Source organism: Nocardiopsis sp. TSRI0078 (genome assembly GCF_001905145.1).
In the GTDB taxonomy this organism is placed as follows: domain Bacteria; phylum Actinomycetota; class Actinomycetes; order Streptosporangiales; family Streptosporangiaceae; genus Nocardiopsis.
On the sequence record NZ_LWLB01000035.1, the window covers coordinates 230,687 to 288,357 of the forward strand.

Genomic DNA, 57,671 nt, shown 5'->3' on the forward strand with positions numbered 1-57,671 from the left:
GCCGTCTACGAACCCGAGACCGCGCGCTACGGCGGCCCCGGGGCACTGGAGGTGTGCGAGGACTTCTTCTGCGTCAGCTCCGCCATCGCGCTCGCCGTCCTGCGCTCCGCGCCGAGGCCGCACCAGCGCCAGGCGGTGGCCGCCGACCTGACGTCGCTGGCCTTCTCCGTGCTCGGGTTCTCCGACGTGGAGGCCGTCCGCCAGGCCCGCGGCTACCACGCCGCCTGGGACTACTCCGCCGAGGTCGCCCGGGGGGACGGCCGCGCCCGCGAGGAGGCCGAGCACCTCTTCCACTCCTCGCCCTCGCGCTGGCTCCAGCGCCGTGCGCGGCTGGAGCGCCTGGTCTCCACCGAGGGCTCCTCCACCCACCACCTGTGGCACCGCGCTCTCAGCGAGACCGTGGTGAAGCTGCGCCGCCTGCACGCGGAGCGGCCGCTCACCAACGACCTCACCCGCATCGTGTGGTCTCTGCTGCACATGCACCACAACCGCATCGGCCTGGACATCGACGACGAGCGCCGTATCGCCTGGCTCCTGTCGCTGGCCTATCCGCGGTGGGAGCCGGCGGGGGACTTCTTCGCACCCGGGGTGGCCTCGCCCGACCGGGCGTACGCGGAGGCGAGCAAGTACCGGACGGCGACCATCGGCGGCGAGCACCTGCCACGGCCGGTACCGCACGAGGAGGAGCTCTCCCCGGCCGCCGCCCCCTCCCGCACGGGCCTTCCGGTGGTGGACCTGCCCGCTCCCGGTCCGCTGACCGCCCCGGTCGGCGACGTGCTGGCCCACCGGTACAGCGCGCACGGCGACTACGGCTCCCGCCTGCCCCTGGCGGACCTGTCCTCCCTCCTGGGACACGCCGCCGGGATCAGCCGTGCCCGCTCCGACGAGCCCGGCCGCCACCGGCCGCCGCGCAACCACCCGAGCCCGGGCGCGGCCTACGCCACGCAGGTGTGGGTGGTCGCCCGGAACGTGGAGGGCCTGGAGCCGGGCGCCTACCGCTACCGCGCCGGGGAGCACGACCTGCTCCGGGCGGACGGCGCCGCGGCCGCCGACGGCCTGGCGGAGCTGTCCCCGTTCCTGCGGGCGTCGGCCGACGGCCGCCCGGGGGCCGTGGCGGACACGGTGGGAGCACTGCTGGTGCTGGTGGGGGATCTGGGAAGGCTGCGCGAGGGGTACGGCCAGCGCGCTCTGCGCCTGCTCCTGCAGGAGGCCGGGCACGTGGCGCAGAACCTGTCCCTGTGCGCGGCGGCGCTGGGGCTGCGGAGCCTGGTGGTGTCGGGGTTCGCCGACGACGCGGTGAACGCCCGGCTGCACCTGGACGGCGTGGACCGGATGGCGCTGACGCTGCTGCCGGTGGGCTCGGAGCCCTCGCCGGCGTAGGTGTCCGGAGCACGGCGTGTCCGGGGCCGCGGCCCTGCCGCGGCACCCGGAAAGCGCCGGATCGGCGTCTCCCCACGCCTCCTGCTCCCGCACCATCGCACTGTGCCCACCGGGCAGGCGGGCGGCAGGAGCACAAACAGGGCACGACAGTCCCGGGAGAGGACTCCCGGGGCGGGATACAGCAGTACTGCGTCTGGCCGTCTGGTGGGCTGGCCGTAACCGTCGCGGGTGTGGAGCAGGAGGTTCCACGCCCGTTGGTCTTGTACCTATAGCGAGTTCGGGCGCCCAAACTCGCTATAGGTACAAGATCAGCAGGTCAGGCGGCAGACCGACGAGGCTTATCAGCCTGCCGCTTGACACAGAAGCGTCACGCCGGCGCACCCCCGCCACCGCCGTACGGGACGCGCGGAACCGGGAGCGGGGGCGCCTGGCGTTCGCGGCCACCGAGCGGACCGTGCCCGTGGACACCCTCGGGAACCACGTCCGACCACCGGTCCCACAAGGGCGGTACTTCCCCACGGGGCGCCTTCCTTTTCCCTGTCCTCACATGACACTGCATGCCTTGAACAAATGACGTCAATTCTGACATCGGGGATCATTAGGGCAGAACAGAAAAGGAATCAAGGGCCCTTTCTCTTACACTCTGACCTGCAACGATGCCGAACTCACGAGATTACTCCGGAGTAACTCGCAGAAAGGTTCGCATCCGCTCCGACCCTGCTCTAATCTGGCAGCGGTCCCACAACTCCATCCACACAGTGACCCCGCGACGGTTAGCTCCGCCCGGGGTCGTGGCCAGCAACCTTCACACCTTTAAGAACAGGAAATTGCCAGCATGCGCAAGTTTAGCGCTGCGGCCCTGATCCGTGCCCTCGGCATGGTCAAGGCCCTCTTCTCCTCCCCCTGCGGACGCCACTCCCGCGTCGTCGGCCGTCGCCGCCGCTCCACCCGGGTCCGCCGCTACGTCCCGGTTCCCGCCCCGGTCGAGGCCGCCGCACCTCCCGCGCGGACCGACCGGGCCCCCGAGCGCCCGAAGCTGCCCTCTCCCGTCCCCGCGGCCCGTCCGGCTCCGCCGAGTGAGCGGTTCCCCGCCGACGACACCGCCCTGGTCCGCCCCTACTACCAGGCCCGGGAGCGCGAACCCGCGCGCGTCCGGACCGCGGCGACCACCCGCCCGGGCCGCTGGACCGGTGGGAACATCCCGCCCTGCGGCGACCTCCTCGCGACCGAACCCGTTCCCGTACCCGCCCCGCGCGCCCCGTCGCCCGCCTGCGAGGACCCCGAGGACTGGCGTACGTTCACCCGCCTCACCCGCGTATGGCTCGACCAGCAGGAACGGCGGACGCAGCGGCACCACCGGCAGGTGGTCCCGGCATGACCTTCCTGACCGCGCCCAAGGCCGCGCGTCCCCTCGTCCTGTGGGAGCACCGCGTCTATCCCGGAAGCCTCGCCCAGCTCGCGCGGGTCCGCGCCGACCTCTCGAGGGACCTGGCCGGTTTCGACGGGAACCTCGTCGAGACCGTGCGGCTGTGCGCGAGCGGGCTCTTCGCCAACTCCGTCGAGTACACCGACTCGGGCGGGCGGGACGGCGAGGTCGTCCGCGCGCTGTCGATGCCGGACGCCGGGACCCTCCGGTTCTCGGTGAGCGACTGCGGTGGAGGCGGTGGGGTCCCGGCCGTCCCGGACGAACGGACGGAGGACGAGTGGAGCCGGGCCGAGGGCCAGCGCGGCCTGCTCCTGGTCGAGAACCTGTCCAGGCGGTGGGGCCACTTCCGGCTCGCGCCCTGGGCGGATCTGGGCACCCACGTCTGGGCCACCTTCGACGTGGAGGCGGGCGCGGCCCCACCCGATCCGCGCCCCTACGTCTTCACCAGCGCAACCGTCTGAACCAGGTGCCCGGTCGGGGGAGACCGAGCACACCGAGGCGGGCTCTCCTTCCGGAGGGAACGGGAGCCCGCCCCTCCGCAGGAGGCCGACCGCCTCTGCCGACGATCGGCCCGCCCTCCAGCGGCGGAAGCCGGGGGTGGCGTGCGGCGGGCCGTCTCCCCCGCCCCCGACCACCCTTCACCTCCCGCTTTGGGAGCGCTTCCATAGGATGTCCCGTATATACCCCCTTCTCAGCCCAAGAGAGCTTCGCCACCCTTTCGTATCCCCTGGGACACAAGTGCCTGCACCCACTGGCGCACGTGGCTACTCGGTAGTAACATTGGCTTGTTACTAGTCGGTAGATCCGCGTGTACAGACACCGCGGCCGGGACACAGCGGAGCTGTCCATGACGCATTACAAGAGCAACCTGCGCGACATCGAGTTCAACCTCTTCGAGGTCTTCAAGCGCCAGGACGTACTGGGCCAGGGCCCCTTCGAGGAACTCGACGAGGAGACCGCCCGCACGATCCTGGACGAGGTCAACCGCCTCGCCACCGGTGTCGTCGCCGAGTCCTTCGAGGACGCGGACCGCAACCCCCCGGTCTTCGACCCCAAGACGAGCACCGTCGCCATCCCCGAGAGCCTGAAGAAGTCCTACCAGGCCTACATGGACGCCGGCTGGTACAACCTCGACCTCCCCCAGGAGCTCGGCGGCCTCGGTGCCCCCCGCTCCCTGGTCTGGTCCGCCGCGGAGCTGATCCTCGGCTCCAACCCCGCCGTCCACATGTACTCGGCCGGTCCCGGCTTCGCGAGCATCCTCTACGCCGAGGGCAACGAGAAGCAGAAGGAGTTCGCCAAGCTCGCCATCGAGCGCGGCTGGGGCGCCACCATGGTCCTGACCGAGCCGGACGCGGGCTCGGACGTCGGCGCGGGCCGCACCAAGGCCGTCGACCAGGGCGACGGCACCTGGCACATCGAGGGCGTGAAGCGCTTCATCACCTCGGCCGAGCAGGACATGACCGAGAACATCTTCCACCTGGTGCTCGCGCGCCCCGAGGGCGCGGGCCCCGGCACCAAGGGCCTCTCCCTCTACCTGGTGCCCAAGTTCCTGGTCAACGAGGACGGCTCCCTCGGTGAGCGCAACGGCGCCTACGTGACCAACGTCGAGCACAAGATGGGCCTCAAGGCCTCCACCACCTGCGAGCTGACCTTCGGCGACAAGCACCCCGCCATCGGCTACCTCGTGGGTGACAAGCACGACGGCATCCGCCAGATGTTCCTCATCATCGAGTACGCGCGCATGATGGTCGGGACGAAGGCGATCGCCACCCTGTCCACCGGCTACCTCAACGCCCTGGAGTACGCCAAGGAGCGCGTGCAGGGCAACGACCTGGCCGGGGACAAGAACTCCCCCAAGGTGACCATCACCCACCACCCGGACGTGCGCCGCAGCCTCATGACGCAGAAGTCCTACGTGGAGGCCATGCGCGCCCTGGTCCTGTACACCGCCACCCAGCAGGACGAGATCCAGATGGCCCACCACGCGGGCCAGGACGTCACGGAGCTGGAGGCGATGAACGACCTCCTCCTGCCGATCGTCAAGGGCGTGGGCTCCGAGCGCTCCTACGCGCTGCTCGCCGAGTCCCTCCAGACCCTGGGCGGCTCCGGGTTCCTGCAGGAGTACCCGATCGAGCAGTACATCCGCGACGCCAAGATCGACACCCTCTACGAGGGCACCACCGCCATCCAGGCCCAGGACTTCTTCTTCCGCAAGATCGTGAAGAACGGCGGCCAGGCGCTGGGCAAGCTGGCCGGTGAGATCAAGGCCTTCGCGCAGAGCGACGCGGGCAACGGCCAGCTCAAGGAGGAGCGCACGCTGCTCCTCGAGGCGACCGAGAACGCCGAGAAGATCGTCGAGCTCATGGTCGGCCACGCGATGGGCTCCGCCGAGGACAAGCGCGAGCTGTACAAGGTGGGCCTGAACTCCACCCGCCTGCTCATGGCCTTCGGTGACGTCGTCCTGTCCTGGCTGCTGCTGCGCCAGGCCGAGGTGGCCCTGAACAGCCTCGACGGCGCCACCGGCGAGGACAAGGACTTCTACACCGGCAAGATCGCCGCCGCGCGCTTCTTCACCGAGCAGTTCCTGCCCCGCATCGCCGCCGAGCGCCGCGTCGCCGAGGGCGTCACCCTGGACCTGATGGACGTTCCCGAGTCCGCCTTCTAGGGCACACCGGGTCCCACGACGGGCGGGACGGCCTCCGGGCCGCCCCGCCCGTTTCACATGTGCGGCCCGCCAGGGCGCCGGGACCCGACAATGGGGGGATGGACCGTCCGGAGATGGCGCTCTTCGTGGGGCTGCAGGCGTCGGGCAAGACCACCTTCTACCGCGCCCGCCTCGCGGCCACCCACCTGCACGTCAGCAAGGACGACTTCCCCAACGCCCGCAGGCCCCAGCGACGTCAGATGCGCATGGTGCACGAGGCGCTGGGCGCGGGGCTCAACGTGGCCGTCGACAACACCAACCCCTCCCCCGAGGAGTGGCGGCCGCTCATCGAGGCCGCCCGGGAGCACGGTGCGCGGGTGGTCGGCTACTGGTTCCCCCCGGACCTGCCGCTCACCCTGGAGCGCAACGCGGCGAGGCGGGGACGGCACCGGGTTCCCGACGTGGGTGTGTACGCCACGAGGAAGCTCCTGCGCCGCCCCAGCCGGGCTGACGGCTTCGACGAGGTCCACACGGTCGTCTCCGACGGCTCCGGCGGGTTCACGACGCGGCAGGACCGGCCGTGACCGCGCTCAGGCGCCCGGGCAGCGTCGGAACACCCAGCACGCCTTCCGTGACCACACGGGCCGAGAACCCTTCCGTGCGGACCCCTCGGTCAGCCAGGGCTTTCCCAGGCCTCTTCCATGGCACAGGGATCAGCGAGGTCCGCGAAGGTCCCGGCGAAGCGGGACAGGTCCTCGACCGTCACCGAACCGCCACGGAACCGAGCCGTGCGTTCAAGCACACGCCTCAGGTACTCGCTCCGGGACAGGCCCTGCCTTCTCGCGTCCGCGTCGATCGCGGCCACGACACCGTCGGGCACGTGGCGAACCAGAACGTCGGCCATGCGCGCACCTTCCGTCCACATCCGATGACACCACCATGCGCTCAGGCGCCCGGCGGGGTCCAGACGTAGGGGGTCGTGGTGGTCACCGCCTCGAAGCCCAGGCGGCGCAGAACGGGCGCGCTGTCGTCGGAGGCGTCCACCTGGAGGTAGCGGACGCCGCGGGCGGCGGCGATGCGCGCGCGTGCGGCCACCAGCGCGCGGTAGATCCCCTTCCCCCGCCATTCCGGCAGTGTCGAACCGCCCCACAGCCCCGCGAACTCCGTCCCCTCCCGCATCTCCAGCCACGCGGCGGAGACCACCTCGCCGTCGGCCTCGGCCGCCATGACGACCGTGCCGTCCGGATCGGCGGCGATGCGGGCGGCGAGTTCACCGGCCAGCCAGCCCCAGTCCCGGCCCCACACCCGCGACTGCATGCCGGCGATCCCGCGCAGTCCCGCGTCCTCCTCCACCCTGCGCAGGACGACGCCGGCGGGTGGATCCGAGGCGGCGACCGCGCCGGTCCGGCCGATCATGACGGTCTCGCGCTCCTCCGGTACGAACCCCGCCGCGCGGAGCCGCTCGGGCAGGTCCCCGGGCAGGTCGTGCCCGTACGTCTTCCACTCCACCGCTTCACCCCGCGCGGCGAAGCGGTCGCGCTGCCGGGCGATCAGCCGGTCCAGCTCCTCTCCGCGCGCCCCCGTGTCGGGCGGCGTGAAGACGAGTCCCCGGCGCCGGCCGACCAGGCACGTCACCGGGCCGTCGCGTTCGACCCGGACCCCGGCCGGGAGGTGCGGGGGCGGGACCCGTGTCTGCTCGTCATGGGCCGCGAGCAGGCCGTCGATTCTCGTCACGGGCAGACCCTACGGCCCCCTCGGCCCAGGTCGACCGGTTTTCCGACGCGGCCGCCCCGAGCGGCGCCGGAGGGCGCCGGACCCACGTGTACGGGGGGTCGCCCTGGGTAGCCGCACACCCGAGCACATGCGCCGCCGGAAGGCGCACGGAAGGGGGTACAGGCATGTCACGACCCAACGACGACCGCGTCGAGGGCGCACACGCCTTCGACGACTACGACCGTGTGGCGCTGGTGACCGGCGCGGACAGCGGGATCGGCCGGGCGACCGCGATCCGCCTCGCCCAGGAGGGCTTCGACGTCGGCGTGACCTTCCACCAGGACGAGGAGGGCGTCAGCCGGACCGAGGCCGAGATCCGCGAACTCGGCCGCCGGGTGTCGGTCCGCCGGCACGACCTCACCGATCCCGTGCGGGGCTCGCAGGCCGTCACCGAGCTGATCGAGGACCTCGGGGGCGTGGGCGTGCTGGTCAACAACGCGGGCACCGGCTCCGGGGAGCCCCTGCTGGAGACGGACTACGAACGCTGGCGCGAGGTCCTGTCCGTGGACCTGGACGGCCCCTTCCTCTGCTCGCAGATCGCGGCCAGGCACATGCGCGACGCCGGACGCGGCGGCCGCATCGTCAACATCACCAGCGTCCACGAGGAGTACCCCCGGGTGACCGCGGGCGCCTACTGCGCCGCCAAGGGCGGGGCCAAGCTCCTCACCCGCGTCCTGGCCCTGGAACTGGGGCTGTACGGCATCACCGTGAACGCGGTGGCGCCGGGCGAGATCGCCACCCCCATGACCGGCCAGCACGAGGAGGAACCCGCGCTGGACTCGCGCGCCGGATATCCGGTGTCCCGGCCGGGGCACGCCTACGAGGTGGCCGGGGCCGTGGCCTTCCTCTCCAGGCCGGAGGCGTCCTACGTCACCGGTGCGTCGCTGTTCGTGGACGGGGGCCTGTCGCTGATGGGCCCGCAGGCCGGAGGTGCGCTCCAGGACGCCACCTGGCGCGCGGGGTGACCGCTCGGGCCGTCCGCGTCGGTCGCGGCCCGCACGTCCCGGGTCAGCGCTCCGGCCGGTCGGCCTCCCCCTGGGAGGACCACCCCGACCAGCGGTGGACCTCGACCAGGATGATCGCCTCCCCGGGCGGCTCGGCACGGTACTGGGAGTACCGTTCGGCGAGCCGCTCCCGGGCCTCGCTCCAGGCCGGGCCCGAGTGCTGGACCAGCGCCTCGCCGTCCGCCCGGGCCCACCACAACCGGTCCCAGTCCTCGCTGTACTCGTCGGCGAGCAGCGACACCCGGGGCTCCCCCTCGATGTTGCGCACCCGCTTGAGCCTGTACGTGGTCTTGGGCTTGTGGTCCACGGGGATCGCGACCGTGTCACCGTAGGCCGCGAACACCACGGGCACCAGGTGGGGCCGCCCGTCGTCCACCGTGGCAAGCCTGGCGACGCGGCTCCTCGCGAACCTCTCCCTCGCCTGCTCCGGACTCCACCTCATACGGAGAAAGTCCCACGCGGCCGGAGAGGGCACAAGGGGGCTTGCGGGGTCCGGGGAGCTAGGGAGTGTTTTTTAGAAGGCTTTCGGATCAGCGAGCGGCCGCCCGGACAATCTCTCGCAAGACGAGGTGCGAAGTTCAGCCTGGTCGTGCTTCACGAGCGCAGAGGCGCAGCGAGAGGCAGCCTGGTGGACGCGAGCCCGAAAATGATGCAAAAAACACGACCTAGCCTCGGGAGCGGCGCAGGATGAAGAAGTACAGCACCGCGGTCGCGCACGCCGTGGTCACGCACATCGGCACGAACGCCAGCTGGTAGGACTGCGGCTCGTCCGGCAGCGCCTGCAGGACCACACCGGCCGCCACGGTGCACACCACGGCGGTGGTGAAGCCGCTCATGTTCACCAGGCCGGAGGCGACCCCGGTCCGGCTCGCGGGGATGCCGTCGCGCGCGAAGTCGAAGGAGATCGTCGGCGCCAGGGTCTGCCCCAGAGCGCTGGCCGCCATCACCGTCAGCCCCAGGGCCACGGGGGCTCCGCCGGGCCACGCCACCAGCAGCAGCCAGCCCAGGCTGAGCACCGTCCCCAGGGTCAGGGCCAGCCCCCGGCGCACGCCGGGGTGGCGGCCGATCACGATGCCCGCGACCGGGGCCAGCCACAGCCCGCCCGCGGCCAGCGCCGTGAGGGTGAGGGCGGCCGTGCCCTCGGCGAGCCCCAGGCCGCCCACGAGGAACGGGTAGCCCCACAGCACCATCATCATCGTGAACGGCGCCATGACGGCCGCGTGGTGGGCCATGCCGATCAGCGGTCCGCGTGTGCGCAGCGCCTCCTTGAGCGCGGCCCACACCGGGATCGGGTCGGCGACCGTGGACCGCCCCGCCGCTCCGGCCGGCCGGTCGCGCACGACCACCAGCATCAGGAGGGCCATCAGCGCGGTCAGGGCCGTGGTGGCCAGGAACGCGGCCACCCAGCCGATCCCGCCCAGGGCCCATGCCAGTGGCGCGGCGCTGGCCACCTGGCCGGTTCCGCCGACCACGCCGGTGAGCCCGCTGATGAGGGCGTAGCGCGCACGCGGGAACCACAGGGCGGCCAGCCGGATGACGTTGAGGAACACCAGGGCGTCACCGAGGCCGATGAGGAACCGTCCGGCCACCGCCACCTCGATGCCGGGGGCCAGTGCGAACAGGCACGACCCGACCGTCATCGCCGCCATGCCCATCACGAGCGTGTAGCGCGGGCCGAGCCGGTCGGCGAGCAGCCCGGCGGGCACCTGGAGGAGCACGTACACCAGGAGTTGCAGCATCGGCAGGAGGGACAGCAGCGCGGGGCCGACCTCGAAGCGCGCCTGGGCCTCCAGGGCGGCCACGCCGAGGCCGTTGCGGTGCAGCATCGCCAGGAAGTACCCGCCCACGGCGACGGCCCACACGAGCCAGGCGCGGGCACCGCCCACGGGCTCGGCGGGAGCGGATCCCCCGGACGCGGTAGTCCTGTCACCGGATGTTTCGGTCTGTGCCACTGGGCGACTTCTCTCCGTTTCGTACGACCTCTCCAGTGTCCTCCACGTGGCCGACCGCCTCATACACCGGGGTGAAAGGGAGGGCAAAACCAGACGGAACACCCGTGGCACACGCGGACACGGACCCGGCAAAGCCTGTGTTTGAACGGGTCAAGGGCGCGTAACCTGCACAAAGTCACAGAGAGCGACACCCATCGAGCCAAGAGTCGCCAAACCGGGTGAGACACACGACATCCCGAGTGCAAGCGGACACGTTTTCCCTCACCCCCACCAGCCGAATCCACGATCGGAATATGCGCTCTGACCTGCGGGTTCTCTGTGAGGTGCAGTTGATACGGTTTCGTTAAATGTGATATTGGTCACTTCAGGAAGCCTCGACTACCGGGGGTCAGTTGCTGCTAGCATCCGGAGCGCAAAGAATAACTGCGAGGTAACGACACCGTTCGGGCCTCACCAACTTTGTGGAGGGAACCCGCCAACTGGCGGCGCACCTCGAACCGCGGCGACGTGGCCGCACATGCGGCACAGTCACCACCGCGGCAACCTAGACCAATGGAGACGACCTTGAGTCACTGGCGCCTGAACAATCCCCGGGCCTCCCGGGCGAAGTCGGCCCTCGCCAGGCGAATCAAGCACAAGCCTCGCCACTCCTTCTGCGCCGAGCGCGCGATCACGGCACTGCTGAGGGAACTCGCCTCCCTGACGCCCCGCCAGTTCTACTGGTCGGGTACCTCCGAACTGGCCGTCGTCTCGGTCCAGCGCGATGTCAACGTCTGGTGCCGCGACGGCCAGTTCTTCTGGAACGACCTGTTCCACGGCGGCCCCGTCTCCCACCCCGCGAGCGACCCCGTCGGCGCGGCCGAGCTCCTCAACCCCTTCGCCCGGGGCCCGGAGCCGGTGTACGGACACGGCTCCGTCATCAGCCACACCGTCGCCGCCTGACACCCTTCCGGTGCCCTGGCCTCCCGCCGCCTCCGGGCCGGCCCCACGTGACCCCACGGCACCGGCGACGGCTCCCGCCCGCGTTCGCCGGCCCTGAGTCCGGGATCCGTACCGGCGACGGGAGAAGCCCGTTCCCGCACCCGGCGTCCCCGTGGACGCCCCCGCCCCAGGCGCCTGGCACCGACTCCCGCGCACCGGCAGCACCCGCGTACGCGCGGCGCCCGCGCACCCCGCACGGACGGCGCGGCCCTCCCCACGACCGGCGGCACCCGCGCATCCGGTCCCCTCGCACTGCTCCAAGACGGTCCGACTCACGGGCCCTCACGCCACGGGCCCCGTCCGACGCGGGCTTCCCACGCCATGCCCCTCCGGCGAGGCCTCCGTCCGACGCGGAACCGGTGGGAGGGCAGGCACCCGTCGGAACAGATCTTCCGACCTATGGCACCACATCCCCACAGACGGGCACACAACACCTCCGAACCGCCTGAAGTCGTGCCCCATTCGGCGCGTCCACGGGTTACGGTGACTGCTGACACATCTCCGGGTACACGCACCGGCCCGAACCCCGGCGGGCCGTCCTCGATCACCCCCTGAACCACCTCAGAGGACCCATGCGCCCCCTCAACCCCGGCGAGCCCATCGGACCCCGGGGCTTCCGTCCCAGCGCCCGCCCCGGCTCCGGCGGCGTACCGAACGGCCCCGGCGCGTCCGCCGCCGGCTCGCGGCTCCGGCGGGGACGCCGCGCCCTGCTGCGCACGGCCGCCCTCGCCGGCGTGGTGGTCCTCCTCGCGGGCGCGGGGCTGTACGCCTTCACCGTCCCTCCCCGTGTCCCGGTGGGAACGGCGGACACCGGCGCCGGGGACTGCACCGTGTCCGCCCGGACCGTCCCCGACCGCCTCGCGCCGCCGGACGAGCCCCAGGTCGCCTTCTCCGGCGACGTCCCCCTCAGGATGTCCTTCTCCCCGGACGGCTCCGTCCTGGCCGTCTCCCAGATCGACACGGTGACCCTGTGGGACTGGCAGGAGTCGCGGGCCCTCGCCCGGATCGACCACGAGTCCTCCGCCGTGCCGCCGACTCCCGCGGCCTTCAGCCCCGACGGGTGCCTGCTCGCCTACGGCAGCCTGCACGGAGCCGTCGTCGTCGACCTGGCGACCGGCGGGAGGAGGACCGTCGGCGAGGAGCGGGCCGTACGGTCCGCCACCTTCACCCCGGACGGCTCCTCGCTCGCGGTGGGCGTGCAGAGCGACCCCGACGGCCGGCTCCTGCACCTGTACGACACCGGGACCTGGGAGCTGGAGGACCGGCTGTACGGCTCCGCCACGCTCGGCTCGATCCGGTACTCGCTCGACGGCGGCGTGGTGGCGGGAGGCGAGGACGGCGGCGGTGTCACCGTGTGGAACACCGGCTCCTCCTCCCCGGCGGGCCTGGTCCTGGACCGCGCGGGTGTGGGCGCGGACGCGTTCGACCTCCTTCCGGACGGCTCCGGAGTGCTGCTCATCCGTTCCGGCAGGGTGCTCCTGGTGGATCCTGGGACCGGCGAGGTCGTACGCGAGTACGTCCCCGAGTCCGACGGGGGAGTCCTGGTGGACGTCGCCTACAGCGCCGCGAGCGGCCGGGTGTTCGCGGCCCGCCTGGACCCCGCCGACGGCGCCGGCGACATGGTCGCGTGGGAGTACGGCGCGGCGACCGAGGTGGCCCTGGGCCCGGACCTGCCGAGCGTGTTCCCCATGGCCCTGTCGGTGGACGGTTCGCGGGTGGCGGGCCTGCGGACGGGAACGGGCGACATCGCGGTCTACAACACGGACCTGTCCCTGCTCAACGTGCTCACCGGCTGAGCCGGAGCGCACCGGCCGGGCGGGCACCGCGGGACCCGGCCTCCCCCGCCCCGGATCCGGCCCCGGGGAGCGCCCCCGGACCGCTACATTGGGACATATTCTCACCACCGCCCCGAACCGGTGGGAACAGGCACCCGTCCTCTCCACGCAGTGAGGAACACGTACCGCCGTGCAGCCCCTCGCCCCCGACGACCCCCAGCGCATCGGCCCGCACCGGGTCCTGGCCCGTCTCGGCGCCGGCGGCATGGGCAGGGTGTACCTGGCGCGGACCCCCGACGGCCACCTGTGCGCCCTCAAGGCGGTCAGGGAGGACCTCGCCCACGACATCCTGTTCCGCGCGAGGTTCGCCAGGGAGGTCCGCGTCGCCCAGAGCGTCCGAGGCCCCTTCACCCCCGCCGTCGTGGACGCCGACCCCGAGGCGGACGTGCCGTGGATGGCCACCGAGTACGTCCCCGGCCCCACCCTCAAGGAGGCGGTGGAGGCGGGCGGCCCGTTCCCGGAGCCGTCGCTGCTGGTCCTGGCACTGGGCCTGGCCCGCGCCCTGGAGGGCATCCACGCGGCCGGACTCATGCACCGCGACCTCAAGCCCGGCAACGTGCTGCTCTCCCCGCGCGGCCCGCAGGTGATCGACTTCGGTATCGCCCGCGCCGTCGAGGGCACCGTCCTCACCCGTACCGGCCAGACCTTCGGCACACCGGCCTACACCTCCCCCGAGCAGATCGCCGGCCGGGGCGTCACCCCCCGCAGCGACGTGTTCTCCCTGGCGGGCACGGTGGTCTTCGCCGCCGGCGGCGAGCCCCCCTTCGGCCCCGGCCCGGCCGCCGCCATGCTGCGCCGGGTCATGTCCGGGCATCCCCGCCTGGAAGCGGTCCCCGAGGGCCCGATACGCGACCTGCTCGCCCGCTGCTTCGCCAAGGACCCCCGGTGGCGCCCCGACGCCGAGGAGGTCGGGCGCAGGCTGTCCGAGCTACCGCTGCCCCCGGCCGAGCACGGCTGGCTGCCCTCGCCGGTCACCCGGCAGATCGAGGCGCGCGAGGGCGAGTCCCGAAGGGCCGACGAGGCCGAGCGCACCACCGTCCCGATGGCGGACGCGGAACGGCCGCCGGGCACGGGCGCCACCGGAGCGCGATCCGGCTCCGGCGGCGCCCCCGCGTACACCGCCCCGAGGGACGCCCCGGAGGGCGCCCCGGCCGACCGCGCCGAGCGCCCGTGGTGGCGGCGCCGCGCCACCGCCCTCTCCGCCGCCGCTGCCGTCCTGGCCGTCTGCGCCACCGCCGCCACGCTGTCCGTGGCCAACCCCTGGGGCGCCGTCGATCCCGGCGTCCACATCATGGGCTCCCCCTCCGGTGAACCCTCTCCCTCCGGCGGGCCGTCGGAGGAGGCACCCGAGGCCGGCCTCGAGGGGTGGATCTACGAGGTCGACTTCTCCGCCGACGGCGACACCCTGTACGTGTTCGGGATGTCCCTGTCCGCGTGGGACTGGCGGACGGGCGAGCCCGTCGACGTGTTCGAGCCCGTCCCCGGCGGCGCCCAGATCGGCGCGGACGACCACGTGGCCGCCACCTACAACGACCGGATCCGGGTCTGGGACGGCACCAGCGACAACGAGGTCAACAGCTTCGGCGAGGACAACCGGGGCCTCGGCTTCTACGACACGCCCGCCCTGGCCTCCGACGGGTCCCGGGTGGCCGTGCTCGCCGCCGAGGGCGGCGTCCCGGACGGGGACCGCCTCATCCAGGTCTGGGACGTGGCGTCGGGGACCCCGGAGGCGGAGTTCCCCGTCGACGGCGTCCTCACCCGCCTGAGCTACACCCCGGACGACTCCCTACTGGTCGGGACCGTCATGGAGCCCGGCTACGGGGAGTACGTCGGCGTCGCCGTGTGGAACCCCGCGACCGGCGAGCGGCTCCACCTGTTCGAGGGCGGGGACTCCTACTCCTTCGCGCTGTCCCCCGACAGCCGCACCATGGCGCTCCAGAGCGGGGCGCGCCGGGTCGACGTCGTCGACCTGGCCACCGGCGAGGTCGTCCTCCCCCTCGCCGAGCCCTCCCCCGGGCAGGAGACCGTCACCGGCGTCGGCTACTCCGCCGACGGCGCCAGGGTGTACGCGGGGGACTACGGCTGGGACGACGACCGGGGCAGTGTGTGGGACGCCCGGAGCGGCGAGCTCCTCCGCGACGCCGACGTGATGGTGTACGCCCCCATGGGCGCCCACCCCGGGGACGAGTACCTGGCCACGGTCGCCGACGGCGGCGGGCGCGTGCTGGTCCTCGACTCCGACTACGCCATCGTCAACGAGCTGACCTGACCGGAGGGGCCCATGCGACACCTCGCCCCCGGCGACCCGCGCCGGGTCGGTCCGTACCGGACCGCCGCCCTGCTGGGCGCCGGCGGTATGGGCCGTGTCTACCTGGGGCTGGACCCGGAGGGCGGGTCCGCCGCCGTCAAGGTGGTGCGCGCCGAGTACGCCTACGACCCGCACTTTCGGGAGCGCTTCGCGCGCGAACTCGACCTCGTCCGCCAGGTGCACGGCGCCCACACCCCGCGGGTGCTGGCCGCCGACCCCTCCGCGCAGACGCCCTGGATGGCCACCGAGTACGTGATGGGGCCCTCCCTGCACGACCTCGTGCAGCTCACCGGTCCGCTGCCCGAGCACGCGGTGCGGTTCGCCGCCCGCGGCGTCGCCCAGGCCCTGGAGCGCGTGCACGCGGGCGGGATGGTCCACCGCGACCTCAAGCCCGGCAACGTGATGGTCTCCGCGTCCGGCCCGCAGGTGATCGACTTCGGTATCGCCCGCCTCGTCGGGGAGGAGGGCGGCCGGATCATCGGCACGCCCGGCTACATGGCCCCGGAGGACGTCCGGCGGGAACCGGGCGGGCCGCCCTCGGACGTGTTCGCGCTCGGCGGGCTGGTCGTGTACGCGCTGACCGGCACCGGTCCGTTCGGCGAGGGCCACCCCTCGGCGGTGATGTACCGCATCGCCCACCAGGCCCCGGTGCTCACGGGGGTGCCCGGGTCGCTGCGCGGGCTCGTCGCGGAGTGCCTGGACAAGGACCCCGCACGGCGCCCCGACGCCGCACGGGTGCTCGGCTCCCTGGGCGGGCCCGTCGGTCCCGCGTCCGGTGCCGGGGCCTGGCTGCCTCCGTCGGCCGTCGAGGTCGTGGAGCGCATGGGCCGGGAGTACCGGGAGGCCGTCGAGTCCGCCGGGAGGGAGGGGACGGCGGATCCCACGGGGCCGGAGGGAGAGGGGGACCCCGCCGGGGCCGGGGGGAACGCGGGTCCCGCCGGGCCCGGGGAGACCGCGGGCACCGGTCCCCCTCCGGGGGACGGCCGCCGGCGCCGGAGGCGGCGCCTCCTGGTGTCGGGGGCGGCGGCCGCGCTGCTGCTCACCGTCGGTGTGGGCACGTGGGCGACCGCCGGTCCCGGCGGCGGGGAGGAGGGGCCCTCCCCGGAGGAGCCCGGCCGACGGGAGGTCTGCGACGTCACCGAGCACATCGCCCCCGAGTTCGTCCGGGCCGCCCAGGACCCGCCGAGCCTGCCGTCGACCTCGATGGTCAGCACCGCGTTCTCCGCCGACGGGCGCGTCCTCGCGGCGGGCGGCACCGAGGGGCTGGTGCTGTGGGACTGGCGGGAGGGCGTCGAGACCGCCCGGATCGAGGCGGAGATCGCGCCCCTGGGCGGCGCGCCCGTCCTCAGCCCCGACGGGTGCCGGATCGGCTACGCCGCCGAGGACGGCGCACACGTGTACACCCTCGAGACGGGGGAGCACACGGTGTACCAGGAGGGCACGAAGGTCGGCACGATGGCCTTCTCCCGGGACGGCGGGGAACTGCTGCTGACCGACGCCGGCGCGTTCGACTCGGCCCTGCTCCGGGTCGACCTGGAGACCGACGAGGTCACCGGGCTCTACGAGGGGGTCGGCAGCCCCCACAGCGTCACGGTCTCCCTGGACGGCGCGTACGTGGCCGCCGTCAACCACGCGGGCGCCGTGGGCGTGTGGGACGCCGGGAGCGGGGAGCGCCTCCTGACGGCCGAGGGGGCCGACGCGGGATTCGGCGACAACCTGGAGCTGCCGGGCGACGACGGCGACGTCCTGTACATGACCGAGACCGGGATCGTCCACGAGAACTTCCTCGACGAGGGGGAGCCGCGGGTCTTCGAGCCCGCCGTCGTACCGGAGAACGGGTTGAGCGAGATCGCCCTGAACCCGGCGGCCGACCGGCTGTACGCCAGCTACACCGCCGGCCAGGTGCTCGTCTCGCCGGAGGACCGGGAGCTCTACGGAACGAAGGTGTGGGAGTTCTCCAGCGGGGAGGAGCTGACCGCGCGGGAGGACCGGGAGTACGTCGGCTGGATCACCGTGCACCCCCGGGGCGAGGTCGTCGCGGGCCTGCCCCTGGAGCACGCGCCCCTGTGGATCCTGGACCCCGAGGAGCTGGACCTGGTCGCCAGCATCGGCTGACCCGGCGCCCCGCCCTCCCGCCGCCCCCGTTCCCGCCGCCGTGACACTGTGAGGACCCATGCTCCCCCTCCACCCCCACGACCCGCCCTCCGTGGGCCCCTACCGCCTCCGCGCCCGCCTGGTCGGGGACGCGTACGTGCGCGCCTACCTGGGGGCGGCGACCGGGGAGGGCCCCGTCGCGGTGCGTGTCGTGCGCTCGGAGCACGCCGCCGACCCCCGCTTCCGCGCGGCGTTCGCGCGGATGGTGGAGGACGCGTACGGGTCGGAGAGCCCGTACGTGTGCCGGTTACGCGACGCCGACACCGGCGGCGCGGTCCAGTGGGCGGCGGTGGACCGGCCGCTCGGCCCCGGCCTGGCCGACCTGGTGCGCGCACACGGGCCGCTGCCCGCGGGGGCGCTGCACGGCCTGGCCCTGGCCCTGGCGCGGGGGCTCGCCGACCTGCACGCGGCGGGCCTCGTCCACGGGTCGCCGTGGCCGGAGGGCGTGGTGCTCTCCCAGGAGTCGGCGCTGCTCGCCGACCTCGGCATGGAGTGGGCCCTGGCCGACCTCGGGCAGCGCGCACCGCACCCGTCCTTCGCCGCGCCCGAGGGCGGGACCGCCCCGGCCACGGACGTGTTCGCGTGGGCGGCCACGGTGTCGTTCGCGGCGAGCGGGGTGGAGGGCGCGCCCGGACTCCCCCGGGTCCCGCTCCAGCTGCGCGGGCTGGTGGAGGCCTGTCTGCGGCGGGGGCCGGCGCTGCGGCCCAGCTCCTTTGACCTGGTGCGCATGCTCGGTGGTGACGGGGACCCCGACCCGCGGCCGTGGCCTCCGGAGGTGCTCGCGCTCGTCCGCGAGGCGGCGGGGCGCCAACGTGAGGCCCTGGCCACCGCGGGCACCGGTGGGATGGATGGTACGGACAGGGCGAACGGGCCCGAGGAGACTGGCGAGACCGCTGGTGACGACGATGATGAGGGCGGCGGAACGGGGAGGAGGAACCGGTGGGGGCGCGTCCTGGCACTGTCCGCCGCCGGCCTCGCCCTGGCCGTGGTCGCCGGGGCCGCCGTGCGGGAGTACCGCGAGCCGCCCTCCGGGGATCCGGAGGCCTCCGGGGAGGAGGCCGGCATGATCACCGACGCCGCGTGCGGGGACGGTGTCGGGTACCCGGCACCGGAGGAGGAGGTGGACGGGGAACGGGTGAGCGCGTGGGACACGGCGTTCAGCCCCGACGGGGAGCTGCTGGCCGTCACCGCGTCCGACACCGGGCTCATGGTGTGGGACTGGCGTGAACGCGAGGAGGTCGCCCGGCTCGCGGACGCGGTGCGCCCCGGGGTGGCCCCGGTGTTCGCCCCCGTGGGGTGCATGGTCGCCGCGGTCGTGCCCACCCCCTACGAGGACCAGGAGTACCCGGTGTCGGTGGCGACCACCTTCGACCTGCCGTCGGGGACCACCGTCCGGCACCTGGGCCCGCAGCGGGGGCCGGTGGACGGGGCCTGGCCCGCCCGGCCGCGCGACGCCGGGAGCGTGTCGTTCGGGCCCGGCGGGACGCTGCTGGGCGTGGCCCTGGAGCCGAGCGGGAACGCGGAGGCCCCGAACGTGGGCCTGGTGGACACGCGGACCGGCGAGCAGGCCGGCGCCGTCGCCCCCGCGCTCGCCTCCGAGACGGCGTTCGCGGGCTCCGGGCGCGTGGCCACCAGCGACGGCGGCACGATCACCGTCTGGGACGCGCGGACCGGCGAGGAGCTGCACACCGTGCGCGGGGTCTCCCACCCCGGGTTCGCGGTCGTGCCCGACAGCGACGAGGTGCTCCACCTCGACGGCGACCGGGTCGTGTGGTGGGACTACGCCGAGCGCACCGAGGTGGCGTCCTTCCAGATCCCGGGGTTCGCGGACGCGGAGGACCCGTACTACCTGGGGGCCGAGCTCTCCCCCGACGGATCCAGGGTCTACGCGAGCTGGTTCCGCGTCGAGGGGGGCTTCGCCGACGGCGAGACCCACCACACCAGCCACGTGTGGGACGTGGGGACCGGCGAGGACCTCGCCGCCGGGAACGGGGACGCCGTCCCCTTCATGAGCGTGTCCTTCCACCCCGGGGGCGAGGTGCTGGCCGCGGTCACCCCGCAGGACCGCGTCGTCCTGGTGGATCCGCGGACCCTGGAGGCCGTCGGGCCGCCGCTGTTCTAGGCGGCCCCTCCGGGCCCGCCCAGGAACTAGCCGACCGAGGCGAGCAGCTCCTCGGCCGCCAGGAGGGCGCCGTCGAGCATCTCGTCCTCGTCGCCTCCCCCCGTCCGCGAGTAGTCGACGTGCACGAGGACCTGGCCCTCCACCACGGTGACCTCCGCCCCGTCCCCACCGGTGCCGGTGACCGCGAAGTCGCCGAGGTCGACCCCGGGGTCGGCCTCCTCCTCGGTGACGTCGGGGAGGGTACTCCCGACGTAGGGCCCCTCGTGGATCTCCATGTCGAACTGGAGCGTGGCCCCGCCCGCCGACACCAGCAGGCAGGCCATACGCAGCCGGCCGAGCTCCTCCAGGTCCTGCGGATCGGGCGTGCCCGTGGTGGTCTGGGGGTCACTGCGCAGGTCCTCCGCGCCGAGGAGTTCGTCCAGCGTCTGCGCGGAGAGCACGGTGCACAGGTCGTCGGGGGCCATCTCCACCGGGTCGCGCAGTTCGGCGGTCTCCCGCGGGGCCTGCGCGGGCGCTCCCTCCGTGTCGGCCGCCGCGGTGTCCGGGGCCTCCGCGTCCTGCTCGGGCTCCCCTCCGCCGCAGGCGGCCAGCAGGAGGACCAGGCCCGCGGCCAGGGCGGCCGCGCTCTTCGTCAGGTGGGGTGCAGGGGACACGGGTTTCCTTCTTCCTCGGGAATGAGGGGAACACCGTATCGCCCGGTACGTACGGGCCCTCACCCAGCGTTCCGCAACCCGGCGCACCTGACGGAGCACAGGTCCCCGAACGCGCCGGGAGCCCGCCATGCCTCCGTGGCGCGGCATCCGCGCTGTAGCGTGGGATCCCGTATCCGTCCCCGGAGGGATCCACCATGCCAGGCACCGCCGTCGCCCGCCGCGCCCGCGAGGCCCTCGCCCGCCGCGGCAGCCCCGCCCTGTCCGCCCTGGCCAGGCTGATCGAGAACACCGGTGCGTCGGCGCGGTCCGCGTCGGTGTTCGGCGACCCCGTGGCCTCGGAGGGCACCACGGTCGTCCCGGTGGCCCGGGTCACCGCGCTGACCGTCATGGGCGGGGGCTCCAGCAGCCTCTTCACGGCGGTCGGGGACGGCGCCGGGGGCACGGGCTTCGTCCGGGTCCGCCCCGCGGGTTTCCTGGTGCTCGACCGCGACGGGGCCCGGTTCCAGGCCGTCCGGCAGCCGGCCACGATGCTCGCCATCCCGCTGGCCGTGGTCGCGGCCGCCGCGGCCACCCGCATCGTGGGCGTCTCGGTCCGCGAGGCGCGCCGCCGCCGCAACCGGGCCGTCCGGGAGGAGGTCCGCAAGGCGGAGCGGAACGGCTGACGGGTCGGCCCGCGCCCCGGGGCCGTCCCGCCGAGCGGGCCCGTCACACGGACCACGGGACCCCGGCACCCCAGCACGCGACGGGCCGGCGTCGATCCCCACGCAGCGCTCGTACATCACGTCCATGGTCACGGCACCCCTCGTACCGGTGCGGGCATCCGGCGGGGCCTGGCCGGCCTCGGAGGTATCAGGTCAACCCGACGACGGTCCAAGGACCCGGGTTCTCCTCGGTGACCACCACCGCACCGGGCACCAAGGCCAGTACCGGAGAGTCGGGCAGCGTCGTGACCGAACCTTCGGACTCGAACCACCACTCCTCATTGACGGTCATGTCCGCGTTCAGGACCAGGGGCTCGTCCTCGCTGTTCCACCGCGCGAACTCCACGTCCACCGGCCCTCGGTCCAGATCCGGACCGGTCAGGTGGTCCGGCCGGAGCACACCCTCCTCCAAGAGCAGCCCACGACCGATGCCGTCTTCCCCCGGGCGTGAACGCGTCTCCAGACAAGCCAGTTCCTCCCCCTCGAAGGACATGTGCCAGTACCCGACCGTGCCCTCGTCATAGTCGACGGCGGTCTCCACGTACCCGTCATCGAGCAGCCCCACGGGGTACCGTTCCCGGTCCTGGTAGGCCGCGCCCCCGATCTCCCCACCCGTGGCGGGATCGACGAGGAGATCGTACTCAGCCCCAGCCCTCACTCCGAGGAAGAGCGCTTCCTTCGACGGGGAGACCTCGGACTCCACGTCGAGCAGCATGTCGTAGGCGAACTCCTGTTCCAGCTCCCACAGGGGCTCACCGGTCTCCCCGTCCAGAGCCGCCGCGAACATCACCTGGTCGTACTGGCGGACGGATTCGTCCTCCAGGGTGTGGTCGTAGTAGGTCGCCATGACCACGACCGTCTCCCCCGCACGCACCACCTCCTCATGCGCGACACCGGCACTGCCCGCACGGTCCGGAAGCTCGTAGGTCCAGGCATGTTCGCCGTCACGCAGTGAGAAGCCCTCCACCATGTCCCGTTCCTGGGAAACGAGGACACCGACATGCGAGGTGACCGCGGCGGTGTGGACGGTCCCCCCTTCGAGGTCGGTGTCGTGCTCGGCGATCAGCTCACCCGTCCCCGCGTCGAGCAGCACCATGGTGTCGGGTTCGTCCTCACCGCCCGGCACGCCCAGCAGGACATCCTGGCCTCCCGGTGTGGTCCACACGCGCCGCACACCACCGTCCTCCACCCGGTAGTGCCACAACTCCTGCCCGGTGGCCCCGTCCAGTCCGGCCACGCCGCGACCCATGACCATCACGGGCCCGGCCCTGTCGGGAAGCACCTCCTGGAGGCTGCCGTACTCCTCCGGTGTCCTCCATTCCCAGGCGACCTCCGAAACCGAGGTCGGCACCGAGTGTGCGGGGACCTCCCCCTCGTGGACACGATGGTCCACCTCTCTCCCGCCACTGATGAACGAACACGCGGACAGGGCAGTCCCGAGACAGCAGAACAACGACACCGTTCCCCATGAACGGGATCTAGTCATCACCATCCCCCTCTTCCCGTCCGTACTCCTCAGCCCCACCGGTCCTCACCGTGGAGGCCCTCGCCGTTCTCCAGCAGGCCCACAGCACCGAGCACGCTACGAGGGCCGCCGGCATGGACGGAGGCGTCCTCGAAAACCTCGTGGAGGGCCTCCGGGAAATCCATGTGGTCGGCCGGGGCCGGCCGCCGTTCTTCCTAGGGGACCGCCCCGGCGGGAATCCATCCCGACGCCGGGAGTACGTCTGGCCGACCGACCGTTCCCACTGGTTCGCGTACACACGGATTCTCCGGCGCGACCGCGCCGAGGGGCCGTCGTTACTACGCGGACATGCGCTGCACGAAGGCGAACAGGCCCATCCCCCACGCGAACACCGCGCACATCGCGATGATCACCAGGACCTCGGTCCAGTTGAGGATGCGGCGCAGCGAGGCCCGGGGCACGTCGGTCAGCCGCACCCAGCTCAGCACGCCCAGCACGACCCCCGCCACGAGCGCGGCCAGCGGCAGCCACGGGGCCAGGAACGCGTACTCGCCCACGACCGCGACGCCCGTCGCGCCCATGCCGAGCACACCGGCCAGGCGCAGCGGCAGCACGTGCCGGATCCGGTCGAACAGGCGCGAGCGCAGCACCAGCAGCACCGACAGCAGACCGCACAGCAGCAGGTCGGGCAGGCCCGTGGCCAGGCAGGCCAGCAGCACGGTGACCGCGCCGCCGCTGACCGCCGCACCCAGCACGATGCCCAGCAGCAGCCGGTCGGTGTTTCCGTAGGTGTCCTCGAACCGCTCCGTGGGGACCTGGCCCGAGCGCCCCACCTCGTAGTCGAGCCCCGACAGCCCGCCCATCACCATCGCCACGCGCGGCAGCGCGCCCACGCACAGCGCCAGGGCCAGGCCCATGGACCGAACGCCCTGCACCGGCTCCACGAAGATCCCCACCAGCACGAGGACCCCGGCCGTCACCGCGACCACGCCGAGCCCGGAGATGTAGGCCAGTCCGGTCTCGTGCATCGCCCAGCCGATCACCGCCACCAGCAGCGCACCGGACAGCGCGAAGGCCGCCATCACCAGCGGGTCCGCGCCGGTCACCAGGTTCGCGGCGAGGACCGAGGTGACCGCGCCCCACACGCAGGCCGTGGCGAACAGCACGTGCGCGACGACGGGCAGGGGCCTGCGGGCGGCGAGCAGCATCACCGCGATGGTGAACAGGGTTCCGCCCGCGGCGATCCCCAGGTGGCCGGCGGACGGGTTCAGCCACACCATCAGCCCCAACAGCAGCAGGGGGCCGATCGCCGCGACGAGGAGCCCGAAGGACAGCGTCGTCCTCGGGTTCCAGATGTGCGCGGTCTCGTCGACGCGGTCCTCGACCGCGCCGCGGACGTCGTCCACGTGCGCGGGCCTGCTCCGCGCGGTGCGGCGGTCCAGCACCAGCACGTCGCCGTCGTAGACGCCCGCGCTCTCCAGCGGCTCGTCCGGGTGCACCGGCGCGCCGTCCATGGTGCTCAGCGTCCACGCCGCGGGCTCGGTTCCCTCCTCCTCGGAGGCGCAGACCTCGATGATGCGCGGCATCAGCGTGGCCACGGGGACCGTTCCGGGAAGTGCCAGATCAGCCCAGCGTTCCGGCCCGGTGACCGTGACCCGGCAGTATCCACTCACACCAATGGTTCCTTTGTCGTCGTCATGGGCGTCGGTCGTCCTCGGGGGAGGGTTGGCCGCCCTCGGAAGGCCTGTCGCCCTCGGGGGAAGGACGGATGCGAATTAGGTGATTCGCGGGGTTCGCGGGATCATTCATAGCGTAGCCACCCAGACACCAGCCCCCGTAGGCGGACCGAAAGAGATCCCTGTGGCGACGAGACCTGTCCCCCGCCCGGCTCGAAGCGTCCCGACTGCCCCCGGGAACACCCCGCTCGTCATCGCGACCCCACCGCAGATGCCGGAGAACCCGCCCGCGTCGAGCTCCGGCGCGATGATCATCATGCCGATCATCACCGGCTCGGGCTCCCTGCTGATGTCCATCACCATGGGACACCGGCCCCTGATGGCCGTGGCGGGCGTGATGATCATGATGGCCAGCGTGGTCGTCGGCATCATCATGTTCGTCGCCCAGCACAACGGCCCGCGCAAGCGCATCCGCGAGCAGCGCGAGCGCTACGTCGACTACCTCGACCAGCTGCGCGGGATCGTCCGGGACGTGGCCTCCACCCAGCGCGCCGACAACGCGTTCCGCCACCCCGACCCGGAGCTGCTCACCGAGCCTGCCCGGTCACGGGCGCGCCGGTGGGAGCGGCGGGCCTCCGATCCGGACTTCCTGGACCTGCGCGCGGGCACCGGGACGCGCCCCCTGGCGCGCCGGCTCAAGCTCAAGGTCGACACCTCGTCGCCGCTGATCGTCTACGACCCCGTCTGCCAGGGCTCGGCCGACCAGCTCATCGAGCTGTACGCGAACGTTCCGGAGATGCCGCTGGTCGTCCCGCTGCGCGAGCACGGCGTGGTCTCGATCATCGGCGACCGCGAGGCCGGACGGGGGCTGGCCCGCGCGCTCGTCGCGCAGATGGCCACCTTCCACTCCCCACACGACCTGCGGATCGGCGTGGTGCGGGACAACCGGCTGCGCCCCCAGTGGGAGTGGCTGAAGTGGCTGCCGCACAACACCTTCGACGACGCCGAGGACGGGCCGATGCCCGCACGGTTCGTGTCGGTGAACACCGTCCAGGTCGCCGAACTGCTCTCCGACGAGATCGAACGGCGCACCGTCGACCTGCAGCGGCGCCGGGGCGCCCCTCCCGGCCCGGGCACCCGGCGCCTGGTCGTGGTCCTGGACGGCGAGCACCAGTCCACCCTGTCCGGCCTGCAGGCCGAGCCGCCCGTGAACTCCCTGGCCGACCTGGGCATCCACGTGATCGCCCTGGTGTCGGACCGGCGCGAGGAGCCGGAGGCGGTGGACCTGCGGCTGCACATCGACGCCGACGGCACGCTGACCGAGGACACCGAGAGTCCGGGCGCGGACGAGGACTCCCCGTACCCGCCGATCGAGGGCCGGGCGGACCGGTCCAGCGTCGCGCACCTGACCTCGCTGGCCCGCATCCTGGCCCCGTACGGCATCGCCGTCACCGACAGCGACGACGCCATGCACGCCACCGTCGGCCTCCCCGAGATCCTGGGGGTGTCCGACGTCGCCCGGCTGGACACCCGGCAGACCTGGCGCAAGCGCAGCACCGGCGACTACCTGCGGGTGCCGATCGGCGTCGGGCCGAGCGGCAACACGGTCCTGCTGGACCTGAAGGAGTCGGCGTTCGGCGGCATGGGACCGCACGGCCTGGTGGTCGGCGCGACGGGTTCGGGCAAGTCGGAGATGCTGCGCACCATGGTGGCGTCGCTGGTCATCAACCACTCGCCGGAGTCGCTGGCCCTGCTGCTGGTGGACTTCAAGGGCGGCGCGACCTTCGCCGACACCGACCGCCTGCCGCACAGCGCCGGGCTGATCACCAACCTGGCCGACGACGACTCGCTGGTCCTGCGGTTCCGGGAGGCGACCTTCGGCGAGCTGGTCCGCCGCCAGCAGCTCCTCAAGAACGCGGGCAACCTGCCCAACCTGCACGCCTACGAGGCGGCCCGGGAGGAGAACCCGGAGCTGGAGCCGCTGCCGCACCTGCTGATCATCATCGACGAGTTCTCCGAGCTGCTCACCGCGCACCCGGACTTCGCCGAGCTGTTCGTGGCCATCGGCCGGATCGGCCGGTCGATCGGCGTGCACCTGCTGCTGGCCACCCAGCGGCTGGAGTCGGGCAAGCTCAAGGGGCTGGAGTCGCACCTGTCCTACCGCGTGGGCCTGCGCACGTTCTCCGAGGCCGAGAGCCGCGAGGCCATCGGTGTGGGAGACGCCTACCACCTGCCGCCCGAGCCGGGGTCGGGCTACCTGAAGGTGGACACCTCGGTCTTCGAGCGCTTCAAGGCGGCGATGGTGTCGCAGCCCTACACGCCGCCGGTCAAGGAGGAGAAGGAGGAGCACGAACCCGTGCTCCCGCTGCTGTCCTACAACGGGCTGAGCAAGGTGACCGGGGCGGGGTCGCTGGTGGAGTCGCTCGTGGAGTCGATGCGCGCCAGGAACGAGGAGTCCAGGGCCAAGGAGAGCAAGCGCACCACGCTCCAGGTCACCGTGGACCAGCTGGTGGCGTCGGGCGCGGACAAGGTCCGGCCGATCTGGCTGGAGCCGCTGCCGGAGCTGCTCACCCTCGACAGGGTGCTGACCGAGCTGGGCGAGGGCGAGGACCTGGAGGGCGCCGGCACCGAGCCCGAGCCCTCCGACATGCGGGCCGTCATCGGCCTGACCGACATCCCCAGGGAGCAGCGGATCGTCCCGGCCGAGCTGGACTTCACCGGCGCCGAGGGCAACGTCATCGTCCTGGGCGGGCCCCAGTCCGGGAAGTCGACGCTGCTGCGCACGGTGATCGCCGGCCTGGCGTGGCGGTACCCGCCGGGACGGGTGGGCGTGTACGCGATCGACTTCGGCGGCGGCGCGCTCCAGGCGATGGACGGGCTGCCGCACGTGGCGGGTGTGGCCGGCCGGGCCGACCCGGAGAAGGTGCAGCGCGTCCTGGTGGACGTACGCGCCCAGTTGGAGCGGCGCCAGCGCGTGTTCCGCAAGTACAAGCTGGACTCCCCCGCCGCGCTGCGCCAGGCGCGCGCGGACGGCTCGGTCCCCGCGAGCGTGGTGGGCGACCTGTTCCTGATGATCGACGGCTGGTCGTCGGTGCGCGACACCTTCGACGAGGCCGACGAGGTGCTGATGGACATCGCGACGCGGGGTCCGTCCCTGGGCGTGCACACGATCCTGACCGGCGCCGCGTCCTCGCAGATCCGGTCCCGGCTGCAGGCGCTCTTCGGCGGCAGGTTCGAGCTGCGGCTGAGCGACCCCATGGACTCGGGGATCGGCCGCAAGGCCGCCGAGGCGCTTCCCAAGGACACCCCGGGCCGCGGCCTGACCTCCGACGAGCACCACACGCACGTGGCCCTGCCCCGCGTGGACGGGTCGGCCAGCGACGAGGACGTCACCGACGGCATCCGCGACCTGGTCAAACGGGTCGAGGAGCGGTGGCCGCACAAGGCCGTCCAGGGGGTCAAGACCCTGCCCTCCCGGGTGGAGCTGGACGACCTGCTCAAGGGCCGCCGGACACCGGCCGGCCGCCGCGGCGGCGAGCTGGTGCTGGGCATGGCCGAGAGCACGCTGGCGCCGGTCACCACGAACCTGGAGCGGGACCCGCACCTGGTGGTGTTCGGCGATCCGCAGACCGGCAAGACCGCGCTCCTGCGCGGGCTGGTCAAGCAGATCGTGCGGCGCCCGCCCACCGAGATCGGCGTGGTCATGGTGGACTTCCGGCGCAGCCACCTGGAACTGGTCCCCGAGGAGCACCTGCTGGCGTACTGCACGAGCGCGGACCAGGCCAAGGCGGTCGCGACCAACCTCGCGGGATCGCTCAAGGAACGCCTGCCGGGACCGGACGTGACGCCGAAGCAGCTGCGTGAGCGCAGCTGGTGGAAGGGCCTGGACCTGTACGTCGTGGTGGACGACATGGACATGCTGGGGGCACGGTCGAACCCGCTCGCGCCGCTGGCCCCGTTCATCCCGCAGGGCTCCGACCTGGGGCTGCACATCATCGCGGCGCGCCGCACGGGCGGATCGGCCCGGGCCATGTTCGAACCGGTGCTGCAGGCGCTGAGCGACATGGCCACACCGGGCATGCTGTTCTCCGGCGACCGGATGGAGGGCCGCCTGGCCAACGGCACGGTGTCCAGGCAGCTGCCCACCGGACGCGCCCAGCTGGCCCGCCGCGGCCAGCGCCCGGACCTGGTCCAGGTGGGATGGAGCGAGCCGCCCGCCTGACCGGCGCGGTCCTTCGGGAGGCCCGGAAGGACCGGCCGCCCCTCGCCCCCGGTGTGGCCGGATCCGGCCACACCGGACGGCCCCGTCACGCGCGCGGTCCCCTTCCGGGCGCCTCCGAGCGGGTGGGGAAGGCGGACCGCGCCGGCCGGCGGCACCGGCCCGGGGTGCGCCCGCCCGAACCGAACCATGACACCCTTGGGGTGATCCCACCCTCCGTGTCCCCGTCGTCCCCCGAAAGGCAGCTCCATGCGGCGCCCCCTCGCCCTGGCCTCGACCGTGTGCCTGCTCGCCCTCACCGCCTGCACCGGCACGTCGAGCGGTTCCGACGGTTCCGCCGAGACCGTGGAGGAGCTGGCCGAGGAGGGGCTGTCCGGACTGGCCCTGCTGCACCGGGGGTTCGGGGGCGGGGATCCGGAGACCGACCAGGTCCTGGTCTTCCACGATCCCGAGACCGGCCGGCCGGCGCACCGGATCGCGCTGCCCGACGGGGCGGTCGACCCGGTGGCCCCGAACCTGCACGTGCACTCCCAGTTCTCCGAGGACTGGACCTTCTTCGCCTACGCGACCACGGAGCCCAACGCCGTGCACGTCGCCGTCCTCACCGAGCACGGGGAGGACGGCGCCGAGGGGTCGGGCACCGAGGAGCCGGATGCCGAGGGGTCCGGTGCCGCGGAGGTCTCCTACCAGCCGGTCGAATCCGTCACCCCCTCGGCGAACGAGGTCCTGTCCCAGCCGGTCATCCACGGCGACCGGCTCTGGTTCGTCTCCGACAACACACAGGACGGCGCCCCGCCCCAGGTGCTGTCGGTGCCGCTGGACGCTCCCACGGGCACCCCCAACCAGGAGGGCAGCCTGCCGTTCGGACCCGGCCAGCGGCCCAGCGACTGGTCACTCACCCCCGACGGGGCACTGCACATCCGCAACAGCGTGCCGACCCGGCAGAAGAACGCCTCCGGCACCGGCAGCCTCGTGGTCCGGGAGACCGCGGGGAGCGTCGTCAACGCCACCCTCAACATCGACGGCGGGCAGTGGCAGACCTTCGACGGCTCCCTGGTGTGGGGCGAGGGCACCGCCCTGCTGCGCCCCGACGTCACCGGGGGCGGGGAGGCCCCGGCGGGCGCGTACCTGGTGACGGTGGAGGGAGAGGGCCACACGGCCACCCGGCTCCTGGAGGAGAGCGACGGGCCGGTGGTGCAGTACGCGCCCTCGCCCGAGCGCGACGCGGTCCTGCTCCAGACCGGCGAGGCCTGGTTCCGGGTGGACCTGGAGGAGGGAGCGGTGGCCGAGGCCGAGGAGGTCTTCCCCCGCTTCCACGACGCCTCCCTGAACGGCTGGCCGCTGGTGGTGCGCTGGGTCCGGGAACCCGTGGCCGCCGACCCCAGCGCCGCCCCTCCGACTGAGCCGTCGGGGACGGAGGGCGGCGGGAGGCCCGCCTCCTCGTGAACAGCGGGAAACGTCCGGAGGCGGAGGGTACACACGAAACCCCCCTCCCGGTACTATCCCCGGGAGTTCACGGGAACCGCGGAACTCCTGCCCCCACCCGCGCGTCCCACCCCTCATCCGGACCCGTTCCGCCCGCGCCGACGGCCGCGGACGGGCTTTCCGTGCGTGGAGGGCACCGCGTCCCCTCCCAGTGAGTTCCGTGCCGGAAGACAGAGGAGACCCCCACATGACCACCGAAGCGGGCGGCAACCCGATCGAGGGAATGCAGGGCGGCGAGTACGCCGAGACCCTCGCGGCCGCCATGGCCGGACTCGCCGACGCGTTCGACCTCCTCATGGAGGACGCCGAGGGCGCCTCCGGCCACGACGACGTCAGGGCCGGGTTCACCGCGTTCAAGGAGAGCACCGCCCAGGCCCTCATCGACGTTCAGGGGCTCGGTCTGGCGCTGGCCGACAACGTCCAGGCGGGCGCGGCGGAGATCGCGCGCAACGACCTGGACAGCTCGGAGGGCTTCGACCACCCCTGGGAGTCCCACCGGGACATCAACTTCGAGGACTGACGGCACCGTCCGCCGCCCCGCCCCCTCCCCCTTCCTTCCCCGCCCGCAGCCCCTCCGAGGAAAACCGTGGCAACCTTCGCTCTCGTCTTCGTCCCCCGCGACTTCCACTACGGGTCCAAGCCCATGTACGACTGCGCGGCGGACCTGGAGATCCTCAACGCGCGCATCCTCGGCCGGGCCGACGACCTCAAGGGGGGTTTCGACTCGGCCGCCGGCGAGTTCACCGACGTCATCGCCTGGGACATCCAGAGCCTGTCCGAGGAGGACGTGCAGAACTGGCGGGACGCCGCCGTCTCCGTCACCTACGCCGCCTCGGTCGCCGAGATGTGGGCGGACATCGTCAAGGCGTTCCACGACGAGCGCGACGCCCAGATCACCAGCTGGGAGAGCAGCAGGACGGAGAAGGAGAACGCCGTCCCCTCCAAGTACCAGGACGACCACATCACCTCGTCCCACCCCCAGGCCGACGGCTTCCTCTGGACGGACTGGGGCGCCGGGGACGAACAGCGGTGCCGGACCCTCTACGACGAGCTCGTCACCGTGCAGGAGGGGCTCACCACCCGCGAGCAGACCAACTGGCAGCGCCTCCAGGACGGTGCCGAGGAGGTTCGCGGGATGCTCGAACAGGGGCCGACCCCGGAGAACGTCCGCAAGCTCATCGAGGCGGGCAACGCCAACTGGGCGTTCCTCAACCTCGACCCCTCCCGCTACTCCTCGCTCATCGAGGACAGCGAGCTCACGCCCGAGAACGCCGAGGAGTACGCCGAGGAGCTCTCCGCCTACTGGTCCGGTGAGAAGCCGCTGGACGACCGCTACCACGAGATCATGCTCGTGCTCTCGATGGTGGGGACCAGCGCCCGGCAGAACCAGCAGAACGGCACGGAGCCCGGCGACGGGGAGATCGCGTTCCTGGAGGAGTTCTACTCCCACCTGGAGGAGCCCTACCGCCGGAACGGGGCCGGCGCGGGCATCATGGTCTACCCCGACCTCATGTCCGAGTCCGGTATGAGCGACGAGGAGAGGGAGGACGCCCTCGGCGTACTCGGCGACGGACTGCTCGCGCTCTCGGACCCGTCTCTCGGCGGGGGGTACGACCGACTGCCCGAGAGCTTCCGGTACGCCGTGGAGGGGAGCTGGATCAACCCCGACGCGGAGAACAAGCTTCCCGGGACCCCCGTGAGCGTGGGGATGGACATGAAGGCGCTCTCCGCCTTCCTCGAACACACCGACGAGGACCTGGAGGGCGGCTACGGGCTGTCGACGAACCTGCACCTGACCACCGGAGCGTTCCTCGACGCCTGGGGCGACACGCCCGACCCCGACGGGGTGATGCCGGACTCCGAACAGGTCTCCCACATCATCGACGCGGCCAGCCGCAACACGGACGCCAACTACTACATGCTCACCGGCGAGCACATCAACAAGGAGGAGGGCGTCGACTACGGCGACGCGGACCTGCGCACGCGGGCGCTGGAGGGCACGCTCACCTACGAGTGGCACGACGACGGCCACACCGCGCGCCAGCTCACCGACTGGCTCGCCGAGGACATCCACAGCGAGGACACCGAGGTGCGCGAGCGCGCGGGGAACGCCTTCGCCGGGTTCATGGAGACCGTCACCGCCCCGGACATGCACGAGGCCCTCACCAACACCGGTGTGGACGTCACCGAGGGGGACAACGAGTACTCCAACGCCTCGTTCACCCAGTTCAACGGGGAGCTGGCCGACAGCCTCGCCGACGTCTTCGACGCGCACATCTACAGCTTCGCCAACGGAGAGGTGCTGGACGGCGAGGACGTGTCGGGCTCGGGCATCGGGGAGTTCGACCCGAAGACGAACTACGTGGAGATGGGTCCCGAGGAGCGGGCCATGTACATGCAACTCCTCATGGGCAACGACGAGTCCGCCGGACGCGCCGTCAACTCCGTGCACGCCTACCAGCAGATCGAGTCGCTCGCCTTCCTGGAGACCGGAAACGAGACGACTGCCGCACGTGGTGCCGGGCAGCTTCAGGGCCTCTTGGAGCGGGCCCTGTGGCTGGAGTCCGAGGACCGCGGCGCCGACCTGGACGAGACCATCGAGCGCCAGACACAGATCACCGAGTTCGTCGTCGGCGAGGCGGCGGGTCTGTCCGAGAGCATTCCGGTCATCGGCACGGCCGTGTCCATGGGGCTGGAACTCGGCCAGGACAGCATCGTGAACGCGGTCGTCGACGGCGAGTACGAGGTCTCTCCCCGGTTCCCCGTCTACACCAGTGAGGAGACCGTCCTGCGCAACTTCCAGATGGAAACCCTCGACTACCTGGCACAGAACAACCCCCAGGCGTTCCAGGACGACACGCAACGCGGTGATTTCAGGTCTCTGGTCGACAGCGGCGTGGTGACCATCGAACGCGACGGCCAGGTGCTCAGCGCCTCCGACATCACCAACGACTTCGTCTTCGACCAGGACGTCACCATCAGCGTCGATAAGGGCACCAACTGGTCAGAGTTGGACAGTGATGGCCTCGACAGTGTCGACGACGCCCTCTCCGGAGTCATGGACACGACGCATATGCGCGCCGAATACATGGATGATCACGGAGAGCCCGTCGAGCGCGACGGCCCCAGCTATACATGGGTGGATGAATTCGTCGACGTATACACGGGCTCCTACAAGGAGACGAGAGACTACTTCAATGGAGAAGTCTCAGGTTTCGACAAGCCAGACGAAGAATCCGAGAAATGATGAACCAGTGGGGAACCGAACAGATTCCGCACCCGCCACACCTCGGAGGAACCTTTGATTCGCCATGAGGGCCGCGCATCCGCTTTCCTAGCGGCCACCCTGACCATGTGCACGGCGCTGACCGCATGCTCCACCTCCGAGCCCGAACCAGAACCCGAAAGAGGAGGGCTCCCGCCGGACTACGTCTCCCGCTCATGGGTGAAACGGGAAGTCATGTTGCACGTCCTCGACCGCATGCTCGTCGAGAACGACACCGAAGAAGTCGTCGACAACATCACCGGCAGCCGGGACAAACTGTTCGAAGCCCGAGTCCTCCAAGAGACTGAGAACGGATACACCGTCGAGTTCGATAAGGACGCGTGGACGACCGACGAGGTCGGCCACATTGGCAGAGTGGATGCCGCACTCGTCGACGCCACTGACTTCAACGAGGTCACCTGGTGCGGCGGGACCGTCACCGGCGAGGAATTCGTCGACGCCTACATGGACGAGTTCTGGGACACCCTCGACACCCACGAGGAGTACACGGCCAGCATCACCGACTACGTCGACTGCGGTGACGGCCGACCGTGACCGCGCTTGAACCTCGAAGCCGCGTGAACCGGTCCTCGGAGGAACCGTTGAATCGCCGTGAGGGCCGTGCATCCACCTTCTTGGCGCCAGCCCTTGCCATGTGCACGGCGCTGACCGCGTGCTCCACGTCCGAACCCAAACCCGGACCCGAAAGGGGAGGGCTGCCGCCGGACTACGTCTCCGAGTTCTGGGTCGAGCGCGAAGTCATGGTGCGCACACTCGACCGCATGCTCACCGAGAACGACCCCGAAGAAGTCGCCGAGAACATCACCGGCAGCCGGGACAGACTGTTCGACACCCGAATCCTTCAGAAGGCCGAGGACGGATACACCGTCGAACTCGACAAGGACGAATGGCGCACCGAGGAGGTCACCAGCCTCGCGAAGATCGATGACGCCCTCATCGACGCCATGGAGTTCAACGAGGTCACCTGGTGCGGCGAGACCGTCAGCGGTGAGGAGTTCGTCGACGCCTACATGGACGAGTTCCGGGACGCCCTCGACTCCCAGGAGGAGTACACGGCCAGCATCGACGACTACGTCGACTGCGGAGACGGCCGCCCGTGACCGGGCCCGGAACCGGCGGGGGCCGAGAACCGACGGCGCACCGTCCCGTGGCCGGAAGTGGCCAACCCCCTCCGCGCGCACCCCGGCCCCCGGCCGGGGCGAGGACACCGTCGCGCACGCCGGGAGGGCGGCCACGAGGAAGCGCCCGTCACGGGCTTTCGACTCCCCGCGGGGCGATCGGGTTCGTCCGGCGGGCCGGGAGAATCCCCACTCCGCCCCGAGCTCACGGGAGGCACTCCTTCGTTGACCGAGAGATGAGATCCTTACTATCGTCCGTAATCTCCCCTCTCCACCGTGGCCACACGAACCCCAGGTGCACGGAGCGGAGGCGGATCCTTCACCCCCACTCTTCCGGGAAAGGCCCAGATGTCACACGTCGGTCTTGAAAACGTCAACAGCCTCGCGACGGGCGGTGAGCAGCTCGGACAGGAGTCCGACGGCATCCGCACCCAGATGAACCAGCTCATCCAGGACATGAGCAACGACGCCGACGCCCTGCAGGGTGAGGCGCTCGCCCGTTTCCGCGAGGCCCGCGAGCAGCTCACCGAGCGCTTCGACGAGCTGATGAACTGGTGCAGCCAGAACGGCATCAAGCTGAACGAGGGCCAGCAGCAGTTCAACATCACCGACACCGACTCCAGCTCCGACTTCTCCCAGGCCGGAAGCGACCTCGGCGGCCTCTCCCGCCCGGTCAACGCCTGAGGCGTTCCCCCTCTCCCCGAAACCTCCCCAAGAAAGGCGTTTCCCCATGGGTGCCCAGTTCGACGTCTACGGCGATGTCGCCGGCCTGCAGGGCCTTGCCGAGGACCAGCAGGCCCACCTCGGCCGCTTCTCGGCCATCATGAGCCAGATCAACGAGCAGTCGGAGAGCACCGTCAGCCAGTGGGAGGGCTCCGGCAGCTCCCAGTTCCAGGCCAAGGCCACCGAGTTCGACACCCAGTTCTCCGAGGTCAACGCCGCCTTCGCCAAGGTGATCTCCGCGACCAGCAGCACCGCGGACAACTACGAGCGGCTGACCCGCTACCTCGACGGGCTGTTCTAGTAAGCTGATCGGCGATGTCGTCCCCGTCCCCGTCGCCCGCCCCCGCGGATCCGGATCCGCAGCTTCCCGAGGCGTTCCACTACACGCCCGACGAGGAGAAGTACGTCCTCCAGGCGGACGCACTGCGGCACCGCCAGCTGCGCTCGGCCCTGCTGTACGGTTCGAGCCGGTACTGGCGCCGTCGCCAGCAGGTGTGGCCCGCGGTGATCGGCGGACTCATCCTCGTCGCGCTGATCTGCGGGGTCATCGCCCTCATCGGTGCCTTCGGAAGGCAGCAGGAGGTCAACGAGGAGCGCGGATGGGGCCTACGCGGCCAGGTGAGCCAGGGCCCGCTCACCGAGGCGTCCCCGCAGCCCTAGCACCGGGCGCCGCCTTCCCCGCCCTCCGGCGGGGAGTCCTCCACCACGAACACCACCAGGGGGTCGCTCTCTCATGTCCGGCTCCGAGCACACCGCATGGGCGCCCGGGTACGACGCCCCGTCCCTGCTCTGCCAGGGGCGCCGCGCCCGGATCGTCCGGGCGACCCGCTCCACGAGCGGTGCCGACGTCGTCCTCAAGGTCCTCCCCGAGCACCTGGGCCGCGCCGAGCTGAACCAGCTGCGCGACCTCGACGGGGTGTCCGGCGTGGTCCCCCTGCTGGACGCGGGGACCACCGCCGACGGCGACCTGTTCGTGGTGCTGCCGTTCTACGCGGACGGCTCCTTCGGCGACATGCTCGCCCGGAGGGGGCCCGCGCCGATCCAGGAGGCGGCGGCCGTCGCCCGGAGCGTGGCGGCGGCCCTGGGATCGATGCACGGCCGCGGGCTGCTGCACAACGACGTCTGCCCCGGCAACGTCCTGCGAGCGGGTCGGACACCGGTGCTCACCGGTTTCGGTTCCGTCCACCGGTCCGGTGAGGCCCTGCCCCCGCCCGATCCGGGGACGGAGTCGTTCCTGCACGCCGCTCCCGAGGCACTGCGGGGGCAGCCGCGCACGCCCGCCTCCGACGTCTACCAGCTGGCGTCCACCATCTGGACGATGCTGGTGGGACACACGCCCTTCTCCACCACGGACGGGAGCCCGTTCGACGCCGGGGCCTACGCGGAGCGTGTGCTGACGCAGGACCCGCGACCGGTCCCCCGCTCCGACATCTCCCGCAAGCTGCGCGGTGTGCTCAGCCGTGCGCTGTCCAAACTGCCCGAGGAGCGCTTCCCGACGCCGGCGGCCTTCGCCTCGGCCTTCGAGCAGGCGCGCACCTCCAGGCCCGCGACGACGCTGTCCGGCGCGACCGGCGGTCAAAACCCCCTCAGCGGCGCCCAGGCTCCCGCGTCGGACGCCCAGGACCCGGTGTCCGGCGGCCAGGCCCCCGTGTCGGGCCCCCAGAACCCCGTGCCCGGTGCCCGGGGCCCGGCGTCCGGACCGCACGACCGCACGACCGGCGCCCAACACCCGACGCCCGCCCAGACCCCGATGTCCGGCGCCCAGGCCCCCGTGTCGGGCCCCCAGGTCCCGCCCCCGCCGTACGCCGTCCGGTCGGATCCCCGGCAGGGCCCCCGGCACCCCGGCACGGGGCCGCAGGCTCCCCCCGCGACGCCCCCCGCACCCCCGCTTCCCACGGGCACCGGGCCCACGGGTGCGGGACCCGACCATCCCCGCACCCCGCCCTCCGGGCCGCAGACCCCTCCCACCACGGCGTGGTTCCCCTCTTCGGGACCACAGGCCTCGCACGCCCCCGCCGCTCCACCCGTCCCCCCGGCACCGACCGACCCGCACTCCCAGCCGGGACCCCCCAGTGGACCCCAGGCCCCGCCCCACGCCACGGAGGGCCCCGCGACCCCGTTCCGGCAGCCGCCCCCCGTGCCGCGGCCCTCGTCCGGGCCGCAGCCCCCGCCTCCCCCACCGCACACGGAACGCCGGGAGCCCTCGCGGCCGCCCACCGGCCTGGAGGGCAGCAGGCTCCCGGCCACCGACGCGGGCGGCACCGCCGAGATCATGATGGCCAAGCTGCGCGGCGAGGAGATCTCCCCGCGGCGCGCCTGGTCCCGCCTGGAGGGCTGGACCGGCACCGCCGAGTCCTCCTTCCTGCCCGTGGACGAGAAACCGTCGGCGGCCGAGGACGACCTCGACCCGGGGTTCCCCCAGGGGACCGCACAGGGCCAGGCGCGCTGGCGCCGCCATCTCCACATCGCCGTGACCGTGTGCGGCATCCTGCTGGTCACCAGCGTCTCCAGCGTGTTCGCCGCGACCGGTTCCCGGGCCCCCGTGGTGTCGGCCGCCGAGGCGGAGCCCGCGCCGGAGCCGGTGGCCGAGGAGGAGCCCGCCGAACAGGTCGTCGAGCCCACGGCACCGCCCGAGGTCTCCGCGCCGTCGGGGGTCGCGCTGACGGACAACCTCGGCGCCGTCGAGCTGACCTGGACCGACAACAGCGGCGGCACCGCCTCGTTCTTCGTCCTGGGCGGCCCCAGCGGCCACGACCCGCTCACCCTGGCCCGGACCGGCCCCGGAGCGGTGTCCGCGCAGATCGTCACGGAGGACACGGTCGTGGAGTACTGCTTCACGGTGGTCGCCGTGGAGGGCTCCTCGGCCGCGGCCGAGGAGGTGTGCACGACCCGCGCCGCCGACCGGGCCGAGGCCGAGCGCCTGGCCGAGGAGGCCGCCGAGGAAGCGGCGGAGGAGGAGGCGGAGGAAGAGGAGGCCGAGCCCTCCGCGGATCCCAGCCCCTCCCCGGGGGACTGACACCGCGACACCCCGCCTGGAACCTCCCGAAACCGTCCGGAACGGTGTGACCTGCGCCGTATCGCCGCCAAGCGACCTCGGATAGCGTTTCCACGGTCGTGTCGAGCGTTCGCAGTGGGGGCGCCCCTTGTCCGGGGTCTTGGTCGGTTTCGGTGTCATCACCAGCGTCGTCGTCCTCGGTTACATGCTCGGCAGGATCCCCCTCCTCGGGTCGGGGGCCAAGGAGGTGCTCACCCGGCTCGCCTTCTACGTGGCCAGCCCCGCCCTGCTGTTCACGATCCTGGCCGACGTCGACCTCTCCGTGCTGGTGTCCGCACCGGTCCTGGTCAGCGTGCTCAGCGTGGCCTCCGCGGCCCTCGCCTTCATCGCCCTCGCGCTGGTGCGGCGCTGGGGCGTGGGCCGGACCACCGTCGGCGCGCTCGCGTCGTCCTACGTCAACGCGGGCAACCTCGGTATCCCCATCGCCGTCTACGTCCTCGGCGACGCGTCCCTGGTCGCGCCCATCCTGCTGACACAGCTCCTGTTCATGGCCCCCGTCGCACTCACCGTCCTGGACCTGGTCGGCGGCGGCGTGCGCGGTGTGGGGCCCGTCCTGCGCCGGGCGCTCGGCACGCCGTTCCGCAACCCCGTGGTGATCGCCTCCCTGGCGGGCGTGGCCGTCTCCGCCTCCGGCTGGGCGCCCCCGGAACCCCTGATGGAGCCCTTCCACCTGATCGGCGGCATGGCGGTCCCGGCGATGCTGCTGGCCTTCGGGATCTCCCTGCACGGCAGCGAGTTCCCCGGCCGCGGCCCCGAGCGCGTACCGGTCCTGGTGGCCGTGGCGCTCAAGTCCGTGGTCCAGCCGCTGGCGGCGTGGGCCCTGGGCTCCCTGGTCTTCGGCCTGGACGCCTTCACCCTGTTCTCCGTGGTGGTGCTGGCGGCCCTGCCCACGGCCCAGAACGTGTTCAACTTCGCCGCCCAGTACCGCACCGGCGAGGTGATGGTCCGCGAGGTGGTGCTGCTGACCACCCTCCTCACCATCCCCGTGCTGTTCGCCGTCACCTTCCTGCTCGGATAGCCGCGCCCGGCCGCCCCCTGGCCGGGCCCGGCCCGAACCCGCCTCGCCCCCGCGCCCGCTCCCCCCGCGCGGGCCCCGCCCCCCTTTCCGGAGGGCCCGCCCCTCCGACGTGCCCGGTGCCGCGGGGCGGTCCGCCGCACGTCCTCGGTGGAGCTGCCTGTAGTACGGGAACACCCGTCCGCGCCAGTGCCCCGGGCGGCGCCGACTCCTAGTTTCGAGGGACAGCGAGAACCCACCCCGGGAGTACCGATGCCACGAACCCCCCGCGTCCCGCCCATGCTGGCCGCGTCCCTGATGATCGCCCTCACCCTGGCGCCCGGCGCCTCCTCGGCCGCCACCGAGCCCGGCTCGGTGGCGGCTCCGGCTGGTGCCCCGGCCGCGGCCGCGCCGCTGACCCCCGAGACCGCCCGGGAGTTCACGGACACCCGCGTCGCCGAGCTGCTGGAGGAGCACGGGGCGCCCGGCGTCGCCGTGACCGTCGTGGCCGGCGGCGAACAGATCGCCTCCGCCTCGCACGGGTACGCCGATCTGGCGGAGAAGACGCCCATGGACCACACCGTCCACACGATGCCCACGGGCTCGGTGTCCAAGTCCTTCACCGCCGCGGCCGTCCTCACCCTGGCCGCGCGGGGCGGGATCGACCTTCACGAGGACGTCAACACCTACCTGCCCGAGGACGCCCGGCTGCCCGTGGACGGCGTCACGGTCCACCACCTGCTCACCCACACCGCCGGGTTCGCGGAGGTGGTCGACTTCCCCTCGGCCGAGGACACCGACCGGCACCTCACCCTCGACGAGCTGTTCCGTACCCGCAAGCCCGAGCAGCTCTACGAACCCGGCCGGTTCACCGCCTACTCCAACCACGGCAGCGCCCTGGCCGGGTACGTCGTCCAGGAGGTGAGCGGCGTGCCCTTCGAGGAGTACGCCGCGCGCCACGTGTTCGAGCCGCTGGGCATGGAGGACAGCGAGTTCCTCCAGATCCACGAGGCCCGCGATTCCTACGAGGTCCCGGCCCTCCACCTGTCCGACGGCGGCGACGCCGGTCCGATGCACGTCACCCACGTGCCCGCCGGGGCATCCGTCGCCTCGACCGACGACATGGCCCGGTTCATGCTGGCCCTGCTGGGAGGAGGCGAGATCGACGGCGGGCGCGTGCTCCCCGCGGGCGTCGCCGAGCGGATGCTGGCCGTCCAGCACGAGGTCCACCCGCGGGCCGCCGGCGTGGGCTACGGCACCTACCAGTGGCGTGGCGGGGACTCCCCGGTCATCGGCCACGGCGGCGACCTCGTGGGCATGCACACCGCCTACGTCCTGGTCCCGGGGATCGACGCGGGGATGTTCGTCGCGGTCAACGGTGACGACTCCGCCACCGGGAACCCCCTTGAGGACCTGCGTATGACGGTGGCCCGGGAGTTCGCCGACACGTTCGACCCGCAGGAGCCGCCGACCGGCCGGGCCGACACCGGAGCCGGCCTGGGCGCCTACACGGGCACCTACGTCAGCAGTCGGCGCAGCGCCAGCGGACCCGCACAGATCGTCTCCCTCTTCGACAACATGGTCGTGCGCGACGCCGGGGACGGCACCCTCTCCGTCAGCGGCGCGATGGCGGCGGACGACCGCTGGCTGCCCGTCGGCGAGGGGCGGCTGGTCTCGGAGAACGGCGAGGACCAGCTGGTCTTCCTGGAGGAGGACGGCGAGGCCGTCGCCCTGGCCGTGGACGGCAACCCCACCCAGGTCTACGAGCGGACCACGTTCCCGACCAGTCCCGTCACGCACGGCGTGGTCGCCGCCGCGGGGCTGCTGGTCCTGTTCACCGCGTTCCTGTGGTTTCGCCGCCCCCGGGACCGGTTCACCCTCACCGCCCGCGTGCTGGCCGCGCTGACCGCGCTGAGCTGTTTCGCCGGCGTCGGCCTGGTCGTGTACGGACTGTTCGACAGCCACACGCTGGAGCAGTGGATCTTCAACGAGTCCCTCGCGCTCACCCTCCCGCTGGCCGTCGCGGTCCCGCTGACCCTGGCCACCGCCGCCGCGGCCGCGGCGGCCTGGGTGCGTGGACGGCTGCGCCCGGCCGGCCGGATCCACCTCACCCTGGTCGTCCTGGCGGCCGCCGCCGTCGTCCTGACGGGCGCGCAGTACGGCTTCGTGTGGATGGTCTCCTGAACCCCGGTGCCTCCACGACGGACGGAGTCCCGTGTGTCGGTAAGCACACACGGGGAACACTGAAGGCGTGCGGGGCCGTTCCCCTCCCCCTTTGGGGGCGGCCCTCCTCGCGGGAAGGGGCCGATGCGATCACCTCGCACCGGCCCCCGCCTACTTCACCGCTCCTCGCCTCAGCCCCAGGCCAGGGCGGTCAGCTCCGGATCCTCCAGCGCGGTGCCGATGTCGCGCAGCACCTTGGACCCCAGCTCCCCGTCGACCAGCCGGTGGTCGAAGGACAGCGACAGCGTCGTCACCTTGCGGACCGCCAGCTCGCCCTCGTGCACCCACGGCATGTCCCGGATCTGCCCGAAGGCGAGGATCGCGGCCTCGCCCGGGTTGATGATCGGGGTGCCCGCGTCCACGCCGAACACGCCGACGTTGGTGATGGTGATGGTGCCGCCGGACATGTCCGCCGGACTGGTCCTGCCCTCCCGCGCGGTCTCCGTCAGCCGCTTCAGCGCGGCGGAGAGCTCCGGCAGGGCCATGGCGTCGGCGTCCTTGATGTTGGGCACCACCAGGCCGCGCTCGGTGGCCGCCGCGACCCCCAGGTTCACGTAGTCCTTGATCACGATCTCCTGGTTGTCCTCGTCCCAGGAGGCGTTGATCTCCGGGTGCCGCCGGACCGCCATGAGCAGGGCCTTGGCCACCAGCAGCAGCGGGGACACCCGCACGTCGGCGAAGTCGGGCCGCGCCCGCAGCCGCGCGACGGCCTCCATCGTCCTGGTGACGTCCACCTGCAGGAACTCGGTGACGTGCGGCGCGGTGAACGCGCTGTCGACCATCGCCGCCGCCGTGTGCTTGCGCACGCCCTTGACCGGTACGCGCCGCTCGCGCGCGGCCCGGTCGGTCCGGGGCGCCGCCTCCGGCTCCGGGGCCGCCGGGGCCTGGGCGGCCTCGGCCGCGGACCGGACGTCCTCCCGTGTGACGACGCCGCCCTCCCCGGTGGGGGCGACCGACGCCAGGTCCACACCGAGGTCCCTGGCCAGCTTGCGCACCGGCGGCTTGGCCAGCGCACGGCCGGAGGCCGGAACCGGACCCGGCGCGGTCTCCTCCACGGAGGGCGTGTTGGCCGGTGCGGGCTCGGAGAGCCGGGGCACGGGCGCCGGACCGGAGGGAGCCGGGCGGCGGCGCGGACGGCGCTGGGTGGAGGCCGCCTTCTCGCCGTAGCCGACCAGCGGCTTCTCCCGCTCCTCGGTGGCCGGTGCCGCCTCGGCCGAGGAGCCGCCTCCGGTGCCGTCGTCCACGGTGATGATCACCGTGCCGACCTCCACCGTCTGGCCCTCCTCGGCCAGCAGCTCCCGCACCGTGCCCGCGAACGGGCTCGGCAGCTCGACGACCGCCTTGGCCGTCTCGATCTCGCAGATCATCTGGTTGACCTCGATCTCGTCACCCGGTTTGACGTACCAGGTGAGGAGTTCGGCCTCGACCAGGCCCTCCCCGACGTCGGGCAGCTTGAACGACTGCACGCCGCCGACGGCGGGCTCACTCTTGTGAATCGCCATGTCCTTCGGTCTCCCCGATCCCCTAGTACGCGAACGCCCGGTCAACACCGTCCAGAACGCGGTCAAGGTCCGGAAGGTAGTGCTCCTCAAGACGCGACTGCGGATACGGCGTGTCGAAGGCGGCAACACGGATCACCGGCGATTCCAGGTGGTAGAAGCACTCCTCGGTGACCCGGGCCGCGATCTCGCCGCCGGGGCCGCCGGACAGCGGTGCCTCGTGGGCCACGACCAGGCGCCCGGTCTTGCGCACCGACGCGAACAGGGTCGGGTAGTCCACCGGGGACAGCGAACGCAGGTCGATGACCTCGATGGAGTGGTCGGTGTCGGCCTCGGCCGCCTGCAGGGCGGTCTTGACCATGGGCCCGTACGCCAGCAGGGTCACGTCCGTGCCGGGACGGGCCACGCGGGCGGCGCCCATGGGGGCCGCCTCGGCGAGGGAGGCCCCGGTGTCGACCTCGGCCTTCTCGTAGTAGCGCCGCTTGGGCTCCAGGAAGACGACCGGGTCGTCGCTGAGCACCGCCTGCTGGATCATCCAGTAGGCGTCCTCGGGGTTGGCGACCGTCACCACGCGCAGGCCCGCGGTGTGCGTGAAGTACGCCTCGGGGGACTCGCTGTGGTGCTCGACGGCGCCGATGCCGCCGCCGTAGGGGATGCGCATGACCACGGGCACGCTGAGCTTGCCCGCCGAGCGGCGGCGCATCTTGGCCAGCTGGGTGAAGGTCTGGTTCGTGGCCGGGAAGAAGAAGCCGTCGAACTGGATCTCGACCACGGGGCGGTAGCCGCGCATGGCCATGCCGATCGCGGTGCCGACGATGCCGGACTCGGCGAGCGGGGTGTCGATGACCCGGTCGGCGCCGAAGTCCTTGTGCAGGCCGTCGGTGACCCGGAAGACGCCGCCGAGCCGGCCGACGTCCTCGCCCATGACCAGGACCTTCGGGTCGTTCTCCATGGCGGCGCGCAGGCCCGCGTTGATGGCCTTGCCGATGGTGAGGTTGGTTCCCATGGCCTAGCGGCCCCCTTCCGCGCCGACGCCCTCGAAGGAGGCCAGGTACTCGGCGAACTCGGACCGCTGCTGGTCGATGTGGACGTTGGGCTCGGCGTACACCTCGTGGAAGATGTCGAGGGGCTCGGGGTCGGGCAGGGCACGGCACTCGGCGCGCACCTGCTCGCCCAGCTTGTCGGCCTCGGCGTCGACGGATGCGAGGAACTCCTCGTCCGCCAGGCCGCTCCGCTCCAGGTAGCGGCGGACCCGCAGGATCGGGTCCTTGGCCTTCCACTCGTCCAGCTCGGCCGACTCGCGGTAGCGGGTGGGGTCGTCGTTGGTGGTGTGGGCGCCCATCCGGTAGGTGAACGCCTCGATGAGCGTGGGGCCGTTGCCCTCGCGTGCGTTGTCGAGGGCGGCCCGGGTGACGGCGAGGCAGGCCAGGACGTCGTTGCCGTCCACGAGCAGGCCGGGGAAGCCGAACCCGTCGGCGCGCCGGTGGATGGGCACGCGGGCCTGGCGCTCCAGCGGCTCGGAGATGGCCCACTGGTTGTTCTGGCAGAAGAAGACCACGGGGGCGTTGTTGACCGAGGCGAAGTTGAACGCCTCGTTGGTGTCGCCCTGGCTGGTGGCCCCGTCGCCGAAGTAGGAGATGACGGCCGTGCCGTCCTCGCCGACGGCGCCGTCGCGCTGGACGCCCATGGCGTAGCCGGTGGCGTGCAGCGTCTGGCTGCCGATCACGATCGTGTACAGGTGGAAGCCCCGCTCGTGGGGGTCCCAGCCGCCGTTGGTGACGCCGCGGAACATGCCGAGCAGTTCCTTGGGCGCGATGCCCCGGCACCAGGCGACGCCGTGCTCACGGTAGGAGGGGAACGCCATGTCGTTGTCGCGCAGCGCGCGGCCGGAACCGATCTGGGCGGCCTCCTGGCCGAGCAGCGAGGCCCACAGGCCCAGTTCGCCCTGGCGCTGGAGGGAGACGGCCTCGCTGTCGACGCGGCGCACCAGGACCAGGTCACGGTAGAGGGCGCGGATCTCCTCCGCGCTGATGTCCAGGGGGTAGTCGGGATGCCCCGTCAACTCCCCTTCGGGTGTCAGGAGCTGAATGAGCTCCGGTTTTTCGTGCGCGGTGGTGTCCGACACGTCGCTCCTCGGGTTCTCGGGGCCGAATTCGCGTGGGTGAACGCTGATCGACCGGATCACGGTCCGCCCTCACCCGGGGTGGTGGATGAGGGTGGACAGCCCTCCCCATATCGTGACAGACCTCACCATGGAGAGCGCAAGCCCTCAGCGCCACCTTTTCACCTGCGCGCCCCATGATCCTCGACCGTTCCGCAACGCGGTTACCAGGGCTTCCTAGCATCGGCGGGGTTGTTTCGACAACGTTGTGGACACCATGCGGCGCCGGGCGCACGGAGCGCACGACGCGGACGGCCCTCCGCTCGCGAAGGGCCGTCCGGGCATGTCGGAAGTGCTGTTGTGGTCGTGGAGAAACGGGAATCGGGCCTCGACAGGCGGACTCCCGCCGGACTGTGCGGGGAGAGGCGAGACGGGGACGCGGCGAAGGGCACCGCGAACAAGGGGAACTGCGGGAGCCCTTCGGGGCGGGACCGCCCGCCCTGGCCGGCGGAGAGGGCTACTGGGCGGCGGAGACGCGCACCCCGTGGTCGCGCGCGTAGTCGGCGAGCATCTCGCGGAGCTGGCGGCGGGCGCGGTGCAGGCGGGACATCACCGTCCCCAGCGGGGTCCCCATGCGCTCGGCCACCTCCTTGTAGGCGTAGCCCTCGATGTCGACGAGGTAGATGACCTCCTGGAACTCCTCGGGCAGCCGGGCGAGCGCCTGCTTGATGTCGGAGTCGGGCAGGTGGTCCAGGACCTCGTTCTCCGCCGACCGCATACCGGACGAGGTGTGCGCCTCGGCGGCGGCGAGCTGCCAGTCCTTGATCTCGTCGGTGGTCTCCTGGCGCGGTTCGCGCTGCTTCTTGCGGTAGGTGTTGATGAAGGTGTTGGTCAAAATTCGGTAAAGCCAGGCCCGGAGGTTGGTGCCGGCACGGAACTGGTGGAAATTCGCGAAGGCCTTGGCGAAGGTCTCCTGCACCAGATCCTCGGCGTCGGCGGGATTGCGGGTCATCCGCAGAGCCGTGGGATAGAGCTGGTCGGCGAACGGCGTCACCGCGGTGGCGAAGTCCAGAGTCTGCTCTGCCCGCTCTTCACCGCGGGTATCACCAGTCGTGGAGGCCTGGTCCATTTCGATAGTCGTCAAGATTCCCCCTCAGGACGACCGGACGATCACTTCCACCTTGTTAGACGCCACCGCGCACTTCCAATGATGACATCAATCCACGTGATACGGGTCACGGGACCCCCGTGTCGGTCGCCGGTACTGGTCAGTGTGCGGTAAAGACGCGGCGCGCCTCCTGGTCAGGACGCATACCCACTCTCACGTACCGTACGCTTGCGTCGCCCCCTCCGGTCCGACGGGGGGCGGCCCGCCCGCCGCAGGCACGTGCGGCACACCGTTTCCTTGTGGAGGACCCCGTGGCCCGCGTCGTTGTTGACGTCATGCTCAAGCCCGAGATCCTGGACCCCCAGGGCCAAGCCATCGCCGGGGCCTGTTCACGTCTGGGCTTCGAGGGGATCGAACAGATCCGCCAGGGCAAGCGCTTCGAGGTCGAGGTCGAGGGGCAGGTGGACGAGGCCAGGCTCGCCGACGTCCGCCGCCTGGCCGAGACCCTGCTCGCCAACACCGTCATCGAGGACTACGAGGTCCGTGTGGAGGAGTAGGCGCCGCCCCCTCCGGCCCCGGGGCCACCGTCCGGCATCCCTCTCCCTCCTCTCTCCGCCGCGGATTCGCGAGGACGGAAACCTTCCGGAAAACCGGGAAACCCGGCGGAATCCGCCGAACACCCCACATGAGAAGCGTCACACCGAACACCGGTTCCGCGGTGACGGTCGCGTCGCCTCGGGGCGGACGGGAAAAACGTGAATTCGTTTGCATGGTGTCCGACGTGCCGGAAGTGCCGGGAAAATGCAGCCGTGTCCCCCAGGGGCACGGCTGTTCGTTTTACTGCATCCGCCTCCGGGGAAGGTTCTCTCACAAGCCGGGCCGAACACGACAACGGAGCACGAGAGGTGTACGAATGGACGCCGTTTTCTCGATCTCCCTCCCAAGACAGGCGTACACGGTCTCCGTCGCACGCGACGTCCTCGGCACCCTCCTCGTTCGAGGGGGAGTGTGCCGGGACTGCGTCGACGACATCCTCCTGGCCGTATCCGAGGCCTGTAGCAACGCGGTGGACCACGGTGGTCCCGCCCGCGACTACATGGTCGAGGCCGACATGGGAGGACGATGGTGTGAACTGCGGATATCCCATACGGGAAGGGCGCCCGATCCCGAGGCGCTGACCGAGCGGTTCACCACCGACCACATGCCCCTCCCGGAACTGGACGCAGAATCGGGCAGGGGCATTCTGCTGATGCGCTACCTCATGGACGAGGTCGACTTCGAGGAGGAACCGCGCACGACGGTCCTCCTGCGCAAGCAGCTCACCGTGTGCGACGAACCGCCGCCGGAGAAGGGGCCGGGGCGGGTGCCGACCCAGCGCTACGCCCTTCTCTGAACCGACCGCCTCCGCGAGCCGTCCACGCGGAGAGCGGCCGTCCCATGCGACGCCCCTCCACCCACCGGAAACGGCGTCCCTCCATCCGCCGGAACACCCGGTGACGGAAACCACAGGCCCCGGCCACCCCTCGGCGCCCCCTTCCCCGAGGCGCACCGCGGCACCCTCCGAACCGAGCGGAACGCCCCGCACTCCCTGTCAGATCGCACACGTACACGGGTGCGCGACGGACCCCGCGTTGGGATGATCCTCCCAATCCGCGGCCTCCGCGAGGGTCCGCCGTCGTACCGGAGCACAGGTGAGCGGGTACGCTGCGAAGTGCGGACGCGCCGTCCCCAGCGACGGGGCCAGGCACCGGCATCTCCTCGCCGAACGCTCCCCGCGCCCGCGGGGATGGATCCGACCCAACCTCTCGGAGTGTGCTCATGACAGCCCGTGTGGGCGTCGTCACCTTCCCCGGCTCCCTCGACGACAAGGACGCCGCGCGCGCGGTCGCGCTGGCGGGCGCCGAACCCGTCTCCCTCTGGCACGCGGACGCCGACCTCAGGGGTGTGGACGCCGTGGTCCTGCCCGGCGGCTTCTCCTACGGCGACTACCTGCGCTGCGGGGCCATCGCCCGGTTCGCCCCGCTCATGTCGGAGCTGGTCCCGGCCGCCCGGTCGGGCGCGCTGCCGGTCCTCGGCATCTGCAACGGCTTCCAGATCCTGTGCGAGAGCCACCTGCTCCCCGGAGCCCTGACCCGCAACTCCTCGCTGCGGTTCCTCAACCGCGACCAGGTACTGCGCGTGGAGAACGCCGGCACCGCGTGGACCAACTCCTACACCGAGGGCCAGGAGGTCCTGGTGGTACTCAAGAGCGGCGAGGGCAGCTACGTCGCCGACGAGCACACCCTGGACGAGCTGGAGTCCGCCGGCCGGGTCGTGGTCCGCTACGTCGGCGGCAACCCGAACGGCTCCCGCCGCGGCATCGCCGGGATCACCAACGAGCACGGGAACGTCGTCGGCCTCATGCCGCACCCCGAGCACGCCGTGGAGGCGCTCACCGGCCCCTCCACCGAGGGCCTCGGGTTCTTCACCTCGATCCTCACCCACCTGGCCGCCGGTTCGCCGGTGAACGCCTGACCCGTACACCGAACAGGGGGTTTGGCCGTTGATGGCGTTGCTGCGTTCCAGGAAGACGATGTTCGTCCTCGCCGGACTCGTCGTCGTGGGCCTGGTGGTGTCCGCCGCCGTGGGCCTCTTCAACGCCATCGGGACCGCGCCCGTCGCCACGCCGCCGCAGGGCCAGGGCCCGCAGGACGGGGGCCAGGGTCCGCAGGACGGGGGCGCGGCCCCGGAGGCGCCGCCGGACACGGACGTGCTCGGCCAGGCCCCGTCCGGGCTGGCCTACGTCTCCGACCCGGAGGGCGACGTGTACTGCGAGCAGGGCGAGTGCGTCCGGCTGGTGATGGTCATGACCGAGGGCGGGGAACTGCCCGAGGACTCCCGCGAGACCGTCGAGACCGTGGTCTCCCACCTCACCGAGCGGGGCTGGGAGGAACAGCAGCCCCAGGGAGCGCGCGCGGACCAGGTCTTCCTCAGCGACGGCGAGCACATGCTGGCCGACACCTCCGCCCACGACGACCCCGAGTCCCCCGCGGTGCTGATGCTCGGTGACGCGGGCGAGGCCGCCACCCCCTGACCACGATTCCGCGCCGGCCGGCGGACGCCGCGGCTCGGCCCACACCCGCACATCCCGAACGGAACCACGCATGTCTGAAGTACCTGGTCTCGACACCGTCGACGTGGCGCACGACAGCCCGGACACGCCTCAGCCGTACGCCGAACTGGGCATGGCCAAGGACGAGTACGAGCGGGTCCGCGAGATCCTGGGGCGCCGCCCCACCTCCGCCGAGCTGGCCATCTACTCGGTCATGTGGAGCGAGCACTGCTCGTACAAGTCCTCCAAGGTGCACCTGCGCCAGTTCGGGGAGAAGGCACCCGCCAACGACGCTCTGCTCGTCGGCATGGGCGAGAACGCGGGCGTGGTGGACGTCGGCGACGGCCGTGCGGTGACGTTCAAGATCGAGTCGCACAACCACCCCTCCTACGTGGAGCCGCACCAGGGCGCGGCCACCGGCGTGGGCGGCATCGTCCGCGACATCCTCACCATGGGCGCCCGCCCCGTCGCGGTGATGGACGCGCTGCGGTTCGGTCCCGCCGACGCCGACGACACCAAGCGGGTCCTGCCCGGCGTGGTGTCGGGCATCTCCTTCTACGGCAACTGCCTGGGCCTGCCCAACATCGGCGGCGAGATCGGCTTCGGCGCGGGGTACATCGGCAACCCGCTGGTCAACGCCCTGTGCGTGGGCGTGATGCGCCACGAGGACATCAAGCTGGCGCAGGCACCCGGTCCGGGCAACAAGGTGGTGCTGTTCGGCTCCACCACCGGACCCGACGGGATCGGCGGCGCCTCGGTGCTGGCCAGCGCGACCTTCGACGACGAGTCGCACGCCAAGCGGCCCAGCGTGCAGGTCGGCGACCCGTTCATGGAGAAGCTGCTCATCGAGTGCAGCCTGGAGCTGTTCGACAAGGACCTGGTCGTGGGCATCCAGGACCTGGGCGCGGCGGGCGTGTCCTGCGCCACCACCGAGCTGGCCGCCGGCGGCACCGGCGGCATGCGCGTCCAGCTGGACCGCGTGCCGCTGCGCGACCCCCGGCTCACTCCCGAGGAGATCCTCATGAGTGAGTCGCAGGAGCGCATGATGGCGATCGTCGAGCCCTCGAAGATGGACGAGTTCCTGGCCATCTGCGACAAGTGGCAGATCCTGGCCACCGAGATCGGCGAGGTCACCGACGTGACCCCCGAGGAGGCCGAGCGCGGCGGCCGCCTGGTGATGACCTGGCACGGCGAGACCGTGGTGGACATGCCGCCGCGGACCGCCTCCGACGAGGGGCCCGTCTACCAGCGCCCGTACGCGCGCCCCGACTCCCAGGACGCGCTGCTGGCCGACGACGCGGCCAAGCTCCCCCGCCCCGGCACCGACGCCGAGCTGCGCGAGCACGTGCTGCGCGTGCTGGGCGCACCGGGCGTGGGCGACCCGGCGTGGGTCACCCAGCAGTACGACAGCTACGTGCGCGGCGACACGGTGGTGTCCACCCCGCACGACGCCGGGATGATCCGTGTCTCCGACGACTCCCACAAGGGCGTGGCCCTGGCCACCGACGGCAACGGCCGGTTCACCCGCCTGGACCCGTACACGGGTACGCAGCTGGCGTACGCGGAGGCCTACCGCAACGTCGCCGCGACGGGCGCGCGGCCGCTCGCGGTGACCAACTGCCTCAACTTCGGCTCGCCGGAGGACCCCGGGGTGATGTGGCAGTTCGCCGAGTCCACGCGGGGCCTGGCCGACGCCTGCCAGCAGCTGGGCACGCCGGTGACCGGCGGCAACGTGAGCTTCTACAACCAGACCGGCGACGTGGCGATCAACCCGACCCCGGTGGTCGGCGTTCTCGGCGTGATCGACGACGTGCGCACCCGTCTGCGGACCGCCTTCGGTACGGACGGCGCCCGGGTGCTCCTGCTGGGTGAGACCCGGCCGGAGTTCGGCGGCTCGGCGTGGGCCGACACGGTCCACGGCCACCTGGGCGGACCGCCGCCCAAGGTGGACCTGGCCGCCGAGGCCGCCCTGGGCGAGGTGCTGGCCACCGCCGCCGAGCGCGGTCTGGCCGAGGCCGCGCACGACCTGTCCGACGGCGGTCTGGCGGTCGCGCTGGCCGAGTCGGCGCTGCGCGGGGGCCTCGGCGTGCGGGTGTCCGTGGCCGGCGACGCGTTCACCGCCCTGTTCAGCGAGTCCGGCGCCCGTGCCGTCGTCGCGGTGGAGCCGGGCCGGGAGGAGGCCTTCACGGCCCTGGCCCGCGAGCACGGTGTGCCGGTGGAGCAGATCGGCGCGGTGGGCGGCGACGCCCTGTCGGTCACCCACCCGGGTGGCACCGTGGAGATCCCGCTGTCCGAGCTGCGCGAGTCCTACGAGGCCGCCCTGCCCGCCCTGATGGACGGCGTGTAGGCGTACGGAGGACGTGCGGGGGCGCCCTGTCCGGGGCGCCCCCGCCGCCTTTCCCGGTGGCCGCTCCCCCTCCCGCTCGGGGAGAGGGAGCGGCCACCGGCAGACCGGCCGCCTCCGCCAGCCGCTTGTCATAGGTCACGAAGGCGGTCAGCGCGGCTCCTGGTTCGTCTCCTCCCGATGGGTAGGAGTCGGGGAGGACAACGGTGGGACCGGTGTGAGAGGAGCTGAGGTCATGCGACGGGGCAGGTTGAAGGGTCCCCTGGGCAGCCACGAGCGTCCGGCGAGCGCCCTGGGGTTCCGCATGGTGCTGGCCGTGTTCGGCGCCCTGGTACTGCTGGTGGCCGCGGTCCTGGCCTACCTGTGGACCGACCAGGTGTGGCTGGTCGTCCTGTTCGGCGCGGGGTTCGTCGCCGCCTGCGTGAACGTGTACTGGGTGGGGCGGCGCCGCAGGTACGAGCGTCCGTCCGCCTGACGGTCAGTCCGCGGGGGTCAGCGTGACGGCCACCGGCCGGTGGTCGGAGTGGGGCACGTCCGGGTTCGCGGGGTCGCTCGGCACCAGGTCCGCCGAGTGCAGGACGTGGTCGATCTGCTGGTCCGAACCCGCCTGCCCGGGCAGGGTGGGGAAGGGCCGCACCCCGCCGAACGCGTCGCGCATCCCGTGCTCGGTGAGGATGCTCCAGGCGGGATCGTCCGGCTCGATGTTGAGGTCCCCGGCCACGACGACGGGGCCGCCGCGCTCCCGGGCGCCGCGGGCGACCTCCGCGACGTCGCGCAACTGCCGCCGCGAGGTCTCCTCTCCGAAACCGTAGTCCGCGGGCTGCACGTGGGTGGACACCACGGTGACCTCGGTGCCGTTCCAGTCCACGGTCACCTCCAGCGCCTGTGCCCCGGTGGGGCCGCTCGGGGTGAGCGGGTGCCGCTCCTGTCGGGTGACCGGCAGGGCGGTGAGCACGGCGTCTCCCCACAGCGGCCCGTCGGCGGGTCCCCAGTAGGCGTTCATGCCGAGTCCGCGCGCGAGGCCCGCCAGCCCGTCGTGCCCGCCGTTGAGCAGCCAGCCGCGGTCCACCTCGCTGAGGACGACGGCGTCGGGGGCCAGGCCGCGCAGGGCCTCCGCCTGTTCCGGGACGGAGAACCGGCCGTCCATGCCAAAGCCCATCCGCACGTTGTAGGCGGCCACGCGCAGTCCGTCTCCGGGCCGGTCGGCGGCCGGCGCGGGCGGCTGGGACGGAGGGTACAGAGCCGTGGCGGCGAGGGTCAGGGCGCCCGCCCCGGCGGCCACGGCGAGTCCTCTCCGGCGGAGGCGGCCCCCTCGCTCCTCCCGTCCCCCTCCGGCCCTCTCGGCCTCCCGGGTGCGCGGGAGTACGGCGAACACCAGCGGGACCAGGGCCGCGAAGGGCACGTAGGCGTTGGGAACGTACAGGTCGTAGGCGGAGTAGAACGCGAACACCAGCACCACGAACAGCAGCAGCCCCGACGCGGCGGCCAGTCCCGTGAGCGCCGCCGACGCCCGCTCGGGCCTGGGGAGCACGGCCCAGCCCGCGCAGGCGGCCAGGGCGCACTGCCCGGCGACCAGCGCTGCCACGGACGGGACTCCCGACGCGTCCGGAGGCGTGCCGCCGGGAAGCGCCAGCCACACCAGCGCGGCCAGGAGCACGGCCGGTGCCACCCACCGGCTCCTGCCCAGCAGGCGCGGGCGCAGAGCGAGGGCCACCGACAGCACAGAGCCCGTGGCGACGGCCGCGGCCCCCAGCGGCGACTCCGCCAGGGCCCGCCCCACCGCCGGGTTGGCGGTGTACAGGCCGGTGAGGAAGAGCAGCGGGCCCAGGACCAGCCAGGCCCGGGGCGGCACGGGCTGAGCCGGTTCCGTGTCCGCGCCCCGGACGCCGAACAGCAGGAGAAGGAGGAGAGCGGCCCCGGCGGCGACCGGCCCCCACGCCACAGGGGTCGGCCACCACACGAGGTCGGTCGTGCCGAGGAGGGTGTGCACGACCGCGGTGGCCGCGATCGCGGCCACCACCCCGACCACCACCTCCCGGCCGCGCAGGCGCCCGTCGGAGGTGGAGGCCATCGCGGTGCACACCAGCCACACTGCTCCCGCGCCCACCGTGGCGGCGGAGACGTACAGCTGGGGGCCGCCGCCGTCGGTGGCCTGGAGGGCCAGACGTCCCGCCGCCATCGCCGCGGCCGCGGCCGGCGCCGCGGGCCCGATCCGGCGGGCGAGCGGGACGAAGGGGAGGGGGAGCAGGAACCAGGCGAGCGCGAAGGCGCCCATCAGCGCGGGATCGGTCGATCCGGCCCGGCCGAACAGGGTGATCAGCGAAGGCAGGAACACCCGGAGGGCGTCCAGGAACAGGACGGTCCCCACGGCGACGGCGAGTCGGTCCCGGCGCATGGCCCTCCGCTCCCTCGACGAACATGAGAAATTCTCATGTCCCGCGCCCGGCGTGGCAAGGGGTGCGGGCGCCACCGGCCGGCGGCCCGGCTCCGACACGCCGCCGGGCCGGGAGGACGCGCCTCCCGGCCCGGCGGACACAAGCGGGCGGACAACAGCGGCTCAGCGCTTCGCGGCGCCCTCGGGGAGCCAGTCCCGCCACACGTCCGGGTTCTCCCCCACCCAGGCCTCCGCGGCCTCGGTCGGGTCGAGCCCCTCGTCGGCGATCATCCTGGCCACCTGGTTCTGGTCCGCGTTGGTCCACGTCCAGTTGTCCAGGAACCGGTACGCGGGGCCGTTCTCCTCCACGAACCCGGCCCGGAAGACCTTGTTCAGGTCATAGACCGGGTAGTCGCAGGGCACGTGGTCCGGGTCGTCGGCGCACCCCGGCTCGTGGTCCGGGAAGTCGACCTTGACCAGGTCCAGCTCCTCCTGGAGCCACTGCGGGTCGTAGAAGTAGAAGAGCACCGGCTCCTCGTCGGCGTACCTCCGCCGGACCTCGGTGATCTGCGAGGCCTCCGAGCCGGCGTAGACGATCTCCAGGTCCAGGTCGAACGCGTTGATCATCCCCTGGTCCTGGGTGACGAACCCGGGCGCGCCGCCCAGGAACTCCCCCTTGTCGCCGGTCTCGGCGGTCCGGAAGATGTCGGTGTGCTCCCGCAGGCCCTCCATGGTGGTGATCTCCGGATACTCCTCGGCCACGTAGGCGGGAACGTACCAGCCGATCACGCCCTCGTTGCCGGTCGAGCCGCCGTCGACCACGGTGCCGTTGCCCTCGGGACCGTAGAGCTTCATGAGGTCCTCGTGACCCCAGTTCTCCACGATCACGTCGAGCGCGCCCTGGTCCAGCGCCTGCCACGACGGCTGTTCGTCGGTGCGGACCAACTGGACCTCGTAGCCCATCTCCTCGCGGAGGATGTACGCCAGCACCTCGGCGCCGGCCTCATAGCCCACCCAGCCGTTGACCGCCATCCGCACCGTGTCCGGGTCGCGCGCGACCTGGTCGGTGCGCACCGCGCACGAACTCACCATGACCATGGCCAGGCCCACGGCGAGCACCCTGGACAGGGAACCTCTCCACTCAGGCACGGGGTGCCCTCCTTCCCTGCGTCACACGGTCCAGGAACAGGCCCAGGCACACGATCGCCAGGCCCGAGGCCAGCCCCAGGCCGAGCTGGTTCTGCGCCAGGCCGACCACCACGTCGTTGCCCAGCGCGCCGGCGCCGACCAGCGCCCCGATGACCACCATGGACAGCACCAGGATGATCCCCTGGTTGACGGCCAGCAGGAGCGAGCCGCGCGCCATCGGAAGCTCCACCTTGGTGAGCAGCTGTCAACCGGTGGACCCCTGCGACCGCGCCGCCTCCAGGGTCGGCCGGGGCACGCCCCGGATCCCGTCGTCCACCAGCCGGATCACCGGCGGCAGGGCGAAGACCACCGCCGCCACCAGGGCCGGGACCCGGCCGATGGTGAACAGCGCCACCGCCGGGATCAGGTACACGAACGGCGGCAGGGTCTGCATGGCGTCCAGGACCGGCTTGAGGACCGCCGCGAGCAGGTCGCTCCGCGACATCACCACGCCGGCCAGCACGCCCAGCACGATGGTGACCAGGGAGGCCACGAGCACCTGCGACAGCGTGTCCATGGCGTTGGACCACACGCCCAGGAGGCCCACCGCGACCAGCGCGGCACCGGACACGGCGGCCGCGCGGGCCCCGGCGAAGATCCACCCCAGGGCCGCGGCGGCGAGCACCACCAGCCACCAGGGGGAGTCCGTCAGCAGGGTGGCGAGCGGGGCGAGCACGCCCTGCAGCAACCACGTGGCCAGCATCGCCGTGGTGGAGCCGACCGTCTCCTGAACCGCGCCGTACACGGCGTTCACCGGGTCGCTGAGGTCGACCGAGAGGTCGCGCGGCCAGCCGCGCACGCCCGCCAGGCGCGACGCCGCGGCCACCGCGGCCACCAGGGCGAGCGCGCCGCCCAGGAGCGGGAGGCGGTACCGCTCGGGGACGTCCGGCGTGCGCGCCCCGTGGCCCACCGCACCGGTCACCCGGTCCAGTGCGATGGCGAGCATGACGATCGCCAGGCCCGCCTGGAACGCCTGGCCGACGTTGACCTTGGAGAGCGCCTGGTAGATCGCGTCGCCCAGGCCGCCCGCGCCGATGACCGACGCGATCACGACCATGGACACGGCGAGCATGATCGTCTGGTTGACGCCCAGCAGGATGGTGCGCCTGGCCATCGGCAGCTGCACCTTGGTGAGGACCTGCCACGGCGTGGACCCCATCGACGTCGCCGCCTCGACCGCCCCCGAGGGCACCCCGCGGATGGCCAGGGCGGTGATCCGCACGGCGGGCGGGATGGCGTACACGGCCGTCACCACGGCGGCCGCCGGGTTGCCGATGCCGAACAGCAGCACGAACGGCAGCAGGTAGGCGAACGCGGGCATGATCTGCATGAGGTCCAGCACCGGGCGGACGGCCCGGTGGAAGCCCTCGCTGCGTCCGGCGAGGATGCCCAGCGGGATGCCGACCAGCAGGGCGATGAGGACCGCCGTGATGATCAGCGACAGCGTCGTCATCGACGCGTTCCACAGCCCGCTCAGCGCGAACACGGCGAAGGTGGAGAGCACCAGGAGCGCCACGCGCCACCCGGCGGCCCGCCATGCGGCGAGCACGCCGAGGAGGGTCACGCCGGGCCAGGTGAGGAGGTCGAGGAACCGGTCGACCAGCACGACGGCCGACCCCAGTCCCACCGAGACGTAGTTGAAGAAGTACAGGAACAGGGGGCTGTCGTTGCGGTTGGCGACGATCCACGCGTAGACGGTGTCGAGCCAGGCCATGAACCGGTCGCCGACGAGGGTCGGGAAGCCGCCCGCCCAGGAGGGGTGGCCCAGGAGCCGGCTCGCCCAGTAGCCGGCCACGATCAGCGCGACCACGAGCAGCGCCTGTACCCACGTGTGGCGCAGGGGATTCCCTGCGCCACTTCGATCGGCCCGTTCACCGGTTCCCGAGGGGGAGGTGACGGGTTGGGTTGTCAGGGTCATGTCACGCATCACTCCCGGCCGGGGCCGGAGCGGAGCCGCCGGCGTCGCCGGAGGAGTGGGCGGCCGCGGCCTCGGACAGGACCTCCGCTGCCTCCTCCTCGATGGCGGCGACCGCGGCGGCGTTGTCCAGCTGGTCCTCGGCGATGGCGCGCAGCACGTCGTCGCGGCCCACGTAGCCCAGGAGGGTGTCGCCCTCCACGACGCGCACGGGCGCGGTGCTCGCCGCGAGCATCGGCAGCACCTCCGCCAACACGGTGCCGGGCGCGGTGACCGGGCCGTCCGTGCGCTCGTCCGGGTACGGCTCGCGCACCAGCCACCGGGCGGTGAGCACGGTGGTGCGGGCCACGTCGGAGGTGAAGTCGGCGACGTAGGCGTTGGCCGGGCGGCCCACCACCTCCTCCGGGGTGCCCACCTGCACGATCTCCCCGTCGCGCATGATGGCGATGCGGTCGCCCAGCTTGAGGGCCTCCTGCAGGTCGTGGGTGATGAACACCGACGTCTTCCTCAGCTCGCGCTGCAGGCGGCTGACCTCGCTTTGCATGTCGCGGCGGATCAGGGGGTCCAGGGCGCTGAACGGCTCGTCGAACAGCAGCACCTCCGGATCCACGGCGAGCGCGCGGGCCAGGCCGACCCGCTGCTGCATGCCGCCGGACAACTCGCCGGGCCGGGAGTCCTCGTACCCGCCGAGGCCCACCATCTCGATCATCTCGCGGGCCCGCGCGTAGCGCTCGGAGCGCTGCGTCCCGCGCACCTCCAGCCCGTAGGCCACGTTGTCGATGATCCTCCGGTCGGGCAGCAGGCCGAAGTGCTGGAAGACCATGGCCATCTTGCGGCGGCGCAGCTCGCGCAGCCGCTGGGGGGTGGCCTCGCC

44 protein-coding genes and 1 pseudogene (2 of these 45 running past the window's edge) are annotated in these 57,671 nt (G+C 72.2%); 30 read left to right on the top strand and 15 right to left on the bottom strand.

The window, feature by feature from the left end; all coding sequences use genetic code 11:
* From A6A08_RS24000 to A6A08_RS24020, 5 genes are all read left to right on the top strand, one after another.
* A protein-coding gene (locus A6A08_RS24000; protein ID WP_073704898.1) for a thiopeptide-type bacteriocin biosynthesis protein crosses the window boundary here: on the top strand, window positions 1-1,380 show its 3' portion. The gene continues 339 nt to the left of window position 1, outside the view; the window shows 1,380 of its 1,719 coding nt (coding positions 340-1,719); the start codon falls outside the window, past its left edge; its stop codon occupies window positions 1,378-1,380.
* Between the two features lie 835 nt (window positions 1,381-2,215).
* Window positions 2,216-2,758, top strand: coding sequence for a hypothetical protein (locus A6A08_RS28330; RefSeq protein ID WP_073704899.1), 543 nt, complete (start codon window positions 2,216-2,218; stop codon window positions 2,756-2,758).
* A complete protein-coding gene (locus A6A08_RS24010; RefSeq protein ID WP_073704900.1) occupies window positions 2,755-3,267 on the top strand; it encodes an ATP-binding protein in 513 nt (170 codons plus the stop codon). Before A6A08_RS28330 ends, A6A08_RS24010 begins: the two co-directional genes overlap by 4 nt.
* Before the next feature lie 386 nt (window positions 3,268-3,653).
* Entirely contained in the window at window positions 3,654-5,471 is a 1,818-nt protein-coding gene (locus A6A08_RS24015; RefSeq protein ID WP_073704901.1) for an acyl-CoA dehydrogenase, read from the top strand.
* Between the two features lie 98 nt (window positions 5,472-5,569).
* Window positions 5,570-6,034: an ATP-binding protein gene (locus A6A08_RS24020; protein ID WP_073704902.1), complete on the top strand. Its 465-nt coding sequence runs from the start codon at window positions 5,570-5,572 to the stop codon at window positions 6,032-6,034.
* An 89-nt stretch (window positions 6,035-6,123) separates the two neighbouring features.
* Here A6A08_RS24020 and A6A08_RS24025 read toward each other — a convergent pair whose 3' ends face one another.
* Both A6A08_RS24025 and A6A08_RS24030 read right to left on the bottom strand, forming a co-directional pair.
* Window positions 6,124-6,354 carry a ribbon-helix-helix domain-containing protein gene (locus A6A08_RS24025; protein ID WP_073704903.1) on the bottom strand — a complete coding sequence of 77 codons (231 nt, stop codon included), beginning with the start codon at window positions 6,352-6,354 and terminating at the stop codon, window positions 6,124-6,126.
* A 41-nt stretch (window positions 6,355-6,395) separates the two neighbouring features.
* Window positions 6,396-7,184 (bottom strand): GNAT family N-acetyltransferase, encoded by a 789-nt coding sequence (locus A6A08_RS24030; protein WP_073704904.1) that lies wholly within the window; start codon window positions 7,182-7,184, stop codon window positions 6,396-6,398.
* A gap of 164 nt (window positions 7,185-7,348) precedes the next feature.
* Here A6A08_RS24030 and A6A08_RS24035 point away from each other — a divergent pair, with 164 nt between their 5' ends.
* Window positions 7,349-8,188 (top strand): SDR family oxidoreductase, encoded by an 840-nt coding sequence (locus A6A08_RS24035; protein WP_073704905.1) that lies wholly within the window; start codon window positions 7,349-7,351, stop codon window positions 8,186-8,188.
* A gap of 43 nt (window positions 8,189-8,231) precedes the next feature.
* On the opposite strand, the gene A6A08_RS24040 is transcribed toward A6A08_RS24035, so the two are convergent.
* On the bottom strand, window positions 8,232-8,669 hold the full coding sequence (locus A6A08_RS24040) for a TIGR03668 family PPOX class F420-dependent oxidoreductase (RefSeq protein ID WP_073704906.1): 438 nt from the start codon (window positions 8,667-8,669) through the stop codon (window positions 8,232-8,234).
* Window positions 8,670-8,892: 223 nt separating this feature from the next.
* Complete coding sequence (locus A6A08_RS24045) at window positions 8,893-10,179, bottom strand: nitrate/nitrite transporter (RefSeq protein ID WP_073704907.1); 1,287 nt, start codon at window positions 10,177-10,179, stop codon at window positions 8,893-8,895.
* A gap of 564 nt (window positions 10,180-10,743) precedes the next feature.
* Between A6A08_RS24045 and A6A08_RS24050 the strand changes: the two genes are divergently transcribed.
* From A6A08_RS24050 to A6A08_RS24070, 5 genes are all read left to right on the top strand, one after another.
* Entirely contained in the window at window positions 10,744-11,121 is a 378-nt protein-coding gene (locus A6A08_RS24050; RefSeq protein WP_073704908.1) for a hypothetical protein, read from the top strand.
* Between the two features lie 611 nt (window positions 11,122-11,732).
* Window positions 11,733-12,956, top strand: a complete 1,224-nt coding sequence (locus tag A6A08_RS24055; protein ID WP_242422850.1) for a WD40 repeat domain-containing protein — start codon at window positions 11,733-11,735, stop codon at window positions 12,954-12,956.
* Between the two features lie 169 nt (window positions 12,957-13,125).
* Complete coding sequence (locus tag A6A08_RS24060; protein ID WP_073704909.1) at window positions 13,126-15,264, top strand: WD40 repeat domain-containing serine/threonine protein kinase; 2,139 nt, start codon at window positions 13,126-13,128, stop codon at window positions 15,262-15,264.
* Window positions 15,265-15,276: 12 nt separating this feature from the next.
* Window positions 15,277-17,418 carry a WD40 repeat domain-containing serine/threonine protein kinase gene (locus A6A08_RS24065; protein WP_073704910.1) on the top strand — a complete coding sequence of 714 codons (2,142 nt, stop codon included), beginning with the start codon at window positions 15,277-15,279 and terminating at the stop codon, window positions 17,416-17,418.
* Window positions 17,419-17,476: 58 nt separating this feature from the next.
* Window positions 17,477-19,579: an acyl-ACP thioesterase gene (locus tag A6A08_RS24070; protein ID WP_073704911.1), complete on the top strand. Its 2,103-nt coding sequence runs from the start codon at window positions 17,477-17,479 to the stop codon at window positions 19,577-19,579.
* A 26-nt stretch (window positions 19,580-19,605) separates the two neighbouring features.
* Here the strand turns inward: A6A08_RS24070 and A6A08_RS24075 are convergent, their stop codons facing one another.
* Window positions 19,606-20,232 carry a hypothetical protein gene (locus A6A08_RS24075; protein ID WP_073704912.1) on the bottom strand — a complete coding sequence of 209 codons (627 nt, stop codon included), beginning with the start codon at window positions 20,230-20,232 and terminating at the stop codon, window positions 19,606-19,608.
* A 194-nt stretch (window positions 20,233-20,426) separates the two neighbouring features.
* Here A6A08_RS24075 and A6A08_RS24080 point away from each other — a divergent pair, with 194 nt between their 5' ends.
* Window positions 20,427-20,894: a GerW family sporulation protein gene (locus A6A08_RS24080; protein WP_073704913.1), complete on the top strand. Its 468-nt coding sequence runs from the start codon at window positions 20,427-20,429 to the stop codon at window positions 20,892-20,894.
* 187 nt (window positions 20,895-21,081) lie between these two features.
* On the opposite strand, the gene A6A08_RS24085 is transcribed toward A6A08_RS24080, so the two are convergent.
* On the bottom strand, window positions 21,082-22,284 hold the full coding sequence (locus tag A6A08_RS24085) for a PQQ-binding-like beta-propeller repeat protein (RefSeq protein ID WP_242422851.1): 1,203 nt from the start codon (window positions 22,282-22,284) through the stop codon (window positions 21,082-21,084).
* A 452-nt stretch (window positions 22,285-22,736) separates the two neighbouring features.
* Window positions 22,737-24,071 carry a type VII secretion integral membrane protein EccD gene (eccD, locus tag A6A08_RS24090; protein WP_073704914.1) on the bottom strand — a complete coding sequence of 445 codons (1,335 nt, stop codon included), beginning with the start codon at window positions 24,069-24,071 and terminating at the stop codon, window positions 22,737-22,739.
* A 256-nt stretch (window positions 24,072-24,327) separates the two neighbouring features.
* On the opposite strand from eccD, the gene eccCa reads away from it, so the two are divergent.
* The 12 genes from eccCa to A6A08_RS24155 all read left to right on the top strand — a co-directional run bounded on the left by eccCa (window position 24,328) and on the right by A6A08_RS24155 (window position 41,138).
* On the top strand, window positions 24,328-28,296 hold the full coding sequence (gene eccCa / locus A6A08_RS24100) for a type VII secretion protein EccCa (RefSeq protein WP_378697788.1): 3,969 nt from the start codon (window positions 24,328-24,330) through the stop codon (window positions 28,294-28,296).
* Window positions 28,297-28,542: 246 nt separating this feature from the next.
* Complete coding sequence (locus tag A6A08_RS24105; RefSeq protein WP_073704917.1) at window positions 28,543-29,739, top strand: hypothetical protein; 1,197 nt, start codon at window positions 28,543-28,545, stop codon at window positions 29,737-29,739.
* Window positions 29,740-29,965: 226 nt separating this feature from the next.
* Window positions 29,966-30,298, top strand: a complete 333-nt coding sequence (locus A6A08_RS24110) for a hypothetical protein (protein WP_073704918.1) — start codon at window positions 29,966-29,968, stop codon at window positions 30,296-30,298.
* Window positions 30,299-30,364: 66 nt separating this feature from the next.
* Window positions 30,365-33,025, top strand: a complete 2,661-nt coding sequence (locus A6A08_RS24115; RefSeq protein ID WP_073704919.1) for a hypothetical protein — start codon at window positions 30,365-30,367, stop codon at window positions 33,023-33,025.
* Between the two features lie 234 nt (window positions 33,026-33,259).
* Window positions 33,260-33,598 carry a hypothetical protein gene (locus tag A6A08_RS24120; protein WP_338013140.1) on the top strand — a complete coding sequence of 113 codons (339 nt, stop codon included), beginning with the start codon at window positions 33,260-33,262 and terminating at the stop codon, window positions 33,596-33,598.
* An 80-nt stretch (window positions 33,599-33,678) separates the two neighbouring features.
* Window positions 33,679-34,164, top strand: coding sequence for a hypothetical protein (locus tag A6A08_RS24125; RefSeq protein ID WP_242422853.1), 486 nt, complete (start codon window positions 33,679-33,681; stop codon window positions 34,162-34,164).
* Window positions 34,165-34,530: 366 nt separating this feature from the next.
* The gene (locus A6A08_RS24130; protein ID WP_073704922.1) at window positions 34,531-34,866 is read left to right on the top strand and encodes a hypothetical protein; all 336 of its coding nucleotides are present in this window, start codon (window positions 34,531-34,533) and stop codon (window positions 34,864-34,866) included.
* A gap of 46 nt (window positions 34,867-34,912) precedes the next feature.
* Window positions 34,913-35,206, top strand: a complete 294-nt coding sequence (locus A6A08_RS24135; protein WP_073704923.1) for a WXG100 family type VII secretion target — start codon at window positions 34,913-34,915, stop codon at window positions 35,204-35,206.
* Window positions 35,207-35,220: 14 nt separating this feature from the next.
* Complete coding sequence (locus tag A6A08_RS24140; RefSeq protein WP_073704924.1) at window positions 35,221-35,565, top strand: hypothetical protein; 345 nt, start codon at window positions 35,221-35,223, stop codon at window positions 35,563-35,565.
* A gap of 73 nt (window positions 35,566-35,638) precedes the next feature.
* Window positions 35,639-37,921 (top strand): protein kinase, encoded by a 2,283-nt coding sequence (locus A6A08_RS24145; RefSeq protein ID WP_073704925.1) that lies wholly within the window; start codon window positions 35,639-35,641, stop codon window positions 37,919-37,921.
* A gap of 127 nt (window positions 37,922-38,048) precedes the next feature.
* On the top strand, window positions 38,049-38,978 hold the full coding sequence (locus A6A08_RS24150) for an AEC family transporter (protein ID WP_073704926.1): 930 nt from the start codon (window positions 38,049-38,051) through the stop codon (window positions 38,976-38,978).
* Between the two features lie 249 nt (window positions 38,979-39,227).
* Window positions 39,228-41,138 (top strand): serine hydrolase, encoded by a 1,911-nt coding sequence (locus A6A08_RS24155; protein ID WP_242422855.1) that lies wholly within the window; start codon window positions 39,228-39,230, stop codon window positions 41,136-41,138.
* A 170-nt stretch (window positions 41,139-41,308) separates the two neighbouring features.
* On the opposite strand, the gene A6A08_RS29185 is transcribed toward A6A08_RS24155, so the two are convergent.
* The 4 genes from A6A08_RS29185 to A6A08_RS24175 all read right to left on the bottom strand — a co-directional run bounded on the left by A6A08_RS29185 (window position 41,309) and on the right by A6A08_RS24175 (window position 45,921).
* Complete coding sequence (locus A6A08_RS29185; RefSeq protein WP_073704928.1) at window positions 41,309-42,679, bottom strand: dihydrolipoamide acetyltransferase family protein; 1,371 nt, start codon at window positions 42,677-42,679, stop codon at window positions 41,309-41,311.
* 22 nt (window positions 42,680-42,701) lie between these two features.
* A complete protein-coding gene (locus A6A08_RS24165) occupies window positions 42,702-43,682 on the bottom strand; it encodes an alpha-ketoacid dehydrogenase subunit beta (RefSeq protein ID WP_073704929.1) in 981 nt (326 codons plus the stop codon).
* A gap of 3 nt (window positions 43,683-43,685) precedes the next feature.
* Window positions 43,686-44,801 (bottom strand): pyruvate dehydrogenase (acetyl-transferring) E1 component subunit alpha, encoded by a 1,116-nt coding sequence (pdhA, locus tag A6A08_RS24170; protein WP_073704930.1) that lies wholly within the window; start codon window positions 44,799-44,801, stop codon window positions 43,686-43,688.
* Window positions 44,802-45,294: 493 nt separating this feature from the next.
* Window positions 45,295-45,921 carry a sigma-70 family RNA polymerase sigma factor gene (locus A6A08_RS24175; RefSeq protein WP_073704931.1) on the bottom strand — a complete coding sequence of 209 codons (627 nt, stop codon included), beginning with the start codon at window positions 45,919-45,921 and terminating at the stop codon, window positions 45,295-45,297.
* Between the two features lie 275 nt (window positions 45,922-46,196).
* Between A6A08_RS24175 and purS the strand changes: the two genes are divergently transcribed.
* From purS to A6A08_RS24205, 6 genes are all read left to right on the top strand, one after another.
* Window positions 46,197-46,442, top strand: coding sequence for a phosphoribosylformylglycinamidine synthase subunit PurS (gene purS, locus A6A08_RS24180; protein WP_073704932.1), 246 nt, complete (start codon window positions 46,197-46,199; stop codon window positions 46,440-46,442).
* Between the two features lie 356 nt (window positions 46,443-46,798).
* Complete coding sequence (locus tag A6A08_RS24185; RefSeq protein ID WP_073704933.1) at window positions 46,799-47,278, top strand: ATP-binding protein; 480 nt, start codon at window positions 46,799-46,801, stop codon at window positions 47,276-47,278.
* A 425-nt stretch (window positions 47,279-47,703) separates the two neighbouring features.
* Window positions 47,704-48,399, top strand: a complete 696-nt coding sequence (purQ, locus tag A6A08_RS24190; RefSeq protein WP_073704934.1) for a phosphoribosylformylglycinamidine synthase subunit PurQ — start codon at window positions 47,704-47,706, stop codon at window positions 48,397-48,399.
* A gap of 28 nt (window positions 48,400-48,427) precedes the next feature.
* A complete protein-coding gene (locus tag A6A08_RS24195; protein WP_073704935.1) occupies window positions 48,428-48,958 on the top strand; it encodes a hypothetical protein in 531 nt (176 codons plus the stop codon).
* Between the two features lie 70 nt (window positions 48,959-49,028).
* Window positions 49,029-51,323, top strand: coding sequence for a phosphoribosylformylglycinamidine synthase subunit PurL (gene purL, locus A6A08_RS24200; RefSeq protein ID WP_073704936.1), 2,295 nt, complete (start codon window positions 49,029-49,031; stop codon window positions 51,321-51,323).
* A gap of 232 nt (window positions 51,324-51,555) precedes the next feature.
* Window positions 51,556-51,795, top strand: a complete 240-nt coding sequence (locus A6A08_RS24205; RefSeq protein WP_073704937.1) for a hypothetical protein — start codon at window positions 51,556-51,558, stop codon at window positions 51,793-51,795.
* Between the two features lie 3 nt (window positions 51,796-51,798).
* Here the strand turns inward: A6A08_RS24205 and A6A08_RS24210 are convergent, their stop codons facing one another.
* The 4 genes and pseudogenes from A6A08_RS24210 to A6A08_RS24225 form a co-directional block, all read right to left on the bottom strand.
* Window positions 51,799-53,715 (bottom strand): endonuclease/exonuclease/phosphatase family protein, encoded by a 1,917-nt coding sequence (locus A6A08_RS24210; RefSeq protein WP_073704938.1) that lies wholly within the window; start codon window positions 53,713-53,715, stop codon window positions 51,799-51,801.
* 162 nt (window positions 53,716-53,877) lie between these two features.
* Window positions 53,878-54,792 carry an ABC transporter substrate-binding protein gene (locus A6A08_RS24215; protein ID WP_073705045.1) on the bottom strand — a complete coding sequence of 305 codons (915 nt, stop codon included), beginning with the start codon at window positions 54,790-54,792 and terminating at the stop codon, window positions 53,878-53,880.
* A 43-nt stretch (window positions 54,793-54,835) separates the two neighbouring features.
* A pseudogene (locus A6A08_RS24220) lies at window positions 54,836-56,809 on the bottom strand (ABC transporter permease).
* On the bottom strand, window positions 56,802-57,671 hold the 3' portion of the coding sequence (locus A6A08_RS24225) for a glycine betaine/L-proline ABC transporter ATP-binding protein (RefSeq protein ID WP_073704939.1). The gene runs 321 nt beyond the window's last position; the window shows 870 of its 1,191 coding nt (coding positions 322-1,191); its start codon lies beyond the right edge, outside the window; it ends in the stop codon at window positions 56,802-56,804. The pseudogene A6A08_RS24220 and the gene A6A08_RS24225 overlap by 8 nt, the downstream one beginning before the upstream one ends.

What these genes read in the sequence shown, in the direction of transcription:
- A6A08_RS28330 (WP_073704899.1), top strand. Translation starts at nt 2,216, where the DNA reads ATGCGCAAGTTTAGCGCTGCGGCCCTGATCCGTGCCCTCGGCATGGTC.
- A6A08_RS24010 (WP_073704900.1), top strand. Translation starts at nt 2,755, where the DNA reads ATGACCTTCCTGACCGCGCCCAAGGCCGCGCGTCCCCTCGTCCTGTGG.
- A6A08_RS24015 (WP_073704901.1), top strand. Translation starts at nt 3,654, where the DNA reads ATGACGCATTACAAGAGCAACCTGCGCGACATCGAGTTCAACCTCTTC.
- A6A08_RS24020 (WP_073704902.1), top strand. Translation starts at nt 5,570, where the DNA reads ATGGACCGTCCGGAGATGGCGCTCTTCGTGGGGCTGCAGGCGTCGGGC.
- A6A08_RS24025 (WP_073704903.1), bottom strand. Translation starts at nt 6,354, where the DNA reads ATGGCCGACGTTCTGGTTCGCCACGTGCCCGACGGTGTCGTGGCCGCG.
- A6A08_RS24035 (WP_073704905.1), top strand. Translation starts at nt 7,349, where the DNA reads ATGTCACGACCCAACGACGACCGCGTCGAGGGCGCACACGCCTTCGAC.
- A6A08_RS24040 (WP_073704906.1), bottom strand. Translation starts at nt 8,669, where the DNA reads ATGAGGTGGAGTCCGGAGCAGGCGAGGGAGAGGTTCGCGAGGAGCCGC.
- A6A08_RS24055 (WP_242422850.1), top strand. Translation starts at nt 11,733, where the DNA reads ATGCGCCCCCTCAACCCCGGCGAGCCCATCGGACCCCGGGGCTTCCGT.
- A6A08_RS24065 (WP_073704910.1), top strand. Translation starts at nt 15,277, where the DNA reads ATGCGACACCTCGCCCCCGGCGACCCGCGCCGGGTCGGTCCGTACCGG.
- A6A08_RS24070 (WP_073704911.1), top strand. Translation starts at nt 17,477, where the DNA reads ATGCTCCCCCTCCACCCCCACGACCCGCCCTCCGTGGGCCCCTACCGC.
- A6A08_RS24080 (WP_073704913.1), top strand. Translation starts at nt 20,427, where the DNA reads ATGCCAGGCACCGCCGTCGCCCGCCGCGCCCGCGAGGCCCTCGCCCGC.
- A6A08_RS24105 (WP_073704917.1), top strand. Translation starts at nt 28,543, where the DNA reads ATGCGGCGCCCCCTCGCCCTGGCCTCGACCGTGTGCCTGCTCGCCCTC.
- A6A08_RS24110 (WP_073704918.1), top strand. Translation starts at nt 29,966, where the DNA reads ATGACCACCGAAGCGGGCGGCAACCCGATCGAGGGAATGCAGGGCGGC.
- A6A08_RS24120 (WP_338013140.1), top strand. Translation starts at nt 33,260, where the DNA reads ATGCTCGTCGAGAACGACACCGAAGAAGTCGTCGACAACATCACCGGC.
- A6A08_RS24130 (WP_073704922.1), top strand. Translation starts at nt 34,531, where the DNA reads ATGTCACACGTCGGTCTTGAAAACGTCAACAGCCTCGCGACGGGCGGT.
- A6A08_RS24135 (WP_073704923.1), top strand. Translation starts at nt 34,913, where the DNA reads ATGGGTGCCCAGTTCGACGTCTACGGCGATGTCGCCGGCCTGCAGGGC.
- A6A08_RS24140 (WP_073704924.1), top strand. Translation starts at nt 35,221, where the DNA reads ATGTCGTCCCCGTCCCCGTCGCCCGCCCCCGCGGATCCGGATCCGCAG.
- A6A08_RS24145 (WP_073704925.1), top strand. Translation starts at nt 35,639, where the DNA reads ATGTCCGGCTCCGAGCACACCGCATGGGCGCCCGGGTACGACGCCCCG.
- A6A08_RS24155 (WP_242422855.1), top strand. Translation starts at nt 39,228, where the DNA reads ATGCCACGAACCCCCCGCGTCCCGCCCATGCTGGCCGCGTCCCTGATG.
- A6A08_RS29185 (WP_073704928.1), bottom strand. Translation starts at nt 42,679, where the DNA reads ATGGCGATTCACAAGAGTGAGCCCGCCGTCGGCGGCGTGCAGTCGTTC.
- A6A08_RS24165 (WP_073704929.1), bottom strand. Translation starts at nt 43,682, where the DNA reads ATGGGAACCAACCTCACCATCGGCAAGGCCATCAACGCGGGCCTGCGC.
- A6A08_RS24185 (WP_073704933.1), top strand. Translation starts at nt 46,799, where the DNA reads ATGGACGCCGTTTTCTCGATCTCCCTCCCAAGACAGGCGTACACGGTC.
- purQ (WP_073704934.1), top strand. Translation starts at nt 47,704, where the DNA reads ATGACAGCCCGTGTGGGCGTCGTCACCTTCCCCGGCTCCCTCGACGAC.
- purL (WP_073704936.1), top strand. Translation starts at nt 49,029, where the DNA reads ATGTCTGAAGTACCTGGTCTCGACACCGTCGACGTGGCGCACGACAGC.
- A6A08_RS24205 (WP_073704937.1), top strand. Translation starts at nt 51,556, where the DNA reads ATGCGACGGGGCAGGTTGAAGGGTCCCCTGGGCAGCCACGAGCGTCCG.
- A6A08_RS24210 (WP_073704938.1), bottom strand. Translation starts at nt 53,715, where the DNA reads ATGCGCCGGGACCGACTCGCCGTCGCCGTGGGGACCGTCCTGTTCCTG.
- A6A08_RS24215 (WP_073705045.1), bottom strand. Translation starts at nt 54,792, where the DNA reads ATGGTCATGGTGAGTTCGTGCGCGGTGCGCACCGACCAGGTCGCGCGC.